Origin of the sequence: Curvibacter gracilis ATCC BAA-807 (assembly GCF_000518645.1) — a bacterium.
Classification (GTDB): Bacteria; Pseudomonadota; Gammaproteobacteria; order Burkholderiales; family Burkholderiaceae_C; genus Curvibacter; species Curvibacter gracilis.
Map to the genome: position 1 here is coordinate 228212 of NZ_JADZ01000011.1, position 55569 is coordinate 283780.

Genomic DNA, 55569 nt, shown 5'->3' on the forward strand with positions numbered 1-55569 from the left:
CGGGCTTCGGCCGTCAGCCGCTGGGCCAGCGCAGGCGGCACATAGGTGCCCACATGGGGCATGGAGATCAACAGCGGGCGATGCCCCTGGTAGAAGCGGAAGGCGGGTTGGTCGGTGGTGAAAGCGGTCATGGTTGGGCCTGGGAAGGAGAATGTCAGGTGCTTTCCAGCAGTTCGCGGCGGGCCTGCACAAAGGCCCGTGCCGCCTCGTCATGCAAGGCGTGGCGGCCGGCCTGCACACGGGGCACCCCGCCCACCCGCACCTCGGCCACGGCCGAGCTGCGGTGGCTGCCGAAGACGTGGGCCGACAGCATGTCGGGTGCGGGCAAGCCGGCCAGGGCCAGGTGCTGCGGGTCCAGCGCCACCCAGTCGGCGCGCTGGCCCGGCGCCAGGCCGGCCACCGGGCGGGCACAGGCCTGGGCGCCACCGGCCACCGCCTGCAGGGTCATGGCCGTGGCCACCCCGGGCTGGCGGGCACTGGCCAGCACATTGCGCTCGTGCCGCTGCAGGCGCTGGCCGTACTCCAGCAGCATCAGCTCTTCGGCCGCATTCACACAGGCATGGCTGTCCGAGCCCACGCCCCAGGCGCCGCCAGCGTCGCGCCACAGAGGCAGGTCGAACAGGCCATCGCCCAGATTGGCCTCGGTGCTGGGGCACAGGCCGGCCACCGCGCCGCTGGCCGCTGCGGCCCGGTACTCGGCCTCGGTCATGTGGGTGGCGTGCACCAGGCACCAGCGCCGGTCCACCGGTGCATGCTCCAGCAGCCATTCGACCGGGCGCCGCGCGCTCCAGGCCAGGCAATCGTCCACCTCGCGGGTCTGCTCGGCGATGTGGATGTGGATGGGGGCCGCGGGGTCGAGCGCCGTCAGGCCGGCCACGGCCTCGCGCAGGCTGTCGGGGGGCACGGCGCGCAGCGAGTGCGGCGCCAGGCCCAGTCGGGTGCCACGGCCATGCAGGCCGCGGTTCAGCTCGCCCTGCAAGGTGTGCAGCAGCCGCAGCAGGTTGTCGGTGCTGCGCAGAAAGCGCCGCTGCCCGCCGTGCGGCGCCTGCCCGCCAAAACCGCCGCTCTGGTAGAGCACGGGCAGCAGCGTCATGCCCATGCCCGTGCGCTCGGCCGCCCGCAACAGGCAGCGCGCCAGCGTGGCGTCGTCGGCATAGGGCTGGCCGTCGGCCTGGTGATGCACGTAGTGGAACTCGCACACCGAGGTGTAGCCGGCCTCCAACATTTCGAGGTACAGCCAGGTGGCGATGGCCTCCAGCCGCTCGGGCGTCAGGCTGCCCGCAAAGCGGTACATCAGGGTGCGCCAGCTCCAGAAACTGTCGGCCTCGCCCCCCTGCCCTGGGCTGCTGCGCTGCTCGGTGAGGCCGGCAAAGCCGCGCTGGAAGGCATGGGAATGCAGATTGGGCAGGCCCGGGATCACGGGTCCCGCAGCCTGGGCCACACCGGCCGGCGCGGCCACACCGGGCTGCACCTGCTGCAGCACACCGGCCGCATCCCACTGCAGCAACACATCGCGGGCCCAGCCCTCGGGCAGCAGGGCGTGGGGGGCAAACAAGGTGGTGGCGCTCATGCTGGTGCTCATGCAGGCTTTCTCAAGTCGAATCAAGGGGTCTGGGTGATGCAGCCCTGGCGCACCACGGTGGGCCGGGGGCGCTGGCCCAGCCAGTAGGCCAGCTCGGCCACCTCGCCCACGGGCCACAGCACCCAGTTGGCGGGCCGCCCCGGCCCGATCAGGCCATGGCTGTCCTGCAGGCCCAGCGCCTGGGCGGCGTGGCGGGTCACCCCGGCCAGGGCCTCGGGCACGGTCAGGCGAAACAGCGTGCAGGCCATGTTGACCATCAGCAGCAGGCTCAGGGCCGGCGAGGTGCCCGGGTTGTGGTCGGTGGACACGGCCATGGGCACGCCGGCCTCGCGCAAGGCCTGGATGGGGGGCACCTGGGTGTCGCGCAAGGTGTAGAAGGCACCGGGCAGCAGCACGGCCACCGTGCCCGAACGGCGCATGGCGGCGATGCCTTCGGCCGACAGGTGCTCGATGTGGTCGCACGACAGCGCGCCATAGCGCGCCGCCAGCGCCGCCCCGCCCATGTCGGACAGTTGCTCGGCATGCAGCTTCACCGGCAGGCCCAGGGCCTGCGCGGCCTGAAACACCTGCTCGGTCTCGGCCAGCGAGAACGCGATGCGCTCGCAGAACACATCCACCGCATCCACCAGGCCTTCGGCCGCCAGCGCGGGCAGCATCTCGCGGCACACCAGCTCGATGTAATCGGTGCTGCGCCCCGCGTACTCGGGCGGCAGCGCATGGGCGCCCAAAAAGGTGGTGCGCACCGTGAGGCCATGCAGCTCACCCAGGCGCCGCGCCACGCGCAACTGCTTGCGCTCGTGCGCCAGGCTCAGGCCATAGCCTGATTTGATCTCGACGGCACAGACCCCCTCGGCCAGCAGGCTTTGCAGGCGGGCGCTGGCACTGGCCAGCAGCTCGTCCTCGCTGGCCTCGCGGGTGGCCCGCACGCTGGAGACGATGCCGCCGCCGGCGCGAGCCACCTCTTCGTAGCTGGCACCGGCCAGGCGCAGCGCGAATTCATTCGCCCGCTGGCCGCCGTACACCAGGTGGGTGTGGCAGTCGATCAGGCCGGGCGTGAGCCAGCAGCCCCCGGCGTCGTGCCGGGGCGTGGCGGGCGGCAGCACCGCATCGGCCAGGCGCCCGACCCAGGCGATCTGCCCCCCCTGCACCAGCAGGGCATCGCTGTCGGGCGGGCTGTCGACCGTCAGCGCACCGGGCGCCACCCGCAGGTTGAACCACAAACCATCGGCACTGGCGTGCACAGAACCCCGCATGGTCAGACCTCCTGTATCAACACCGCGATCAGCGCGGCCTGCGGCCCGTCGGCCGTCAGCCGCCAGGGGCCGAAACGCCCTGCCCCGGCCTGCCACCACAGGCCCTGCCCGGGTGCCAGCGCCACGGTTTCAGCGCCACACAGCTGCCAAGCCCCCCGCAGGCTCATCAGCAGGCCGGCCGGTGACGAGGGCAAGGCCTGCCCCACATCGCCGCGCAACACGGTGACCGAGGCGCGGCAGCGCTCGCGCCGCGTCATCACATTGAAATCGTCGCAGGGGCCGCCCAGCAGGCGGCTGTCGATGGCGACCTCGCCGGCAAAGGCAAAGGGCTGCCACGGTGTGGCCAGGCGGTGCGCCACCGCGCCATCGCCGGATGTGAGCTGCACGCCGGCCCCTTCGAGCAGCGTGATCACGCGGTCCACCCCTTCGAAGCGGGAGAACGGCCCGTCGCTGGCGATGTGGGCAATGCTGACCCGCCAGTCAAAGGCGTTCAGCCCCGCGCCCGGCGGCTGGCAGACGATCTCGCGCGTCACGCCGCCGCCGTTCTTCCAGGGCATGGCCTGGAGCGTGCGGCGGTCGAAGCGATGCAGATCTGAAGAGGCTTCTGGGCTCATGAGCGGCTCAGCACGGCGTGCAGGAACTGCCGGGTGCGCTCCTGGCGCGGGGCACCGAACACGGTGGCCGGGTCGCCGGCCTCGACGATGCCGCCGCCGTCCATGACCACCACCACATCGGCCACCTCGCGGGCAAAGCCCATCTCATGGGTGACCACCATCATGGTCATGCCTTCGCTGGCCAGCAGCTTCATGACCTGCAGCACCTCGCCCACCAGCTCGGGGTCGAGGGCCGAGGTGGGCTCGTCGAACAGCATCACCTTGGGACGCATGGCCAGGGCACGGGCAATCGCCACGCGCTGCTTCTGGCCGCCCGACAGGCTGGCCGGCATGGCATCGGCCTTGGCCGACAGGCCCACCTTCTGCAGCAGCTCACGGGCCTCGGCCTCGGCCTGGGCGGCGCTCAGGCCGCGCAGCATGCGCGGGCCCAGCGTGACATTGCCCAGCACCGACAGGTGCGGGAACAGGTTGAACGACTGGAACACCATGCCCACCTCGGTGCGCAGGGCGTTCAGCTCGCGCTCGGCCAGCATCTGGCCCTCGCGCACCAGGGTGTGGCCCACGATCTCGACGCTGCCCTGCTCGGGCTGCTCCAGCCCGTTGCAGCAGCGCAAGAAGGTGCTCTTGCCCGAGCCGCTGGGCCCGATCACCACCACCACCTGCGAGGGCTGCACCTCGAAGTCGATGCCTTTCAACACCACGTGGTCGCCGTAGCGCTTGCCCAGGCCGCGGATGCGCAGGATGGGTTCTTGGCCCTGGGTCTGGGCCGGTGTCTGTTGCAGGGTCTGGGTCATTGCACCATGCCTCCGGCGCGCAGGCGCTGTTCGATGTGCCGCAGGGCCAGGGTGGTCAGCCCCGTGAGCACGAAATACACCGCCGCGATCGCGAGATACACCTCCAGCGACCGGTACGACACGCTGATGATCTTCTGCCCCTCGTGCATCACGTCGTGGATGGTCAACAGCGACACCAGGGCCGAGTTCTTGATCAGGGCAATGAACTCATTGCCCAGGGGCGGGATCATGCGCACCACGGCCTGCGGCAGGATCACGCTGCGCATGGCCTGGCTGTAGGACATGCCCATGGAGCGGGCGGCCTCCATCTGGCCGCGGTCCACCGACTGGATGGCCCCGCGCACGATCTCCGACACATAGGCGCCCGAGTAGATGCCCATGCCCAGCACGCCGCACACAAAGGCCGGCAGCAGCAGCCCGAAATGCGGCAGGCCGAAGAACAGGATGAACAGCTGCACCAGCAGCGGCGTGCCGCGGATCAGCGCCACATAGGCCGTGCACAGGCCGTAGACCAGCGGGTTGCCGCGCCGCAGGCGGCCCAGGCCGGCCAGCAGGCCCAGCACGCAGCCCAGCAGCAGCGCACAGGCGGTGATCTGCACCGTGACGGCCGCGCCGTTGAGCAGATCGCGCCAGCCGGCCCAGACGGGGGAGAAATCGAAGTCCATGGGGTGGAGTGCCTTCAGTCAGGGAGCGCTCAGCCCCTCATTTGCCGGCCGGAAACCACTTGGCCACCAGGCGCGCATGGCTGCCGTCGGCCTTGAGCTTGGCCAGCGCGGCGTTGACGGCACGGGTCAGCTCCGGCGTGTCCTTGCGCAGGGCCATGCCGTACTCCTCGGTGGTCAGCTGGGGCTCCAGCACCTGCAGACCCGGGCGGGTGCGCATGTACTGGAAGGCCGCGGGCTTGCCGGTGACCAGGGCGTCGGCCCGGCCGATGTCCACCAGGTTGAACATCTCCTGGTTCTTCTCGACCTCGACCAGCTGCACCTGCGGGAAGGCCTGCTTCACAAAGGCCACCGACTTGGTGCCCACCTGCACCGACACCTTCTTGCCATTGAGGTCGATGGGCGCCTTCATCGCGCTGCCCGCCTTGACCATGGTGACCAGGCCACCGGCAAAGTAGGGTTCGCTGAAATCAACCACCTTCTTGCGCTCGTCGGTGATGTAGATGGCCGACACGGCCATGTCGAAGCGCTTGGAGATCAGACCCGGGATCAGGCCCTTGAAGTCGATGTCCACCCACTCGACCTTCTTGCCCATGGCGGCGGCCACCGCCTCCACCAGCTCGACATCGAAGCCGGTACGCTTGCCGTTGTCCACGTACTCCATGGGCGGAAAGGTGGCGTCGGTGGCCACGTGCAGCACATCGGTCTGGGCGCTGGCGGCGCCGTGCAGGCCGGCAAAGCTGCTGAGGGCCAGGGTGGCGAGGAGGAGTTGGCGGCGGAAGTTCATGGGGCAGATCCTGTGAGGTTGGAGGGAAACAACGCGGGGGGAAGACAGATTCACGGGCCCTGCAGCGCACGGGCAATGCGCGCTGCGGTGACCAGGGTCATGTGCACAAAGGCGGCCTCGCGGCCATCGATACGCAAGGTCGGTGCCATCAGGGTGATGGCACCGTGCAGCTGGCGCTGGCCATCGAGCAGGGGCGCACTCACGCCCCAGACACCGGCATCGACTTCGCCGGCGGTGATGGCATGGCCGCGCTCGCGGATGAGCGCCAGCTCACTGCGCCGGGCCGCTTGCTCGGTGGCGCCGAGGTTCAGCCGCTCCAGGGCCGCTTCGCGCTGGGCCTCGGGCAGGTGGGCCAGCAGGCACTTGGCGCTGGCCCCGTCGCGCAGCGGCACGCTGCGCCCCTTGTCGAAGGAGCAGCGCAGCGACTGCACGCTGTCCACCATTTCGAGGCACACCGCACGCTCATTGAGCACCGCCACCAGGGCCACGCTCTCGCTGCTGAGGCGGGCCAGGGCCTGCAGATCGGCCCGGGCGCACTGCACCAGGCGCGAGTTGGTGTCAAAGCCGCAGGCCAACTCGACGCTGGCCGGGCCCGGGCCGTAGCGGCCATCCACCTCCATGACAAACCCCCAGCGCCGCAAGGTGGCGATCTGGCGGTACAGCGTGCTCTTGGCCAGCCCCGTGGCGGCGCTCAGCTCCAGCGCGCTCATGGGCTCGCGGTGCTGCGCCAGCACCGACAGCACCTGCAGGGCGCGGTCGGTGGCGGGGGTGGTGTCAGATCCGGCAGTCATGGGAATGGGGTGAGCGCTGAAGCGTTGATTGCCTTGCAGTATCTGGCGCCATGTCCCGGGCGCCAAGACCCCATTCCCAGGCCATGGGAATGGGCGCGTCTTTCGATGTTTCCGATGACCCCGGTCCTCAACCCTTGAGCATGGGCAGGTTCAGGCCGTTGCGCCGGGCGCAGGCCTGGGCGCTTTCGTAGCCGGCGTCGGCATGGCGCATCACCCCGGTGGCCGGGTCGTTCCAGAGCACGCGGGCCAGGCGCTGGTCGGCGGCCGCGCTGCCATCGGCCACGATGACCACGCCCGAATGCTGCGAATACCCCATGCCCACGCCCCCACCGTGGTGCAGGCTGACCCAGGTGGCGCCCCCCGCCGTGTTGAGCAGCGCGTTCAGCAGCGGCCAGTCGCTGACGGCGTCGGTGCCGTCCTTCATGCTTTCGGTTTCGCGGTTGGGGCTGGCCACCGAACCGGTGTCCAGGTGGTCGCGGCCGATCACGATGGGCGCCTTGAGCTCGCCCGTGCGCACCATCTCGTTGAAGGCCAGCGCCGCCTTGTGGCGCTCGCCCAGCCCCAGCCAGCAGATGCGCGCCGGCAGGCCCTGGAAGCTGATGCGCTCGCGGGCCATGTCGAGCCAGCGGTGCACATGGGTGTTCTCGGGGAACAGCTCCTTGATCTTGGCGTCGGTCTTGTAGATGTCTTCCGGGTCGCCCGACAGGGCCACCCAGCGGAACGGGCCCTTGCCCTCGCAGAACAGCGGACGGATGTAGGCCGGCACAAAGCCCGGGAAGTCGAAGGCGTTCTGCACGCCCTCATCGAAGGCCACCTGGCGGATGTTGTTGCCGTAATCGACCACCGGCACGCCCAGGGCCTGGAAATCGAGCATGGCCTGCACATGGCGGGCACACGACTGGGCGGCCGCCTTCTTGAGGGCGGCATGCTGGGCCGGGTCCTGCTGGGCGGCACGCCACTGGGCCACGCTCCAGCCCGCCGGCAGGTAGCCGTTGACCAGGTCGTGGGCCGAGGTCTGGTCGGTCACCAGGCCGGGCCTGGGGCCACCGGCCTGGGCCCGGCGCACCAGTTCGGGCAGCACCTCGGCCGCATTGCCCAGCAGGCCGATGGACACCGCCTCGCCGGCGGCCGTGTGCTGGGCGATCAGTTCGAGGGCGTGGTCCAGATCGCGCGCCTGCTTGTCGAGGTAGCGGGTGCGCAGGCGGAAGTCGATGCTGGCCTGCTGGCATTCGATGTTCAGCGACACCGCCCCGGCAAAGGTGGCGGCCAGGGGCTGGGCCCCACCCATGCCGCCCAGGCCGGCAGTGACGATCCACTGACCCTTGAGGCTGCCGCCGTGGTGCTGGCGGCCTGCCTCGGCAAAGGTCTCGTAGGTGCCTTGCACGATGCCCTGGGTGCCGATGTAGATCCAGCTGCCGGCCGTCATCTGGCCGTACATGAACAGGCCCTTGCGGTCGAGCTCGCTGAAGTGCTCCCAGTTGGCCCATTTGGGCACCAGGTTGGAGTTGGCCAGCAACACCCGCGGGGCGTTCTCGTGGGTCTTGAACACGCCCACGGGCTTGCCCGACTGGATCAGCAGGCTCTCGTCGTCGTTGAGCTGGCGCAGGCTCTCCAGGATGGCGTCGTAACAGGCCCAGTCGCGGGCGGCCCGGCCGATGCCGCCATAGACCACCAGGTCTTGCGGGCGCTCGGCCACCTCGGCGTCCAGGTTGTTCTGGATCATGCGGTAGGCCGCCTCGGTGAGCCAGCTCTTGCAGCTTTTCTCGGTGCCGCGCGGGGCGCGGATCACCCGGCTGGGGTCGTGGCGGGGGTCGGCAGCAGAGGCCGTGGCGGCGATGAGTTTGTCATTGGCATTCATGGTCAACACTCCAGAAAAGACGGTGCACAGAAAGAAGGATGGGATCGGCTCAGAGGGCGGTGGCCTGCTCGCTGGGCCAGACGCGCTTCAGGCAGGCCGGCCAATCGGTCTGGCGGGCCCACCCGCGCATGGCTTCGATGTCGGGGGCCAGAAAGCGGTCCTGCTCCAGAAAGGCCACGCGCTGGCGGATGCCGGCCATCAGGCCCTCCACCGCGGGCGAGCTCTTCAGCGGGCGCTGGAAATCCAGCCCCTGGGCGGCGGCCATGGCCTCGATGCCCACCACCACCGCGGTGTTGTTCACCATCTCGGCCAGGCGGCGCGCGCCGAAGGTGGCCATGGAGACATGGTCTTCCTGGTTGGCCGAGGTGGGCAGGCTGTCGACACTGGCCGGGTGGGCCAGCGACTTGTTTTCCGAGGCCAGCGCCGCGGCCGTGACCTGGGCGATCATGAAGCCCGAGTTGACGCCGCTGTCGCGGATCAGAAAGGCCGGCAGGCCCGACAGGCCGGTGTCCAGCAGCAAGGCCATGCGGCGCTCCGAGATGGCGCCGATCTCGGCCACCGCCAGCGCGATGATGTCGGCCGCAAAGGCCACCGGCTCGGCGTGGAAGTTGCCGCCCGAGATCACATCGCCGTTGTCGAACACCAGCGGGTTGTCCGAGGCGGCATTGGCCTCGGTCTGCAGCACGCGGGCGGCGTGCTGCAGGTTGTCCAGGCAGGCGCCCATCACCTGAGGCACGCAGCGGATCGAATACGGGTCTTGCACGCGGCCGCAGTGCTCGTGCGAATGCACGATGTCGCTGCCCTCCAGCAACTCGCGCAGGGCCGCGGCCACCGCGATCTGCCCGGGCTGGCCCCGGGCGGCATGGATGCGTGCATCCAGCGGCTTGACCGAGCCCTTGATGGCCTCCAGCGACAGGGCCCCCGCCGCCAGGCCGGCGGCCAACACCTCTTCAGCGCCGAACAGGCCAGCCAGCGCCAGCGCCGTGGACACCTGGGTGCCGTTGAGCAGCGCCAGCCCCTCTTTGGGGCCCAGCACAAAGGGCTGCAGGCCGATGCGCGCCAGGGCCTGGGCACCGCCCAGGCGCCCGCCCTCGGGCAGCAGCACCTCGCCCTCGCCGATCAGCACGCAGGCCAGGTGGGCCAGCGGGGCCAGGTCGCCCGAGGCGCCCACCGAGCCCTTGGCCGGGATCACCGGCAACAGATCGGCATTGGCCAGCGCCAGCAGCGCGTCCACCAGTTCGGGCCGCACCCCGGAGTGCCCCCGCGCCAGGCTGACCGCCTTGGAGGCCAGCACCATGCGCACCACCGGCGCGGGCAGCGGCTCGCCCGTGCCCACGCTGTGCGACAGCACCAGGTTGCGCTGCAGCTCGGCCAGGCGTTCGTGGGCGATGCGGGTGCTGGCCAGCTTGCCGAAGCCGGTGTTGATGCCGTAGACCACCTGGTCTTCATCGACGATGCGCTGCACACAGCGCTGGGCCGCCAGCAGGCCGGTGCGCGCCGATTCGTGCAGGCGCAGCGTCAGGCCGCCGGCCGCGATGCGGCGCCACTGGGCCAGGCTCACGCGGCCGGGCTCCAGCAGCAGCTCGGCGGCAGCGGATGTCGGGGTGGGTGCCGGGGTGGATGCGGTGTCTGATGTCATGTTGACCATCCTGTCTATACAAGTTGTCCGAAACGAAAAATGGGCCGTCTGTCGGGGGTGCGGCCGGCTCAGCCGAAGACGGGGTTGCCGTCGGCCCTGAAACGGCTGCCCAGGCGGTAACGCGAGGCCGGGTGCAGGCAGCGCACCACCGTCACCGGCACGCCGCGCGTCCAGGTGCGGCGGGTCAGCAGCAGGCAGGGCTGGGTCGGCACCATGGCCAGGCGCTCGGCCTGCTCAGCCGTGGGCAGCACGGCGTCCACCACGTGCTCGACCTGGTCGAAGGGCACGTTGCGCACCAGGTACTCGGAGGGCTGCTGCAGGCTGAAATCCTGCGCGCCGAAGTCGGGCACCACGCGGGGGTTGACGTAGCGGTCTTCCAGCTGCACGGGCACACCGTCTTCCAGGTGCACGCACAGCGAATGAAAGACCGAGTCGCCCAGGCGCAAATCGAGGGCTGCTGCCACCTCCAGCGAGGCGGAGATGCGCTCCACCACCAGCACCTCGCAGCGGTAGTCGTGACCCCGCTGGCGGATCTCGCTGGCCAGGTTGGCGATCTGCAGCAGCGTGGACTGGGGCTTTTCCTCGGCCACGAAACTGCCCACCCCGGCCACCCGCACCACCCGGCCCTGCTCAGTCAGCTCGCGCAAGGCGCGGTTGACGGTCATGCGCGAGATGCCGAACTGCGCCACCAGCTCGTGCTCGGACGGCAGGCGGTGGCCCGGCGGCCAGGAGCCGTCCTGGATCTTGCGCGAGATGTGGTCCTTGATCTGCTGGTACAGCGCCAGTGCCGGCGGCATGGGCGAGGTGGACGCGGTCAGCGGCACGGCGGCCACCGAGGGGGACGGCAGATGGGACGAGGCCTTGCGGCGGCTGGCGGGCGTGGGTGACATGGGGCGCTATCGTAGACGGCTGGCAGCCTCAGTGCTCGGCCGCGGCCATGGACTCGGCCCGGATCTCTTCGGTCAGGCGGGCCTTGAGGGCCATGAACTCGGGGCTGGTCTTGATCGTGTAGTGGCGCGGGTGCGGAAAGTCCACCGCCAGCTCGGTCTTGATGCGCCCGGGCCGGGCGCTGAACACGGCCACCCGGTTGGCCATGAAGATGGCCTCGTCGATGTCGTGGGTGACAAAGAGCACGGTCTTGCGCGAGGCCTCCCAGATGCCCAGCAGCAGCTCCTGCATCAGCACCCGGGTCTGGTTGTCGAGGGCACCGAAGGGCTCGTCGAGCAGCAGGATCTTGGGGTCGTTGGCCAGGGCGCGGGCAATCGCGGTGCGCTGCTGCATGCCGCCCGAGAGCTGCTTGGGAAAATGCTGCTCGAAGCCGCGCAGGCCGACGCGGGCGATGAAGAAATCGGCACGCTCCTTCTGCGCCGCCTCGCTCATGCCGCGCTCACGCAGGCCGAAGCGCACGTTCTGCTCGATGGTCAGCCACGGGAACAGCGTGTAGCTCTGGAACACCATGCCCCGGTCGGCACCCGGGCCCTGCACGGGCTGGCCGTCGAGCAGCACGCGGCCGGTGCTGGGGTGGTCCAGGCCGGCCACGATGCGCAGCAAGGTGCTCTTGCCGCAGCCCGAGGGGCCCAGGATGGTGACGAAGTCGTTGTCGCGCACCTCGAAATCGACCGGCAACAAGGCCTGGGTGCGCTGGCCGCGGCTGGACTCGAAGACGCGCGAGACGCCCTGGATGGACAACTGGCTCATTTGAAGAAGCTCCACACGAACAGGCGCCGGTTCAGGGCCTTGAAAGCGAAGTCGGACACCAGGCCGATCAACCCGATGACGATGATGCCGAAGATGATCTGCCCGGTGTTGAGCAAGGCCTGGCTGTCGGTGATCATGTGCCCGATGCCCGATGAGGATCCGATCAGCTCGGCCACGATGACATAGGTCCAGGCCCAGCCCAGCACCAGGCGCAGGGTTTCGGCGATCTCGGGGGCGGCCCCCGGGATCAGCACGCGCCGCACGATGCCCCGGCCGTTGGCGCCCAGGGTGTAGGCCGCCTCGACCAGGTCCTTGCGGGCCCCGCCCACGATCACGGCCACCATCAGCACGATCTGGAAGAACGAGCCGATGAAGATCACCAGCACCTTCTGCAGCTCGCCGATGCCGGCCCACAGGATCAGCAAGGGGATGAAGGCCGAGGCCGGCAGGTAGCGACAGAACGAGACAAAGGGCTCGAAAAAGGCCTCGACCCCCTTGTAGGCGCCCATGGCGATGCCCAGCGGCACGGCAATCACCGCGGCCAGCACAAAGCCGCCCAGCACGCGCCACACCGTCATGCCAATGTCCTTGTGGAAGCCGTACTCGGTGAAGAGCAGCCAGGCCTCCTGGGCCATGGTGACCGGGCTGGCCAAAAAGGTAGGCGAGACAAAACCACCCAGGGTGAAGCCGGCCCACCCGAGCACGAACACCACAAAGAAGCCCAGCCCCAGCAGCCAGCGCGCGCGCAGGCTGACGGGTTCGAGCGGCGCCCAATGACTGCGCCGGCGGGGTGCCGTGGCCACGGGGCTGGCCAGGGCGGAAGGCATGGCTTGCGAACGGCTCATGGCTTATTTGATGAAGCTCGCGTCAAAGGTGACGACCAGGTTCTCGGGCGCCTTGCGGATGATGCCGGCCTCCAGCAGGATGGTGGTGGCATCCTTCATGAAGCTGGTCAGTTCGCCGGCGAAGAACTTCTGGTTGGCCGCCTTGTCCTGCCAGCGCAGGTAGGCCGACGACTTGGCGAACTGCTCACCCGTCTGCTTGACGGCCGAGCCCATCAGCTCGTTCGACTTGGCCGGGTCGTTCTTGATCATCTCCAGCGCGGCAAAGTACGAGTCGGTCAGGGCCTGGGCGGCCTTGGGGTTGGCCTTGAGCCACACCGGGTCGCAGCCCACGGTGTCCATCACCATCGGGTAGTCGAGCGTGGTGGCCAGGATCTTGCCGGCCGTGGGGTTGGAGCGCACGGTCGAGAGATAGGGTTCGTAAGTCATCGCGGCGTCGTTCTGCCCGGCCACGAAGGCCTGGGCTGCGGCCTGCGGCGCCAACGTGGTGACCTTCACGTCTTTCAGGCTCATGCCGTTCTTGCTCAGCATCCAGGCCAAGCCGAAATACGGGGCGGTGCCCGGGGCATCGACGCCGATGGTCTTGCCCTTGAGCTCGGCAAAGCCCTTGATGTCGTTGCGCACGGCCAGGCCGTCGGCGCCATAGGACTTGTCCATCTGGAAGATCTGCACGATGGGCACGCCGTTGGCGTTCCAGGCCACATGGGTCTCGACCGTGGTGGCCGCGCACTGGATGGCCTTGGAGGCCAGGGCCAGGTGACGGTCCTTCTGGGGAATCATCTTCAACTCCACCTCCAGGCCGTGCTGCTTGAAGATGCCGGCCTTGTCCGCCAGGGTCAGGGGCGCAAAGCCCGTCCAGCCCGACATGCCCAGGGCGATCTTGGTTTCCTGTGCCTGCACCGGTGCGGCCACCGCTGCCACCAGCCCTGCGGCGGCCATCAACGATGCCACCTTGAACATTGAACGACCCATTTTTGATGCTCCTGTAAGGATTGAAACCCCGTTTGCACAAGGCGCCCCTGGCGCCGCGCCGAGTGCTCAGACCCTCTGAACACTCCTCCTGTCTATACAACAAGGCACGTCACATGAACGCAAACGCCAGCCAGACCATGCCGGAGGCGCTTGCCGCAGTGTCCATCACCAAGTCGGTGCCCCTCATCGGGATTTGCACCAATATGCTGTCTATACAGGCTTTGATAACCGAGGCGGATGTTTCATTGCAAACAGCATGCCAGCCGCCCACCCCGACAGCGCTGCCCAGCTCACGCCCTGCTCTGGTGCCCGCCCATGCACCTTGACGGGCCCCGACGGGCGCAAAGCGCCGGCCGGCGCGGCCTGGCCCACCCTCACCGTTTCGGCTCAGGCTGCCCCAGGCTGGTGCTGCTTGCGTCGAAAGCCCGGCGGGTGAAGAATGCCGGGTTTGAAACCGATTTCTCCCCCACCGGGCCGCTGTTGCGGCGCGGCTTTTCAGGCAGGGCCACCCCGTGTGGCCAGCGCCCCTTCATGACCTTGCCAGCTTCCCCCGCGACCCTTGAGGGCCAGATCCGTCAGGCCCGGCCCACCCTGTGGCTCAACCCCGAACTGCCCACCCCAAGCCCCAGCCCCAGCAGCCCGCCGGCCGATGGCCCGCCAGGCCTGGGCCTGGCCGACACCCAGGCCGCTGCGGCGCGTCTGCAGCGCTTTGCCGGCCTGCTGGCTGACCTGTTTCCGGAACTGCGGGGCAGCGATGGCGTGATCGAATCCGCCCTGCTGCCAGCCCCCCGCCTGCAAAGCGCCCTGGGCCTCTCGCCTGAACTGGGGGCCCTGTGGGTCAAGACCGACCACAACCTGCCGGTGGCGGGCTCGATCAAGGCCCGCGGCGGCTTTCACGAGGTCTTGCAACATGCCGAGGCGCTGGCGCTGCAAGCCGGCCTGATCGAGGCCGGCAGCGATTACCGGGTGCTGGGGCAGAGTGCGGCACGCGCCCTGTTCGCCCAGCACCAGGTGGCCGTGGGCAGCACTGGCAACCTGGGCCTGAGCATCGGCGTGATGGCCTCGGCCCTGGGCTTCAAGGCCATGGTGCACATGTCGGCCGATGCCAAGGCCTGGAAGAAAGACCGCCTGCGCCAGCGCGGCGTCGAGGTGGTGGAGCACCTGGGCGACTATGAAAAAGCCGTGGCCGCCGGGCGGGCCCAGGCCGCCGGCAACCCACTGTGCCATTTTGTGGACGACGAACGCTCGGAGTCGCTCTTGCTGGGCTACAGCGCCGCCGCCCTGCACCTGCGTGATCAACTGCAGCAGCAGGGGCGCCGGGTCGATGCCGAACACCCCTTGTTCGTCTACCTGCCCTGTGGCGTGGGCGGCGCCCCGGCGGGCATCGCCTTCGGGCTGCGCGAGCTGCTGGGCCCCCATGTGCATTGCTTCTTTGCCGAACCGGTTCAATCACCCTGCTTCCTGCTGCAGATGATGGCGGCGCCCGGCGCCCACCCTTCGGTGTACGACGCGGGCCTGAGCAACCAGACCGAGGCCGATGGCCTGGCCGTGCCCCGGGCCTCGCTGCTGGCCGCAGACCTGATGCGCCAGCGCCTGTCGGGCGTGTTCACGGTGGCGGATGCGACCTTGTTCGAACACCTGGTGCTGGCCCTGGACCATGCCGACCTGCGCATCGAGCCCTCGGCGGCCGCGGGCTTCAGCGGGCCCGGGCAACTGCTGGGCTCGCCAACCGGCCAGGCCTGGCTGGCCGAGCGCGGCCTGCGGGCCCACCTGCCCCGCGCCACGCACATCGTCTGGACCACCGGCGGGCTGTTGCTGCCCGAAATGGATTACAGCCGGTTTGTGCAGCGCGGACGATTGAGCCTACAGGGGCAGTTGCAGGCTGCGCCCCTCGTCCGTACCGCCCTGCCCGCCTGACAGGGCCAGGGGCTGGCTGGATTCGTCCACGCACAGCACATCGGCCGCGCAGGCCTGGATCCAGGCCGTGGCCTCGGCCAGCGGGGCTTGCAGCCAGTGCTGCAGGGCTTGCGGCGGCAGCACCACCACCATGCGCTTTTCCTCATCGGGCTTGTGGAACTGGCGCATGAAAGGGTGGTGATCGGCATTCACGGTCAACAGGCTGAAGCTGCGCAGCACCTCGCCCGTCGGGCTGCGCCAGCCCGTCCAGAGCCCGGCCAGGGCCAGCGGCTGGCCATCGCTGCGCCGGATGCGGGTGGGCACGCCGCGCCCACTGCGCCAATCGGGCTCGTAGATCGCCTCGGCCGGCACCACACAACGCCGCCCCAGGCGCCAGGAATCGCGAAAGCTGGGCTTGCTGGCCACGGTTTCGCTGCGCGCGTTGTAGGTGTGGCGCCCCACCGCCTCGTCCTTGGCCCAGTGGGGCACCAGGCCGAAGCGCCCGATCAGGGCTTCGGCCCTTGCCTCAGCCTGTGCCGGGTCTGGCGACGGCCCACTGGCCTGCAGGGGCTGGGGATGGCGGATGAAGGCCGCCGGGTAGCTGGGCCAGACATCCTCACGCCCGCCGTCGGGCAGGGTCACATCAAAGTTCTTGCGCCACGCGGCGGGGTCGCGCAGGGCCTGGTAGTGGGCACACATGGTGGGGATGCTAATGGACACGGACATGGGGTTGCGGCGCCCACAAAAAAGCCAGCCCGCAGGCTGGCTTTTCAGAGCTGAGAGCTGGCGCTCAATGACCGCCGAACTTTTCCTGCTTCTGATCGAGCAAGACTTCGGGGGCGTCGGCCTCCTGCCAGGTCTCGTTGTTCAGGCCGGCCTGCAGGCGCTGCATGTCCAGGTCCCCGGTCCAGCGCGCCACCACCAGGGTCGCCACGCCATTGCCCACCAGATTGGTCAGGGCGCGGGCCTCGGACATGAAGCGGTCGATGCCCAGGATCAGCGCCAGGCCGGCCACCGGCACATGACCCACGGCCGACAGGGTGGCGGCCAGCACGATGAAGCCGCTGCCGGTCACACCGGCGGCGCCCTTGGAGGTCAGCAGCAGCACGGCCAGCAGGGTCAGCTGCTGCACCAGGGTCATGGGGGTGTCGGTGGCCTGGGCGATGAAGACAGCGGCCATGGTGAGGTAGATCGAGGTGCCGTCCAGGTTGAACGAGTAGCCCGTGGGGATGACCAGGCCCACCACCGACTTGCGGGCACCGAGGTTTTCCATCTTTTCCATCATGCGAGGCAGCACCGACTCGGAGGACGAGGTGCCCAGCACGATCAGCAGTTCTTCCTTGATGTACTTGATGAACTTCCAGACGCTGAAGCCGTGCACACGGGCGATGGTGCCCAGCACCAGGAAGATGAAAATCAGGCAGGTCAGGTAGAACGAGCCCATCAGCTTGCCCAGGCTGAACAGCGAACCGATGCCGTACTTGCCGATGGTGAAGGCCATGGCGCCAAAGGCGCCGATCGGAGCCACCTTCATGATGATGCCCACGATGTCGAACAGCACATGCGAGGTCTTTTCGATGAAGTCGAACACCAGGGTGCCGCGACCGCCGAACTTGTGCAGGGCAAAGCCGAACAGCACCGCGAACAGCAGCACCTGCAGGATTTCGCCCTTGGCAAACGCATCCACCACCGAGCTGGGGATCACGTTGAGCAGGAAGTCGACCGTGCCCTGCATCTTGCCCGGGCCGGTGTAGGCCGCGATGCCCTTGGTGTCGAGCGTGCTGGGGTCGACGTGCATGCCCTCGCCCGGGGCCAGCACGTTCACGACGACCAGCCCCACCACCAGGGCCAGCGAGCTGACGATCTCGAAATACATCAGCGCCAGGCCACCGGTCTTGCCGACCTTCTTCATGTCTTCCATGCCGGCAATGCCCACCACCACGGTGCAGAAGATGATGGGGGCGATGATCATCTTGATGAGCTTGATGAAGCCGTCACCCAGGGGTTTCATGTCGGCGCCCAAGCCGGGGTTGAAGTGCCCCAGCAAGACCCCGATGGTCACAGCGACCAGAACTTGCACATAAAGAGACTTGTACAGCGGCCGCTTTGCGGGGCTGGTGACTGCGCTGGTTTGAAGTTTGTTTTGGTTTGCGGTCATATCAAAAAAGCCCGAGGAACGCTCCGGCCTGCTCGGAAGTGGGCGCGATTGTATAGCCCATGAAACACGCCGGCATTGTGGGATTCCACAACAGGCCCAGCAGTGTCACGAAGGTGCAAAGCCATGCCGCAAAGGGTTTCAGGGGTAAGCATCTACTCACAAAGAAGCCGTCAGCACGCGCTGATTGGCCAGAGCCTGCGCCCGCCCCGAAAGGCCCTGGCCGAGCGGATGCAGGCCGAGGGACCGATGGGCCGCCGGGTCGAGCCGGGCCTGGGCGGGTAGAAGTGACGGTGCGGCGAGCCTGGCTAGCCGGCCGACTCCAGCCGACGCGCCAGGGCCGAATGACGACACAGCCAGGCGCACAGTGGCCCGGAGGCACCGAACAACAGCGGGTTCAGCGCAATCGAGATCAGCGCCCCCGCCACCACCAGGCTCTGACCCTCGGCGGGCAGCAGGCCCAGCGTGCGCCCCAGCCCCACCAGGATGAAAGAGAACTCGCCGATCTGCGCCAGGCTGGCCGCGATGCGCAAAGCCGTGCTCAGAGACTGACCCAGGGCCACCACCAGCAAGGCGGCAGCCACCGTCTTGCCCAGCATGATCACCAGCACCACCCCCAGCACCTGCAGCGGGCGGTCGATCAGCACCTGGGGGTCGAACAACATGCCCACCGAGACAAAGAACAACACGGCAAAGGCATCCCGCAGCGGCAGCGATTCTTCCGCGGCCTGGTGACTGAACTCGGACTCGCGCATCACCATGCCGGCAAAAAAGGCGCCCAGCGCAAACGACACGCCGAACAGCGCCGCCGAGGCATAGGCAATGCTGACGGCACCCGCCACCACGCACAGCGTGAAGAGCTCGCGCGAGCCGGTGCGGTGCACCTGCTTGAGCAACCAGGGGAAGAGACGGCGCCCCAGCACCAGCATCACTGCCACAAAGGCACCGACGCGCAGCAGTGTCAGCCCCAAGGTGCCCAGCAAGGAGGCACTGCCGGCAGCGGTCTCCGCCTGGGCCGGCCCTCCCAGCACGCCCGCCAGGGGCGGCAGCAGCACCAGCACCAGCACCATGGCCAGGTCTTCCACGACCAGCCAGCCGATCGCCACCCGCCCGGTGAAGGAATCGGTCAGCCCGAAGGACTCGAGCGCCCGCAGCAAGACCACCGTGCTGGCCACCGACAAGGCCAGCCCCAGCATCAGGGCAGGCCCCAAGGCCCAGCCCCAGGCCCAGGCCAGTCCCATGCCCATCAGGGTGGCCACCGTCATCTGCACCACCGCCCCAGGCAGGGCCAGGCGGCGCACCGCCATCAGGTCGGCAAAGGAGAAATGCAGACCCACACCGAACATCAGCAGCATGATGCCGATCTCGGCCAGCTGCGAAGCGATTTCGGCGTCGGCCACGAAGCCCGGGGTGAAAGGCCCCACGATCATGCCCGTGACCAGGTAGCCCACCAGGGCAGGCAGGCGCAGGCGCACGGCGACGAAGCCCAGGATCAGGGACAGGCCCAGGCCCACGGCAATCGTGCTGATCAGGGAAACACTGTGGGGCATGGGCAGAAGGTCCTCATCGGGGTGGTGGTGGGCAGGATGCCGCGCTGGCAGAAACCCTCGCGGCGCTGTCAATGGGCTGTAAAGCCTTCCCGTCGGAATCGATCATCCCCTCATGGTTCCCGTTCGTCGGCGTGATTGTTCAAAAAAGACGAAAAAAAACCCCGCCTGAGGCGGGGTCGACTGAAAGCGGGGCCGTCTTCAGCCCAGCTGCATCAGCCCATGTGCAGGCCACCGTTGACCGAGAAGTCAGCGCCGGTGGAGTAGCCACCCTCGTCCGACGCCAGCCAGGCGATGATGGAGGCGATTTCGCTGGGCTCGCCCAGGCGCTTGACGGGAATGGTGCCCACGATCTTGTCGAGCACGTCAGGGCGGATCGCCTTGACCATGTCGGTGCCGATGTAGCCCGGGCTCACCGTGTTCACGGTCACGCCCTTGGTGGCCAGTTCCTGGGCCAGGGCCATGGTGAAGCCGTGCATGCCGGCCTTGGCAGCCGAGTAGTTGGTCTGGCCAGCCTGGCCCTTTTCGCCGTTGACCGACGAGATGTTGACGATGCGGCCCCAGCCCTTTTCAACCATGTCGCCCACCACCTGCTTGGTGACGTTGAACATGCTGTTGAGGTTGGTCTCGATCACGGCGTCCCAGTCCTCGCGGGTCATCTTGAGGAACATGCGGTCGCGCGTGATGCCAGCGTTGTTCACCAGCACGTCGATCGAGCCATGCTCGGCCTTGGCCTTGCCGAAGGCTTCGACGGTGGAATCCCAATCGCCCACGTTGCCGACCGAGGCGTAGAAGGTGTAGCCCAGGGCCTTTTGTTCGGCCAGCCACTTGCTGAAGTCGCGGGTCGGGCCGCAGCCAGCGATGACCTTGAATCCTTCCTTGTGCAGGCGCTGGCAGATGGCGGTTCCGATGCCACCCATGCCACCGGTGACGTACGCTACTTTTTGACTCATGAATCGCTCCTGATTATGTTTTTGCTATGCAATTTATAGCTATTGCGCCTGTTCGGGAGCGCTGCTGCAGCGCGCTCTCCTGTTTGCCATTTTGAACGGCAAATCAACGCTCAATGGTTAGGGCAACTCCCATGCCACCACCGATGCACAGGGAGGCGATGCCCTTCTTGGCATCACGTCGTTGCATTTCATGCAGAAGTGTCACCAAAATGCGGCAGCCCGAAGCACCAATCGGGTGCCCCAGAGCGATCGCGCCGCCATTGACGTTCACCTTGCTGGTGTCCCAACCCATTTCTTGGTTCACGGCACAGGCCTGGGCCGCGAAGGCTTCGTTGATTTCGAGCAGGTCGAGTTCCGAAGCCGCCCAGCCGGCACGTTGCAAGGCCTTGGTGGAGGCCGGCACCGGGCCCATGCCCATGTAGGCCGGGTCCAGACCCGAGGTGGCAAAGCTGGCGATGCGGCCCAGCGGCTTCAAGCCCAGGCTGGCGGCACGCTTGGCGCTCATGACCATCACGGCGGCGGCACCGTCGTTGATGCCCGAGGCATTGCCGGCGGTCACGCTGCCGGCCTTGTCAAAGGCAGGGCGCAGGCCAGCCAGGGCGTCGGCGTTGGTCTTGCGGTTGATGAACTCGTCGGCATCGAACACCAGCGGATCGCCCTTCTTCTGGGGGATGGTGACGGGGACGATTTCGTCCTTGAAGCGGCCGGCTTCCTGGGCCGCTGCAGCCTTCTGCTGCGAGGCCAGGGCCAGGGCGTCCTGCTGCTCGCGGGTGACACCGTATTTCTTGGCCACGTTCTCGGCCGTGATGCCCATGTGGTATTGGTTGTAGACGTCCCACAGGCCGTCGACGATCATGGTGTCGACCATCTTCCAGTCGCCCATGCGCTGGCCGTCGCGCGAGCCCGGCAGCACGTGGGGCGACAGGCTCATGTTCTCCTGGCCGCCGGCGATCACGATGTCGCTGTCGCCCGAGGCCACGGCCTGGGCCGCCAGCATCACCGACTTGAGGCCCGAGCCGCACACCGCATTGATCGTGAGGCCCGGCGTGCCCTTGTCAAAGCCCGCCTTGATGACGGCCTGGCGCGCCGGGTTCTGGCCAGCGCCTGCAGCCAGCACCTGGCCCAGAATCACTTCGCCCACCTGATCGGCGGACAGGCCGCTGCGGGCCAGGACTTCGCGGATCACCAGTGCGCCCAGATCGGTGGCCGGGATCTTGGCCAGTGAGCCACCAAACTTGCCGATGGCCGTGCGGGCGGCCGAAACGATGACGATGTCTTCCATGTGTGCTCCAGTGTTTGTCGGTCAATAAATCAGTGCGTACAGCGCTCAGTATGTCTCGCCCGGGACAAGCAAAAATGAAACCTGACCTGGGTTTTTCCCGGATCAGGCTTTTTGCTTGACGTAGCGGCCCGGGGCCGGTTCGATGGCCTTGTACTTGGCGCCCTTGCCGTAGGTCTTCGGAGCGGGCACCAGCTTGCCCGCATGGCCCGCCAGCCATTCGGTCCAGTCGGTCCACCAGCTGCCTGCGTGCTCCTGGGCGCCAGCCAGCCATTCGGCATGGGTGGCGGGCAACTTGCCATCGCTGCGGATCCAGTGGCTGCGCTTCTTCTTGGCCGGGGGGTTGATCACGCCGGCGATGTGGCCCGAGGCCCCCATCACGAAGCGTTTCTTGCCCGGCAGGTGGCGGGTGGACGCATAGGCCCCCGTGATCGGCACGATGTGGTCTTCGCGCGAGCCGTACAGGTAGACCGGGATGTCGACCAGGCCCAGGTCGACGGGCACGCCGCAGACCACCGCCTTGCCCGGCTTAACCAGGTTGTTTTCGAAGTAGGTGTTGCGCAGGTACCAGGCGTAGAAAGGCCCGGGCAGGTTGGTGGAGTCGCTGTTCCAGTACAACAGGTCGAAGGCCGGCGGGGTTTCGCCCTTGAGGTAGTTGCCCACCACGTAGTTCCAGACCAGGTCGTTGGGCCGCAGGAAGCTGAAGGTGGAGGCCAGCTCCTGCCCCTTGAGCAAGCCGCCCTGCCCCATCTGCATTTCGCGGAACTTGACGAAGGCGTCGTCGATGAACAGGTCGAGGATGCCGGTGTCCGAGAAATCGAGGAAGGTGGTCAGGAAGGTGGCCGACTCGACCGGCTTCTCACCGCGCTGGGCCAGCACCGCCAGTGCCGTGCCCAGGATGGTGCCGCCCACGCAGAAGCCCAGCGCATTGAGGGTCTTGGCGTCGGTGATGTCCTGCACGGTGTGGATGGCCTGGATGGCGGCGTGCTCGATGTAGTCGTCCCAGGTCTTCTGGCCCATGCTCTCGTCGGGGTTGCGCCAGCTCACCACAAAGGTGCGGTGCCCTTCGGCCACCAGGTGGCGGATCAGCGAGTTCTCGGGCTGCAGATCGAGGATGTAGAACTTGTTGATGCAAGGCGGGATGAGCAGGAAGGGGCGCTCATGGACCTTGGCGGTCAGGGGCTTGTATTCGATCAGCTGGAACAGCTCGTTCTCGAACACCACGGCGCCCTCGGTGGTGGCCACGTTGCGGCCCACTTCGAACAGGCTTTCATCGGTCTGGCTCATGTGGCCCTGCTGCAGGTCGTGCATCAGGTTCTGCAGGCCTTTGGCGATGCTCTCGCCCTGGGTTTCCAACGCTTTTTTCTGGGCTTCGGCATTGAAGGCCAGGAAGTTGCTGGGCGCCGACGCCGCCGCCCATTGCTCGACGGCGAAACGGATCCGGGCGCGGGTCTTGTCGTCGGCCTGCACGGCCTCGGCCAGGCCGGCCAGGCTGCGGCTGTTGAGCAGGTAGACCGCCGCGGTGAAGCTGGCCAGCGGGTTGCTGCCCCAGGCTTCGCCGGCAAAGCGCCGGTCACGCGCCTCGGGGGTGCCCGCGAGGCTGGCGTTCCACAGGTCGGTGGCCTCTTTGACGTACTGCTGCTGCAGCGCCTGCAGCTTTTCGGTATCAAAGCTGATCTGGGGCACGGGCGCGGCACCGGCCGCGGGCAGCGAAGGAAGCCCCAGTTGCTGGAACGCCTGCAGGGCCTTGCCCCAGCCCTCGCTCAGCATGTGTTGAAATTGCTGGGCGCTTTGACCCCACTGTGCTTCAGGATTCATGTTGTCTCCTCATGAACTGTCCGTTGAAAATTGATTGGGGTTGATCCGGATTCTTGCAGACTCTGCAGCTTGATCACGTATTTATATCAACATGTACCTCGTTCTTATCGCCTGGATGTATGTCGCCGTGATGATGGCTGTGGCAGAAGCCACCAGCACCACGGGAACATTGCTCGGCGCATTGGTCACCTTTGTACTCTATGGCTTGCTGCCGATGTCGATCGTGCTGTATCTGATGGGGGCACCAGCAAGACGAAAGGCGGCGAAGAAAAGAGAGGCGGCAGATGCAGCACTGGCCATGGGCGCGTCAACACCCGTTGGGCCGATCGATCCGACGAACGTGGCCACCAGCACAGAGCCCCTGTCAGGCCAGCCAGATGCAGGCCGCCATGCGACCGGTGCCGCCGAGCCGGTGGCTGTCGCGCCGGTGCGAGAAGAAGCTCGCTGATTGGGTGTGGGTGCACCAGGCGGTTGTGCCATCGTTGCCATACACGGCACTGACACCGGCGGCCCGCAAGCGCAGGCGGGCCAGGCCCGCCAGATCGGCCAGCCAGTGGCCGGGCCGCTGCGCCACAGGCTGGAACAAGGCCAGGGCCTCGGGCTGAGCACGGGCGAAGGCCTGGCGCACCTCCTCGCCCACCTCGAAGGCCGAGGGGCCGATGCAGGGCCCCAGCCAGACCAGAAGGTCTGAGGCCGCCAGCACAGGGGCCTGGGGCCGTGCCCGGACAAAGGCCTGCACGGCCGATTCCAGGATGCCGCGCCCCTGCTCGCCGGCCAAACCGCGCCAGCCGGCATGAAAGGCGCCCACACGCTGGCCGGCACGGTCGGTGATCAGCACGGGCAGGCAGTCGGCCACCATCATGACCAGGGCCTGGCCGTGGTGGCCGGTGATGGAGCCGTCCGCCGCCTTCCCCGACAGCACTTCACCAGGGGCCTGGCGGTCCAGGTCGAGCACATCACAGCCGTGCACCTGGTTCAGAAACAGCAACTCGCCGCCGCCTCGTTCATGCACCGCAGCCTGCAGCAGCGCCCGGTTCTGCGCCACATGCTCAGGCCGGTCACCCACGTGGGCGCCCAGGTTGAGGGCATCCCAAGGGGCCGCGCTGACACCCCCGTGGCGGGTGGTGAACAGCGCGCGCACCGAGGCCGGGGCTGGCCATTCAGGCTCGAACCAAGGGGCTGCTGCGCTGGCCGGCGCTGAAACTGAAGGCTGCGCCACGTTCAGGCCTCGGCGTCCGGACACTGCGAGGGCTGGGCCCGCTGGAAGGCCTCCAGGGCCATGCAGGACTCGAACACGGCCAGGGTGCGGTCCAAGCCCTCGAAATTCACCTTGAAACGCTGTCCATTGAAGATCTGGGGCACCAGGCAGCAATCGGCCAGCCCGGGGGTGTCGCCATGGCAGAAGCGCCCGGTACCCGCCTGGGCGAGTTGGCGCTCGAAGGCTTCCAGGCCCTGGCGCACCCAATGGCGGTACCAGGTGTTCTTGGCCTCGTCGTCGACCTGGAGCTCTTGCGACAGGTACTTGAGCACGCGCAGGTTGTTGATCGGGTGGATCTCACAGGCAATCGTCTGCGCCAGGGCGCGCACGCGGGCCCGGCCCAGGGGATCGGCGGGCAGCAGGGGCGGCTCGGGGTGGGTTTCGTCGAGGTACTCGATGATGGCCATCGACTGGGTCAGGTGGGCGCCGTCCACCTCCAGCATGGGCACCAGGGCGTCGCCCACCAGGCTGGCATAGGCGGGAGCACGGTGCTCGCCCTTGACCAGGTGCACCGGCTGGTAGTCATAAGGCAGGCCCTTGAGCTGCAAGGCGATGCGCACGCGGAACGAGGCGGAAGATCGGAAATAGTTGAAGAGCTTCATGAGCGCAAGGATAAGGGCTGACGGTAGACTCCAGGGCATCATTGAACGAGCCACCAAAGAGACGCCCATGATTCTTGAACTTGCCGACATCCGCATCCAACCCGGCCAGCAGGCCGCCTTCGAAGAGGCCATCGAGCGTGGCCTGCGCACCGTGATCAGCCAGGCCAAGGGCTTTCAGGGCTTCACCGTGAACCATGGCATCGAATCGCCCGAACGCTATGTGCTGCAGATTTTCTGGGCCACCCTGGAAGACCACACCGAAGGCTTCCGCGGCTCGCCGCTGTTTGCGCAATGGCGCGCCATTGTGGGCCCCTTCTTTGCGGCACCTCCGGTGGTGGAGCACTTTGAACTGGTGACGCATTCCGACGGGAACTGAAGCGCCCCCCGCCCCTCCCGTTCACTTCCCTGCTGCAAGACGACCTGAAAGGCTGACATGAGCTATGTGATCCCTGCCGCTCCCCCGGTGAGCGTCCCGGTGCTGGGTACCAGCGACCGTTTTCCGGTGCGCCGCATCTACTGCGTGGGCCGCAACTACGAAGAACATGCCAAGGAAATGGGCTTCACCGGCCGCGAGCCGCCCTTCTTCTTCCTGAAGCCGGCCGATGCGCTGGTGGTGGTGAACGCCGGCGAGACCGGCACCATGCCCTACCCCAGCCTGACGCACAACCTGCACCACGAGATCGAACTGGTGGTGGCCATCGGCACCGGGGGCCGCAACATCACGGCCGCCGATGCACACAAGCACATCTACGGCTATGCGGTGGGCCTGGACATGACGCGCCGTGACCTGCAAAACGAAATGAAGAAGCAAGGCCGCCCCTGGTGCATCGGCAAGGGCTTTGACCACAGCGCGCCCATCGGCCCCATCACCCCTGCGGCCCAGGCCGGCGACTTGAGCCAGGCCGCGATCTGGCTCAAGGTGAACGGCCAGGAGCGCCAGTCCAGCACGATCTCGAAGCTGATCTGGAACATCGCCGAAACCATCGAGCACCTGTCTGTTGCCTGGGAGCTGAGCCCGGGCGACCTGATCTACACCGGTACCCCCGAGGGCGTGTCGGCCGTGGTCAAGGGTGACTTGCTCGAAGGCGGCGTGACCGGCCTGGGCCACTTGAACCTGCGGATCGCCTGATCGGCCGCCCACCGCCCCGGCAAGCTGATCTCAAAGCCCCGCAAGGGGCTTTTTCATTTCCGCACAAGCCTTGACATGGCTTAAGAAAGCCTGGTGCATGCGTCCTACGATGGAGCCATCCCATTCACAGGAGCACGCCATGAGCACGGTCACCGAATCCGCCGACTTTGAAGCCCTGGATGCCTGCCACCAGCAGATCGCCAGCCACCTCCAGGCCCTCAAGGCCCTGGTCAAGCACGTTGCCGAAACCGGGGTGGACCCGTGGGCCCAGCAGCAGGCCGCGGCCATCGAAGCCTTCTTCTCCGGCACCTCGCGCGATCACCATGCCGAGGAAGAGCGCAGCGTTTTTCCGCCGCTGCTGGCCTCGGCCGATGCCTCGCTGGCCCAGACCATCCGCACCCTGCAGCAAGACCATGGCTGGATCGAAGAAAACTGGATCGAGCTCGCCCCGCAACTGCGCGCCATGGCCGACGGCCATGGCTGGACGGACCCGGCCGAGTTCCAGCACTACGCCGAGGTGTTCCTGAGCCTGTGCGAAGGCCACATCGCCCTGGAAGAATCGCTGATCTACCCCGAATCCAAGGCCCGTTGGGCGGCGGTGGTGGCGCGCCGGCTGACCGAGCTGCCCGCCCTGGTCCGGGCCTGACACCTGCGGGGCCACGGGCGATGGCCCCCTGAACCGGTCGGCGCCACACTTGCCCGTACACTCGCGGCATGACGTATCGCAGCCCCATCAAGCACTGCCGCAACTGCGGTTCGGTCGTGGCCTATCGGATTCCGGACGACGGAGACACCAAACCACGGGCCGTCTGCACGGTCTGCCACACGATCCATTACGAGAACCCGCTCAACGTGGTGGGCACCGTGCCCTACCTGGGCACCAAGGTGCTGCTGTGCAAGCGCAACATCGAGCCCCGCTGGGGCAAGTGGACGCTGCCTGCGGGCTTCATGGAGCTCGAAGAATCCACCGCCCAGGGCGCAGCCCGCGAAACCCAGGAAGAAGCCGGTGCCTTGTTCGAACTCGAGGGCCTGTTCAGCATCCTGAACGTGATCCGGGTGGGTCAGGTGCATCTTTTCTACCGGGCCCGTCTGCTCAGCGAGACCTTCCACCCCGGCCACGAAACCATCGAGGCCCGGTTGTTCGAGGAGCACGAAATCCCCTGGGACGAGATTGCCTTCAGAACGGTCAAGGAAACCCTGGAGTGCTATTTCGCTGATCGCCGCCGCGGCCATTACGACATCCACCAGATCGACATCGCCTGAGGCCTGAGGGCGATCAGGTCGCACTCAGCGCCGGTCGCCGTGACGGTCGCCACGGCCTTCGCCCCGATCACCGCCATGTCCGTGGCCGTCGCGGTCCCAGCCGCGGTGCTCGCCTCGGTCGTGATCGCGCTCCTCATGGCGCTCAAAGCCGCGCCCCGGTCCATGCGGACCATCACCGCGGCGCTCCCACCAGCGGTCGCGATCGTCCACCCGCACGAAGTACACCGGCCGACCACAGGCCTGGTAGCGGCGGCAATAGCGGCCCCAGTTCCGGTACTCGACGGTAGAAACATACAGATACATTGGTGCCGCCCCAAAAACGGGCTGCCCAACGACAACCGGTGCCGCATTGATGATGGGGGGCACAGGGTTGCTGCCCACCGAGATCTGACCATACACCCCAGGGGCCATGGGGCCCCCGACCGTGAGGTTCACATAGGCCTGAGCATGGGCGGCCCCTGCGCTCAGCGCCCCCAGGGCCAGCGCGAGCAAACCCGATTTCAGCCCCTTCAGTTGGCGAATCGGATTGATCGAGCAGACCAATGGCATTGACTTGTTAAGCACGGCGTTGACTCCTAGTGTTGATGTGACCTTAACGCGCCAGCATGGGCTTCGGTCTTGTCTTTTTGTAAACATCGGCTTGTATGTGTTTCATATCCGCTCCAAATGCAGGCTGACTACACCGCTCGCGCAGCTGCTCATGCAGCCCAAAGGCCGGCTCGCCTTGCCATGAAAGAGCGCAGGGGCAAGGGGCATGGACGACAATCGTTTCAGGCCAGGGCCGTGGCCCTCGCACCCCACCCACTCCCCCCTGTTCGGAAGGAAGACTCGATGGCGCCCCCGCATGACCATGACCATGACCATGACCACGGACACGGACACGGACACGGACACGGACACGGACACGGACACGGTCATCAGCATGCGCATGGCAGCCCGCTGGGCGAGCATGCCGAACTGGTCTTTGCCTTGTGCGCCGGGTTGTCTGTGCTGGGCGGATGGCTGCTGGAGACCTGGCACCCCTCACCGGGCTGGATGGCACTGGCCTGCTATGCGCTGGCCTACCTGGCAGGCGGCTGGTTCACCGTGGGCGAAGCGCTGGCCAACCTGCGTGCGCGTCGGTTCGAAATCGACACCCTGATGCTGGTGGCGGCCGCTGGTGCAGCCGCCCTGGGGCAATGGGCCGAGGGGGGCCTGCTGCTGTTCCTGTTCAGCCTGGGCCACTCTCTGGAGCACTTTGCCATGGGGCGGGCCCGGCGGGCCATCGAGGCCCTGGCCCAGTTTGCCCCCGAACGCGCCACCCTGCGCGAAGGCGAGCACACCCGGGAGGTGGCCGTGAGCACGCTGCGTGCCGGTGACCAGATCCTGGTCAAACCCAACGAACGCTTTCCGGCCGATGGCTTTGTGCTGGCCGGCCAGAGCAGCGTGAACCAGGCCCCGATCACCGGGGAGAGCCTGCCCGTCGAGAAGGTGCCTGTCAGCACACCCCAGACGGCGCTGCGCGATTTCGCCCGGTTGCCGGCCAGGCATCGGGTGTTTGCCGGCAGCCTCAATGGGCGGGGTGCGCTGGAGGTGGTGGTGGCGCGTGTGGCCAGCGAATCCACCATGGCCCGCATGGTGCGCCTGGTCACCGAGGCGCAGACCCAGCGCTCGCCCACGCAGACCTTCACCGAACGCTTCGAGCGTGTGTTCGTGCCCCTGGTGTTGGGTTTCGTGTTGCTGCTGCTGTTCGCCTGGGTGGTGGTGGATGAACCCTTCTCGGCCAGCTTCTACCGCGCCATGGCGGTGCTGGTGGCGGCCAGCCCCTGCGCCTTGGCCATCTCGGTGCCCAGCGCCGTGCTCAGCGGCGTGGCGCGTGCCGGGCATGGCGGGGTGTTGATCAAGGGTGGCGCCCCGCTGGAGAGCCTGGGGCGCCTCGATGCCATGGCCTTCGACAAAACCGGCACCCTGACCGAAGGCAAGCCCCGGCTCACCGATGTTCAGCCCGCGGCCGGGGTCTCCACAGAAGAGCTGCTGACGGTGGCCCTGGCAGTCGAACGCCACAGCGACCACCCGTTGGCCGCCGCCGTGGTGGAAGGGGCCCAGGAGCGCCTGGGGCCTTTGGCCAGCGTGCCCGAGGTGCTGGGCCTGCAAAGCCTTACCGGCCTGGGTGTGACGGCCCGGGTGGGTCAGCAGACCGCCTGCATCGGCAAACCGGCCCTGTTCAGCCGCTTGGGCCTGGCCGACCCCGACGCGACGCTGCAGCGGGCTCGCGAGGCGCTGGAGCAGGCGGGGCGAAGCACCATGCTGGTCCGCCTGGGGCAACGCGATCTGGGCGTGCTGGGGCTGATGGACACCCCCCGCCCCGGTGCCGCCGCGGTGATGCAGGCGCTGCGGGCGCTGGGCATCCAACGCCTGATCATGATCTCGGGTGACAACCAGCAGGTGGCCGAGGCCGTGGCCCAGGCCATCGGCCTCACCGAAGCCCGCGGCGAGTTGATGCCCGAGGACAAGGTGCAGGCCATCCAGGCACTGCGGGCCGATGGCGGCCAGGTGGCCATGGTGGGCGATGGCGTGAACGACGCCCCCGCCATGGCCCATGCCACGGTCGGCATCGCCATGGGGGCGGCGGGGTCGGATGTGGCGCTGGAGACCGCCGACGTGGCCCTGCTGGGTGATGACCTGGCCCAGTTGCCGTTTGCGGTCGGGCTGTCACGCCAGACCAGCCGGATCATCCGGCAGAACCTGTGGGTGAGCCTGGGGGTGGTGGCCCTGCTGCTGCCCGCCACCCTGCTGGGCCTGAACATGGGCACCGCCGTGCTGTTCCATGAAGGCTCGACCCTGCTGGTGGTGGTGAACGCGCTGCGCCTGCTGCGCTATCCGCTGCGGCGCCCTGCGGCCTGAAGCCCAAAAAAATCGGCCACCGACTGTGAAGTGCGGTGGCCGACAGCTTGGGTCGAGTCAAAGATTCAGATCTTCCACTTCTCCAGCAGCTTTTCGGGGCGCAGGCTGTCGTAGCTCTCGAAGGGCTGGTGGATCCAGGGGTTGGTGGGCAGGTATTCCACCGAGTAGTCGGGCGTGAAGATGGACAGCTGCTTGGTCCAGATCACGGCGCTGCGCAGCTCGGTGATGGGCGCGTAGTTGTTCTTCAGCATCTGGATCACGGCGTTCAGGGTGTGACCCGAATCGGCCAGGTCATCGACCAGCAGCACACGGCCGGCGATCTCACCCTTGGGGGTGGTGATGAAGCGTGCGATGTCGAGGTGGCCTTGCACCGTGCCGGCTTCGGCGCGGTACGAGCTGGTGGACATGATGGCCAGCGGCTTGTCGAAGATGCGGCTCAGGATGTCGCCCGGGCGCATGCCCCCGCGCGCCAGGCACAGGATGGTGTCGAACTGCCAACCCGATTGGTGGATCTTGATGGCCAGCTTCTCGATGAGGCTGTGGTACTCGTCGTAGCTCACGTACAGGTGTTTACCGTCTTCGGTCAGCATCTGATTTGCTCCTGGATAGATAGCTAAAAAGCCCGCCGCACGCTTGCGACGGGCTCATTATTCATGAATTTGTAAAGAAAGGTAGCCTGTCTCAGCGCAGGTCGTCAGGCCAGGTAGGGGTGACGCATCATGATGGTGTGGTCACGGTCCGGGCTGGTCGAGATGACATGGATCGGCACGCCGGTGACATGCTCGATGCGCTGCAGGTACAGGCGGGCATTGACGGGCAGCTTGTCGTAGTCGGTCACGCCCACGGTGCTGTCGGTCCAGCCTTCCATGGTTTCGTAGATCGGCTTGCAACGGGCGATGTCGTCAGCGCCCATGGGCAGGATGTCGGTCACTTCGCCGTCGAGTTCATAGCCGGTGCACAGCTTGAGCTCGGTCAGGCCATCGAGCACGTCGAGCTTGGTGATGCACAGCCCGGTCAGGCCATTGACCTGCGCGCTGCGTTTGAGCAAGGCGGCATCGAACCAGCCACAGCGGCGGCTGCGGCCCGTGGTCACGCCCTTTTCGGCACCGATGGTGCTCATATGCCAGCCCGGGGTGCCTTCTTTTTCCCACTCGAGTTCGGTCGGGAAGGGGCCGCCACCCACGCGGGTGCAATAGGCCTTGGTGATGCCCAGGATGTAATGCAGCATGCCCGGGCCCACACCGGCGCCTGCGGCGGCATTGCCGGCCACGCAGTTGCTGGAGGTCACATAGGGGTAGGTGCCGTGATCGACGTCGAGCAAGGTGCCCTGGGCGCCTTCGAACAGCAGGTTGGCGCCGTTCTGGTGGGCGTCGTTGAGCTCGCGGGAGACATCGGCCATCATGGGCTTGAGCAACTCGGCGTGGCGCATGGCCTCTTGATAGACCGGCTCGAACTGAACTTCGCCATCAACGATGTAGGGCTTGAGCGCATCGCCGAACACGAACTTGCGCGAGCCCAGGAAGGTGGTCAGCACATGGTTGTGCAGGGCCAGCAGCTCGCGCAGCTTGGCGGCGAAACGCTCGGGGTACTTCAGGTCTTGCACGCGCAGGGCACGGCGGGCGATCTTGTCTTCGTAAGCCGGGCCGATGCCGCGGCCGGTGGTGCCGATCTTCTCGGTACCGCCTTCTTCGCGGGCCGCTTCACGGGCCACATCGAGCGCAGCATGGAAGGGCAGGATCAGCGGGCAGGCCTCGCTGATGCGCAGGCGCGAGCGCACTTCGACACCGGCCTTTTCCAGGCCTTCGATTTCCTCGAACAGCTTGGCCGCCGACAGCACCACACCGTTGCCGATGTAGCACTTGACGCCGGCGCGCATGATGCCGCTGGGGATCAGGTGCAGCGCCGTCTTGACGCCATTGATCACGAGGGTGTGGCCGGCATTGTGGCCACCCTGGAAGCGCACCACACCCTGGGCGCTTTCGGTGAGCCAGTCCACGAGCTTGCCCTTGCCTTCGTCGCCCCATTGGGTACCGACCACCACCACATTACGACCGCTTGTCTTGTTCATCACAGTATTTGATTCAAAGGGATTTCACGACCCACTGCCCAGCGCTGGAGACCAGCTGGCGATCGCAATGGAACTCATCAACTTCACTCTCGTGGCCCGGCAACACGCCCACCACCGTCTCACCCTGCGCACGCAGGGCCGCCACCGCCGCGCGCAGCGCCGGGTCCACGCCCCAGGGCGCGCGGATGGCCGCTCGCAGGGCACGCGGCGCCACCACGCTCACCAGTTCACGCACGTCCAGGCTGAAGCCGGCCGCCGGGCGATTGCGGCCGAACACCGCGCCCACCTCGTCGTAACGCCCCCCGCGGACCAGCGCATCGCTGGTGCCGGGCACATAGATCGAGAAGCGCGCGCCGGTGTAGTAGGCATAGCCGCGCATGTCGGCCAGGTCGAAGGTCAGGTTGACCTCGCCCAACTGGCTGGCCAACCAGCGCAGTTGGTCCAGCGCCGCGAGCAGCTTGGGCTGACCAGAGAAGACACTGGCGGCCTCATCGAGCACGCCGATGTCGCCATACAGGCCTGGAAGGGCCAGCAACAGCTCGCGCGTGGGTGAAGGCAGATCGGCCACCAGGGCCTGCAGATCGCTGCCCGCCTTGACGGCCAGGGCCTGGTGGATGGCCTGCAGCCGCGCCGGGGCGAGTTGCAGCCCGTCGAGCAGCGTGCGCAGGATGCGGGCATCGGCCAGATCGACGCTGATGCCGCTGACACCGGCGGCCTTCAGGCAGTCCAGGGCCAGTTGCAGGGCTTCCAGATCGGCCTCGGGGCCGGCATGGCCGTAGATTTCGGCGCCGAACTGCAGCGGCTCGCGGGTGGCGTGCGGGCTGTCCGGGCGGGTGTGCAACACCGGGCCGCAATAGCACAGGCGGGTGACACCCTGGCGGTTGAGCAGATGGGCGTCGATGCGGGCCACCTGGGGGGTGGTGTCAGCACGCAGGCCCATGGTGCGGCCCGACAGTTGATCGACCAGCTTGAAGGTGAGGAGATCGAGCGCTTCACCTGTACCGGTCAACAGGGATTCAAGGTGCTCCAGCAGAGGCGGCATGACCAGCTCATAGCCGTAGCTGCGCGCCGTATCGAGCAGGGCGCGGCGCAGTTCTTCGATGTGCCGGGCCTCGGAGGGCAGGACATCGGCAATGTGATCCGGCAGGACCCAGGCAGACATGGTGATGGGGGGGCTGTTAAAAACGTGATTTTACAGATGTTGGCCAGCCCACTCAGGACAGGGCCCACACCAGTGCCAGACCGGCCAGTACGCTGAGCAGGCCGATGAAGCGGATCTGACCGTCCTGCAGTTGCAGCAGGCGGGTGAAAGTCTGACGCCAGGCGCTGGGTGAAAGGAAGGGAAACAGCCCCTCAATCACCAAGACAAAGCCCAGCGCCAGCCACAGCGCATCGGAGTCCAACACCCGCGCTCACTTCTTGCCGGCAGGGGCTGCAGGCGCAGCGCCGCGGAAGATGCGGAAGAACTCGGAGGTCGATGGATCAACCACCACCACATCGCTCTTCTTGTTCAGGGTGGCCTTGTAGGCGTCCAGGCTGCGGTAGAACTGCGCAAACTGCGGGTCCTTGCCGAAGGCCTCGGCATAGGTGCGCGCCGCCTCGGCATCGCCCTCACCCTTGATCTGCTGTGCTTCGCGGTAGGCGTTCGCCACCGTGATTTCGCGCTGACGATCGGCGTCGGCCCGGATCTTTTCACCCTCGGCGCCCCCGGTGGAGCGCAGCTCGTTGGCCACGCGCTTGCGCTCGGCCTCCATGCGGCGGTAGACCGACTCGGTGATGGCGTCCACGTAGTCGACACGGGTGACGCGCACGTCCACCACATCCACACCCCAGGGCTTGTCGCCCTTGACCACCTTGAGCACCTCACGGCGCACATCGTTCATCACGGCATCGCGCTTGGAGGACAGCAACTCCTTGACGGTGTGTTTGTTGACCTCTTCCTGGAACGCATTGCGCACCACGCGGTTGAGCTGGTTGGCACCGGCGGTCTCGTCCAGACCCACGTTGCGGATGTACTCCAGCGGGTCGGCGATGCGCCAGCGCACATACCAGTCGATCACCACGCGCTGCTTCTCAGCGGTCAGCATGGGCTCGGTGTCGGTGCTGTCGAGCATGAGCAGCCGCTTGTCGATGTACGACACGTTCTGGAACGGCGGCGGCAGCTTGAAGTTCAGGCCAGGCTCGGTGATGACCTCCTTGATCTGCCCCAGGGCGTAGACCACCCCGAACTGACGCTGGTCGACCACGAACAGCATGGAGCTCAGCAGCGCGAGGGCCACCAGCAACGATGAAATGAAAAAACCGATTCTGTTCACGAAGCTACTCCCTAGCGCGATTCGCGGTCACGCGAGCGGCCGTTGTCACGGGCACGCGACTCGTTGGAAAACGCAGCACCGGAGGCCGGTGCGCTGGCGGGGGTCTGAGGCACGGCGGCGGCAGCGGGTGCGGCCTCCACCGTCGCAGACCCTGCCTGCTGCAGGATCTTGTCGAGCGGCATGTACAGCAGGTTGCCACCTTGGCGCGACTCGACCAGCACCTTGGTCACATTGCCGTAGATCTGCTGCATGGTGTCGATGTACATGCGGTCCCGCGTGACCTGGGGCGCCTTCTGATACTCGTTCAGCACGGACTTGAAGCGCTGCGCATCACCTTGGGCCTGGGCCACGATGCGGCCCTTGTAAGCCTCGGCCTCTTCCTTCAGGCGGGAGGCCGAACCCACCGCGCGCGGAATCACGTCGTTGGCGTAGGCCTGGGCCTCGTTCTTGGCGCGTTCACGCTCCTGACCGGCCTTGAGCACGTCGTCAAAGGCGGCCTGCACCTGCTCGGGTGGGCGCACGCCCCCTTGCTGCAGGTTGATGCCCACCACCTCGACCCCGACCTTGTAGCGGTCGAGGATGCTTTGCATCAGCGCACGCACACGGGGCGCAATCTGGTCGCGCTCATCGGACAAGGCGGTGTCCATGCGCATCTTGCCAACCACTTCACGCACGGCGGTCTCGGCCGCCTGGACCACGGACTCGCCCGGGTTCTTCGACTCAAACAGCCAGGCACGTGCGTCATTGAGGCGGTACTGCACGGCGAACTTGATTTCGACGATGTTCTCGTCTTCGGTCAGCATGGCCGAGTCACGCAGACCCGTGCTCTTGATGACCGTGTCGCGCCCCACATCGACCGAGCGGATCTGGGTGACGAACACCAGCTCATGGCGCTGGATCGGGTAAGGCAGGCGCCAGTTGAAGCCCGCCCCCACCGTCGACTTGTAACGGCCGAACTGCGTGATCACGGCCTGCTGGCCTTCCTGCACGATGAAAAAGCCGGTACCCAGCCAGATCAGCACGGCCACGGCGGCGATCAGACCCACGCCGACGCCGGCGCTCTTCATGTCGGGCTGGTAGCCACCACCACCGCCCTTGCCACCCGAGCCACCGCCCTGCCCGCCCCCCTGGCCGCCGAACAGCTTGCCCAGTTTGCGGTTGAGGTCGCGCCACAGTTCGTCGAGATCCGGCGGAACCTGCTGGCCACCCTGCCCGCGCGGGTTGTGTTGCTCGGGAGCATCCTTGTCCGGACGGCCACGTTCACCGGAGGAGTCATCCCCCCGACCCCAGCGTGGATCGTTGAGATTGAACATCCCCTTGATGCGACCCGGCAGAGCCGGCCAGCGCAAGGCTTTGGTCTTGAAGTTCATTCGCATTGCTCTTTTCTTGTACGGGACTGATTGTGCCCAATCAGGACGAAGGAAGTGCCAATTCCGTGGCGCCGGCTGCGGGATCTGTGGCGGGCGCCAGATGCGCCAGGGCCAGGGCCGCCAGCTGCTGACGCAGCACCGGCAGGCCCTCGCCACTGCGCGCACTCAGGAACACGCGGGGCACCTGCCGGCCGGCCAGCTCATAGGTGTCCAGCGCCTGCAATGGGCGCTGCGCCTCATCGATCGCATCGAGCTTGTTGAAGACCAGCAGCTGCGGCACATCGGCCGCGCCGATCTCGCCCAACACACGCAGGACCTCGTTGAGTTGTTCGGGGTAATCCGGGTTGGCCGCATCCACCACATGCAGCAGCAGATCGGCGTCGGTGGCCTCTTGCAGCGTGGCCTGGAAGGCATCGATCAGCCCGTGCGGCAGGTCACGGATGAAGCCCACCGTGTCGGACAAGGACACCGAACGCCCGGCCTCGCCCAGATAGAGCTGGCGGGTGGTCGTGTCCAAGGTGGCAAAAAGCTGGTCGGCCGCATAGGCCCGGGCCTTCACCAGCGCGTTGAACAGCGTCGACTTGCCTGCGTTGGTGTAGCCCACCAGCGAGATGTTGAAGGTGTCGCGGCGCTCGCGCTGGCGGCGCTGGGTGCTGCGCTGGCGCTTGACCTTCTCGAGGCGCTCCTTGGTGCGCTTGATGGACTCGCCGATCATGCGGCGGTCCAGCTCGATCTGGGTTTCACCCGGACCGCCCCGGGCACCGATGCCCCCGCGCTGACGCTCCAGGTGGGACCAGCGGCGCACCAGGCGCGTGCTGATGTATTGCAAACGGGCCAGCTCGACCTGCAGCTTGCCTTCGAAGCTGCGGGCGCGCTGGGCAAAGATTTCAAGAATGAGCAGGGTCCGGTCGTTGACCGGCAGGCCCAGGTGGCGCTCCAGGTTGCGCTGCTGGGCCGGGCTCAGGGATTGGTCGAACAAGACCTCGACGGCCCCGTGCTGCTCGGCCATGAAACGGATTTCATCAGCCTTGCCACTGCCGACGAACAGGGCGGCATCCGGCGCCTTGCGCTTGCAGGTGATGCGCGCCACGGGCGCCAGGCCTGCGGTCTCGGCGAGCAGCCCCAGTTCTTCCAGGTCGGCATCGAAATGCGGGCCACCCAGGTCCACACCCACAAGGATGACCGGGGTGGGGGCAGGAGAATTCTTGTCAGTCAAATCAACAGAGCCTGTAAAAAAGCCGGCCGCCCCCCTTGCGGGGGACGGCCGGCTTCCGGATCACTGTGCGGCTGCGGGCTCTGCAGCGTCAGCAGTGGAGAAGTTCACAGCACGACCCGGCACGATGGTCGAGATGGCATGCTTGTAAACCATTTGCGTCACGGTGTTGCGCAGCAACACCACGTACTGGTCGAACGACTCGATCTGACCTTGAAGCTTGATGCCGTTGACGAGGTAAATCGACACCGGCACATGCTCGCGGCGCAGTGCGTTCAGGAACGGGTCTTGAAGAAGCTGCCCTTTATTGCTCACGATATTCTCCGTGTTCAAAATGTTGTTGGAAAGCCAGACCTTACCACAGGCCCGGCACCTGGCAAGGCGCAAGGCCAATTTTCAGCGCCCGCCCTCCCAGCCATGCGCCGCCAAGGCTCAGTGGCCATCCTTGTCGGCAAAGGGGTTTTGCGAGGTCTTGAGCTCGATGCGTAAAGGTGTACCCACCAGGCTGAACTCCTTGCGGAAACGACCTTCGAGGAATCGCTTGTAGGCCTCGGTCACATGCTCCAGGGAGTTGCCGTGGATCACGATCACCGGCGGGTTCATGCCCCCTTGGTGGGCGTAGCGCAGCTTCGGGCGGTACATGCCCGTCTTCTTGGGGGTCTGGAACTGCACCGCTTCCAGCAGCAGGCGGGTGAGCACCGGCGTGGGCATCTTGCAGGTGGCCGCCTTGTGGGCCTGCGCAATCGCCGTCCACACCGGCCCCAGGCCCTGGCGCTTGCGCGCCGAGATGAAGTGCACCGAGGCGAACTTCAAGAAGGACAGGCGGGTCTCGATCGAGCGCTCGACCAGTTGGCGCTGGTAGTCGTCCACCGCATCCCATTTGTTGATGGCGATCACCACGGCGCGGCCGCTCTCCAGGATGTAGCCCGCAATGTGGGCGTCCTGATCGGTCACGCCCTGGGTGGCGTCCAGCAACAACAGCACCACGTTGGCCGATTCGATGGCCTGCAGGGTCTTGACCACCGAGAACTTCTCGATCGCCTCGAAGACCTTGCCCTTGCGGCGCAGGCCTGCGGTGTCCACCAGCTCATAGCGCTGCCCGTTGCGCTCGAAAGGCACCGAGATCGCATCGCGGGTGGTTCCGGGCATGTCGAAGGCCACGAGTCGCTCTTCGCCCAGCCAGGTGTTGATCAGCGTCGACTTGCCGACATTGGGACGCCCCGCGACGGCGAGCTTGATCAGGCCGGCATCGGCCTCCTCGGCGTCTTCGTCGGGTTCGGGCAGGTTCAGAGGCGCCAGTGCCAGATCGACCAGGCCACGGATGCCTTGGCCGTGGGCGGCCGACACCGGATAGACCTCGCCCAGCCCCAGCTCATAGAACTCGGACAGCTGCATGCCCTCTTTCATGCCTTCGGCCTTGTTGGCCGTCAGCACACAGGGCTTGCCCAGGCGACGCAGGTACTTGGCGATGTCGTGGTCCTGGGCCGACAGGCCGGCCCGCGCATCCACCACAAATATCACCACATCGGCTTCGGCCACGGCCTGCTGGGTCTGCTTGGCCATTTCCTTGTAGATGCCGCTGGCGGCATCGGGCTCGAAGCCCCCGGTGTCGATGACGATGTACTCGTGCGCGCCTTGCCGGCCATTGCCATAGTGGCGGTCGCGGGTCAGGCCCGCAAAATCGGCCACGATGGCATCACGCGACTTGGTGAGGCGGTTGAAAAGCGTCGACTTGCCGACATTGGGGCGCCCTACGAGCGCAATAACGGGTTTCATGAAACATTACCGCCGATTCATTCCGGACGGAATGCAAACACGCCACCCTTGCGGGTGACCACGACCAACACGCCATCAGCCAGTACCGGCGCCACCGCGATCGGCGAGCCATCGGTGCTGAGGCGGTTGAGAGAACTGCCGTCTTCGCGCGACAGCAGATGGACAAAACCGGCGTCATCGCCGATCGCCAGCGAGCGGCCCAGCAGCAGCGGGGCCGTCAGGCGGCGGTACTGCAGGCGATCGCTGGTCCACAGGCGCTCACCATCGGCGCGACGCCAGGCCACCAGGCGGCCATCAGATTCGGTACCGAACACGGTGGCGGCGTCGCCATGCACACCGGTGAAGCCGTTGGCGGGCTTGGTCCAGCTCAGCGTGCCACGCTGGGCTTGCACACAACCCACCGCCGCCTGGAAAGCGCGCACGCAGACCGAGTCGTCCACCCGGCTGACACGCCCCACCAGATCAACCAGGCGTTCGACATCATTGGTGCCGCGCGGCGTGGCCAGAGGGGCCTCCCAGCGGATGCCGCCATTGGCCGGATTCAGCCCCGCCAGTCGCCCTGACAGGCCCGCCACCAAGGTATCGTTGACCGGAATCAGCACGCCGGGCTGGCGCAGCACCAGGGGCTCGCCCGGGCGCTGCTGGGTCCAGATCTTGCGCCCGGACTCGCCATCAAAGGCCGTCACCGATCGATCGGCCGCCAGCACAAACACCCGCCCGCCGGCCACCAGGGGCGCGGTGAAGACCTGGGCGGGCAATTGGCGGCGCCAGACTTCGCGGCCGGCGACAAAGCTGACCAGTTCGTTGTTGCTGGTGACCACGGCCACCTGCTTGCCATCGCCTCCGACGCCGGCGGTGATACCGGCCTTGGCGTCGGCGCGCCAGAGTTCGCGACCGCTGGCCGCGTCAAAAGCGGTGACCTGCCCCGAAGACGAGGCCAGGGTCAACGTGGACCCCGTGACCTGGGCATCGAGCGGGAACTCCACGGCGCCCAGGCTGGCCGACCAGGCCGGCTTGACCCCCACCAGCGCCACCACGGGCGTCAGCTCGGCAGGCTTGTGCTTGGGTGAGCCCGAGCTGCAAGCAGTCAACACCAGCAGCGAGACGGCCGCCAGGGCCGCCATGAGGCTGCGTTCAACGACCGGTCGTGCCATTTGCTTCACTTCTTGTCCTCGGTAGGGGCTGTTGCGGTTGCCGCCGGCTCGGCAGCAGCTTGCGGGTTGACGCCCAGTGCATTGAGCTTGGCCTCGATCAGGCGTCGGTACTCCGTGCGCTCGTCGAGCTTTTGATAGGCCTTGCGGTACTCGGCGACGGCCTCGTCGGCCTTGCCTTGCAGGGCATACACATCGCCCTTGCGGTCGGCCGCCAGGGCTTCGAATTCTGCCGGGAAAGCGGTGCCCAGCGTCTTGAGTGCTTCGTCGTAGGCCTTGGCATCCACCTGAAGGGCCGCCAGACGCAGGCGAGCCACGGCTTTCACGCCATCGTCACCGGACTGCTCCAGCACCCAGTTCAGTGCCGCCTTGGCGGCATCGGCGTTGCCTTTGTCGGCCAGGGCCTGGGCGGCCAGCAGACTGGCCTGGGCGGCATAGGCCGTGCGGCCGTACTTGCCATGGATGTCCTCCTGCACGCGGGCCACCTTTTGCAGGTCCTGTGCTTTGACTGCGCGCTCCATTTCGTCATAGAGCACGGCCGCCTGGGCGGCCTGGCTGCGCTGCCAGTACTGGTAGCCGTTCCAGGCGGCAAAACCGCCAAAGATCACGATCAGCACCCAGCTGATGGCATTGCCATAGCGGTTCCAGAAATGCTTGAGCTGATCGAGTTGTTCTTGTTCTTCGAGGTCGAGATGAGATGCCATGGCGTTGTGCTGTTAATTCGGGGATTGTAGGGTGATCGCCCATTGGGGCAGATCGCCCAGGGAGCGGGCCTGCTGAGCGCCTGCGCCATCGCGCAGCGACTTCACGGTGACCTCGCCACGGGCCAGTTCGTCGCCACCAAAGATGAGGGCATGGCGTGCGCCGCTGGCATCGGCCTTCTTGAACTGGGACTTCATGCTGCCCCAGGACTCGGCCGCACCGGCGTGCATCTGCACCGACACGCCCAAGGCGCGCAATTGCACCAGGGTCTTGAGCACCACCGGCAAGGCCGAAGCATCGGGCACGATGGCATAGGCGTCGGGCGCCGGGGCCTGCGCCGGGGCCTGCTCGCGCAGCAGCTCCAGCACCCGCTCCACCCCCAGGGCCCAGCCCACGGCCGGCGCGGCCTTGCCGCCGATCTGCTCGATCAGGTAGTCGTAACGGCCACCACCGCAGATCGTGCCTTGCGAACCCAGGCTCTCGGTGATGAACTCGAACACCGTGAGGTTGTAGTAGTCCATGCCGCGCACCAGGCGCGGGTTGATGGTGTAGGCCACGCCGCAGGCATCGAGAATGCCGCGCACGGTGTTGAAGTGGGCCAGCGAGGCCTCGCCAAGGAAATCGATCAGGCGCGGGGCCGATTCGACCACCTCACGCATGGCCGGGTTCTTGGTGTCCAGGATGCGCAGCGGGTTGCTGTGCAGACGACGGCGGGCATCTTCGTCCAGCAACTCCTGATGTTGCTCGAAGTGAGCGATGAGCGCGGCGCGGTGCGCCTTGCGCTCGGCGGGCTGGCCCAGGCTGTTGAGCTCCAGGCGCACATCCTTGAGACCCAGCTCCTGCCACAGGGCGTTGGCCAGCAGGATCAGTTCGGCATCGACCTCGGCACCCGGAAAGCCCAGGGCCTCGGCACCGATCTGGTGGAACTGGCGATAGCGGCCGCGCTGCGGGCGCTCGTGCCGGAACATCGGGCCCATGTAGTACAGGCGCTTGCCGCCGTCGTACAGCATCGAGTGCTCGGCCACGGCCCGCACCACGCCGGCGGTGTTCTCGGGGCGCAGGGTCAGGGCTTCGCCGTTGAGCTTGTCCTCGAAGGAGTACATCTCTTTTTCGACGATGTCGGTCACCTCGCCCAGGCCGCGCACAAACAGGGGCGTGGGTTCGACGATGGGGGTGCGGATGTTGCGGTAGGCATGGCGGGCCATCAACTGGCGCACCTTGTCTTCCAGCCACTCCCACTGCGCCGACTCGGGCGGCAGGATGTCGTTCATGCCTTTGACGGCGGAAAGCTTTTCAAATCGGGGCGCGGACGCCGCAGCCGCTGGGGCTGCCTGGGGTTTCTCGGACATAAGGATCAGATGGGCTCGGAGTGCGGGGCCGCAGCGGCCGCTCCAAAGCGCTTTTCAATGTAGTTTTCGACGATCTGGTGGAACTCGGCCGCGATGTTGTCGCCACGCAGCGTGAGGGCCTTCTCGCCATCGATGAACACCGGCGCAGCCGGCGCCTCGCCGGTGCCCGGCAGGCTGATGCCGATGTCGGCGTGCTTGCTTTCACCAGGGCCATTGACGATGCAGCCCATGACCGCCAGCTTGAGGTTTTCGACGCCGGGGTAGCGCGATCGCCAGACCGGCATCTGCGCCCGCAGGAAGTCATCGATCTGCTTGGCCAGTTCTTGGAATGTGGTGCTGGTGGTGCGGCCACAGCCCGGGCAAGCCGTGACGCTGGGCACGAACACGCGCAGCCCCAGCGCCTGCAGGATCTCGGAGGCGATCACCACCTCCTGGGTGCGCGGCTCGCCAGGCTGGGGGGTGAGCGACACGCGGATGGTGTCGCCAATGCCTTCTTGCAGCAGGATGGACAGCGCCGTGGCCGAGGCCACCGTGCCCTTGGTGCCCATGCCGGCCTCGGTCAGGCCCAGGTGCAAGGCGTAGTCGGTGCGGCGGCCCAGCTCGCGGTAAACCGCGATCAGGTCCTGTACCCCGCTGACCTTGCACGACAGAATGATCTGATGGCCCGGCAGGCCCATTTCCTCGGCCCGCTGAGCCGAGGTGATGGCCGATGAGATCAGGGCCTCGTACATCACCTGTCGCGCGTCCCAGGGCTGGGCGCGCTGGCTGTTCTCGTCCATCAGGCTGGCCAGCAGCTCCTGGTCGAGGCTGCCCCAATTGACGCCGATGCGCACGGGCTTGTTCCAGCGGATGGCGGCATCGATCATCTGGCCGAACTGGCGATCGTGTTTGTCGCCCTTGCCCACGTTGCCCGGGTTGATGCGGTACTTGGACAAGGCCTCGGCGCAGGCGGGGTGCTCGGTCAGCAGACGGTGGCCGTTGTAGTGGAAGTCGCCGATCAAGGGCACGGAGATGCCCATGCGGTCGAGCTGCTCACGGATGTGGGGCACGGCAGCGGCCGCCTCGGGCGTGTTCACCGTGATGCGCACCATCTCGGAACCCGCAAGCGCCAGCTCCTTGACCTGGATGGCGGTGCCGATCACATCCACCGTGTCGGTGTTGGTCATCGACTGGACACGCACGGGCGCATCGCCCCCCACGGTGACATGGTTGCTGCCCCAGGACGTCACCGCCTGACGCGAGCGGCGCGGCTTGGGCTGGGCCGTCGGAATCGGTTGCTGCCCCCACACCGGGCGCTCGCTGTCGCTCATCACTTCACCTCGAAACGGGCCACGTTGTCACGCGCCACAGATTGCAGATCAAAAGCCTTGCCCCGCACCTGGACCTGGGTGGCATCCACCTTGCCCACCACCACGGTGAGCGGCGGCACGCCTCCCGCAGAAGCGGTCTCGCCAGCGCTCAGGGTCTTCTGGAAGGTGACCTGGCCATTGGCATCGGTCACCTTGATCCAGGAGCTTCCGCTGGCACTGAAACTCAGCACCGAGGCGGCCGATGGGGCCACCGGCACAGCCGGGCTGGCCGCAGGCGCGGGTGGGACCGGCGCGGGCGCGGATGGGACCGGCGCGGGCGCCGGGGCGGACGCAGTCACTGGGGCCGGCGCCGGAGTGGGGACAGGGGCAGGTACCGTGGCAGGTACAGGGGTGGCCGCAGTCGCCGGAGCCTGGGCCACCGCAGGCGCGACCGGCGGTGACACGGGTGCTGGTGCAGACGGTGTTGCCACAGCCGGCGGGTTCGCAGACCCTTCCGATGTCTGCGCCACCACAGGGGGTGGAGCAGGTTCAGGCTCTGGCGCCGCCTGGACCACGGCCCCCGGGCTGGTCAGCGGGGCCGCTGGCTCGGGGACGCTGGGGCTGAAACGGGGCCAAAGGTAGATGGCCAGGGCACCCAGACACAACAGAGGCACGGCCAACAGCGTGGGGCTGAAGCGATGCTCCGACACCAGGCGGTTGCGCCGCTCATTCTGGGCGCGGAAAGGGGTGTTGATGCCCGCGTCGTCCGGGTTCAGCCTGGGGGCCTGGGTCTGGGGCAGGCGCTCCAGCACCGGAGCGGCATCGATGCGCAGGGTGCGGCACACGCTGGAGGCCAGGGCCCGCACGAACACCGCATCGGGCAGTTGATCATAGCGATCGGATTCGAGCGCCTCGAGCTTGCTCACCGGCACCTTGAGCGCCACCGCCAGGGCCGCGACATGCATGCCGGCCGCTTCACGGGCCTGACGCAACAGTGCACCTGCCGAGAGCGGTGGCACGCTTGCCACCGCCACGTCTTCCACCTCACTCATCAAACGCTCCCCGCTCGTAGGACGACAGCTCCCGGGCCTGGGGGAACCGCTTCTTCAATTGCTCGACCAGTTGCAACATCGCCACCCGGTCACCCATGCGGTGCTCCACCCGGATACCCAGCCACAAGGACTCGGCATTGGCATATTCACTGTTGTTCAGGCGACGGATGTAGAACTGGGCCCGCACCAGCTCGCCGCGCTGGTAAAGCAAGGCAGCCAGGTTGTAGCCGGTGATGGGGTTGCCGGCGTCCAGCTCGTAGGAACGCGCCAGGCTACGTTCGGCCTCGGCCTTGCGCCCGGCGCGGGCCTGACACAGACCCTGGGCCATGAAAGTCTTGGCCTTGTCGCCATACAAGGGGCTTTGCAAGGCCTGGTTGAACAGGTCTTCAGCTTCGCTGTAACGCTTGCGCTGGCACAGCAACCAGCCGTAGTTGTGCAGGATGTTGGAGTCGCGTGGGCTCAGTGCCAAGGCACGCTTGAAGCCCTCTTCGGCCTGGCGCTCATCATTGAGCCGCATGTAGATCAGGCCACGCAGGTTGTAGGCCTCGGCAAAGCCCGGGTCGGCGGCCAGCACCTGGCGCACCTCATCGAGCGCCACGGTGGTCTTGCCCTGGTCGAAGTAGTTGGAGGCCAGCTCCAGGCGGATGCGGGCTCGGCGCCGGGCTTCACCCTCGTCACTGGCGCCCCCCGGCGTTTCCGTGATGATCGGGTCATTGGAGGCGCTGGGCTGCGTGGCACAGCCACTCAGTGCACCCAGCAGCAGGCCGGCGGCCACGGCAGTCACGGTGGCACTCAGGACACTTCGCCAGAGATGGCGCATTGCCAGGGCAGTCCCCATCAAGCCTCCTTGTTGTTGGCCGTCAATTCGGTCACGGGTTTCAGAACGATGGTGCGCTGCTGGGCAATACGCTCAGCCACCCGGGTTCGGTCACGGACATCGCCGGCCAGTTGGCCGCATGCCGCATCGATGTCATCACCACGGGTCTTTCGCACGGTCGTCACGATACCAGCATCAAGCAGGATTTTCGCAAACGCCTGCACACGCTCGGTGGGCGAGCGCAACAGGCCGGAGGCCGGGAAGGGGTTGAAGGGAATCAGGTTGAACTTGCACCACACGCCTTTTCCACTGGCGTGCTGACGCACCAGCTCGATCAACTGGCGCGCATGCTCGGGGCTGTCGTTGACGCCATCGAGCATGCAGTACTCGAAGGTGATGAAGTCACGAGGGGCAAATTCGAGGTATTGGTTGCAAGCCGCCATCAACTCGGCGATGGGGTACTTGCGGTTGAGCGGCACCAGGTTGTCACGCAGCGGGTCGTTGGGCGCATGCAATGACACGGCCAGGGCCACTGCGCAATCTTGCGACAGGCGCTCCATCATCGGCACCACGCCCGAGGTGGACACCGTGACACGCCGGCGCGACAGGCCGTAGCCGTGGTCGTCCAGCATGGTGCGCAAGGCCGGCACCAGCGCGCCGTAGTTCTGCAGCGGCTCGCCCATGCCCATCATCACCACATTGGAGATGACGCGCTCGGAGGTCTGAAACTGGCGGCGCAGGGTGTGCTCGGCAAACCAGAGCTGGGCAACGATCTCGCCGGTGCTGAGGTTGCGGCTGAAGCCCTGATGACCGGTGGAACAAAAACGACAACCCACGGCACAACCGGCCTGGGACGACACGCACAGCGTGCCTCGATCGTCTTCGGGAATGAATACAGCCTCGACGGCATTGCCATCGCCCACATCGAACAGCCACTTGATGGTGCCGTCGGCGGAGTCATGGCGGCTCAGGACAGAAAGGCCCTCGACACGGGCACGTCCCTTGAGCTTTTCGCGAAGCGACTTGGCCAGATCGGTCATCTGGTCGAAATCGGATTCGCCCCGCTGGTGGATCCAGCGGAAGAGCTGGGTGGCACGAAAGCGCTTCTCACCCAGCTGGTCGCAGAACGCAGCCAACCCCTCGAGGTCGAAATCAAGCAGATTGGCTGTCATTGCATGCGTGGCTCGCGAAAAATCAACGAGCGTAGATGTTCAGGCTGGGGAAGAAGAAAGCGATTTCGACGGCAGCGGTTTCAGCGGCGTCAGAACCGTGCACGGCATTGGCGTCGATGCTGTCAGCGAAGTCAGCACGGATGGTGCCGGCGTCGGCCTTCTTCGGGTCGGTGGCGCCCATCAGTTCACGGTTCTTCAGGATGGCGTTTTCGCCTTCCAGAACTTGAACGTGGACAGGGCCGGAGACCATGAAGTCCACCAGGTCCTTGAAGAAGGGGCGTGCAGCGTGCACAGCGTAGAACTGCTCGGCTTCGGCGCGCGACAGTTGCACCAGACGCGAAGCGGCGATCTTCAGGCCAGCGGCTTCAAAGCGAGCCAGGATTTGGCCGATGACGTTCTTGGCGACGGCGTCAGGCTTGATGATGGAGAGAGTGCGTTCGATTGCCATGATTGATTCCTGAACTGAGTTTTTGTAATTTTTGCCACTTGGCAAAACCTCGGATTCTAACTCGGCTGTGCGGCAGTGCCTTGACAGCCATTCCCGCGACCAGGGTCAACGACCGCGGCCACCACGCGGACCGCCACGGCCGGCCGTGCCCGGACCGCCAGCTGTGCCACCCGAAGGCCCGCCACGGCGAGGCCCACCCTTGCTCTGCCGGTTCTGGCGGGCACGCGAAAAGCTGTCGGCACCGATGTAGCCTACCGAGGTCTTCATGGGATCGGGTTGTGCGCCCGGGGCGGCACGGTCGCCGCGCTCAGGCCGTGGCCGTCCGGCCGTCACGCCGGTGGTCAAGGGATCGGGCTGGCGGGGGCCGCCACCGCGCTTGAAATCGGTGTTGCCACGCGGGCCGGGGCCGGCGGCACGACGCTGCGGGCCATTGCCAGCGCGCTGACCACGGGGTGCGGGGGCTTCGGCACGGCGCGCCCCGCCCTCTTCGCCCCGCGCGCCAGCGGCCTGCATGAGCGAGCGGATGTCGCGCTCGTCGAGCTCGACCCAGGCCCCGCGCTTGAGACCGCGCGGCAGCACCATGGCGCCATAGCGGATGCGGATCAGGCGGCTCACGGCATGGCCCACGGCCTCGAACAGGCGGCGCACCTCGCGGTTGCGGCCTTCGGAGATGGTGACCCGGTACCAGCAGTTGGAGCCTTCGCCGCCACCGTCCTCGATCGAGCCGAACTGGGCCGGCCCGTCGTCAAGGTTCACGCCTGCGATCAGGCGCTCTTTCTCTTCCTTGCTCAGGGCACCGAGCACGCGAACGGCGTATTCGCGCTCCAGACCGAAACGCGGGTGCATGAGCTGGTTGGCCAATTCACCCGAGCTGGTGAACAACAGCAGGCCTTCGGTGTTCAGGTCCAGCCGGCCGACGGACTGCCACTTGCCCTGTTGCAGGCGCGGCAGACGGCGGAACACCGTGGGCCGGTTCTGCGGGTCGTCATGGGTCACCACCTCGCCCACGGGCTTGTGGTAGGCAATGACGCGGGCTGGCGGCGGGTCGATGCGGTAGCGGATGGGCTTGCCATTGACCTTCACCTGATCGCCGTACTGCACCCGCTGGCCGATGTGGGCCGGCTCGTTGTTGACGGAAATGCGCCCTTCCAGGATCAGTTGCTCCATCTCGAGCCGCGAACCCAGCCCGGCCTGTGCCAGCACCTTGTGCAGCTTGGGGGTTTCCACCTGCGGGGCCAGAACCCGCTTCAGGGGCGCCAGGTCGGGGGCTTCTTCGTCGGCATCGAACTGTCCGGAGACCACATCTTCGAAGCGGATGGCCGGCGCCTGCGAGGCCGTGGCGGGCCGGGCACCCGTCGGGCCACGTCGACTGCGATCGGGCTTGGGCTGGGCCTCAGCAGCCGGCTGCGCGACATCGGTCTGAGGGGGCTCCGACGGGTCTGACGGGGAATTCACTTGATCATTCATGGGCTTGGCCTGTCCCGGGGACGGTAAGAGAGTCGCCTGCGAGTCCCGGGGGCTCGGAGGTGAGGGAAAAGGGGACCACCGATTCGGCGGTCAAAGGGTTCAGTTCAAACGGCAGTTCGGGCTCGGCGATGGCGAGTTCGGGCTCATCCAGCCCTGGCGCGGCTTGCAACTCCTGCAGCAGGCGCTCCTGCCGCTCCGGGTCGTCCAGCGAGGGCAGTTGATCCAGCGAGGCCAGGCCCAGGTCATCGAGAAACTGGCGTGTGGTGGCAAACAGGGCCGGACGGCCGACGGTCTCACGGTGACCGATGACCTCCACCCAACCCCGGTCCTCCAATTGCTTGATGACCAGCGAGTTGACCGTGACGCCGCGGATGTCTTCGATGTCACCCCGTGTGACGGGCTGGCGGTACGCGATGATGGCCAGGGTCTCGAGCGCGGCGCGGGTGTAGCGCGGCGGCTTTTCGGGGTGCAGGCGATCCAGGTAGTACCGCATCTCAGGGCGGCTCTGAAAGCGCCAGCCCGAGGCCACACACACCAGCTCGACGCCCTTCTGGGTCCACTCGGCCTGCAGATCGATCAGCAAGGCCTTGAGGGTGTCCGAGCCCAGCTCATCGTCGAACAGCGCGCGCAGGTCGCGCAGCGACAAAGGCTGATGCGAACAGATCAACGCTGTTTCGAGGATACGCCGGGCATCCGTCGTGTTCATGTTCAAAAATTCCGGGGTAGGCGCCCGGGAGGGCGAAGGCCGTCACGGGGGCGGGGGCAACAAGGCTGTCTCGGAGGGGCAGTGGGGAGGGCTGCGAGCCCCTGACCGATGTCCGGGCACCGACGCTGAGCCGAGGGCTAGAGGGGTGCGATGGGCGGATTGTAACGCAGGCCCCAATCGGCCAAGGCCGCCTGCAGATCCGCTGGAAGCGCGGTCTCGAAGGCCAGATGTTCGCCACTCACCGGGTGATCGAAGGCCAGCCGCCAGGCATGCAGGGCCTGGCGCTGCATGCCCGCAGCAGGCGCGCCACCATACAGGCCGTCGGCCAACAGAGGATGCCCCAGATGCGCCATGTGCACTCGGATCTGATGGGTGCGACCCGTGTGCAGCTTGCAACGCACCCAGCATCCCTGCGTGGCATTGCCCATCAGTTCGATGTCGGTGCGCGCCGTCTTGCCCGACTGGTGGGTCAGGTCCACCACCGCCATGCGCAGGCGGTTGCGCGGGTCCCTGCCGATGGCGGCCTCGACCGTGACCTGAGCGGGTCCCTGCCAAGGCTTGTGGGCCAAGGCCATGTACTGCCGACTGACCTCGCGTGCCGCAATCAGTTGCACCAGCCGGTCCATGGTCTGGCGCGTCTTGGCCACCACCATCAGGCCACTGGTGTCACGATCCAGGCGGTGCACAATGCCTGCGCGCGGCAGCAACACCGCCCCGGCATGGTGGGCCAGCAGGCCGTTGAGCAAGGTGCCGCTCCAATGGCCTGGCGCCGGGTGCACGACCAGTCCTGGCGGCTTGTTCAAGACAATGAGGTCCTGGTCCTCGAACACGATGTCGAGCGCCATGGCCTCGGGCTTGAAGGCCTGGCTTTGCGGCGTGGGCCGCAGACAGACCTCCAGGCGATCGCCGACCTTGACTTTGAGCGAGGCCTTGCTCACAGGCTGCCCGTTGAGGCGCACGGCCCCCTCGTCAATGAGCTGCTGCAGGTAGCTGCGCGAGAACTCGCTGACGAACTCGGTCAAGGCCTTGTCCAGGCGCATGCCGTGGCTGGCCAGCGGAACTTCGCCCTGGCGCAGTTCCTCGGCGGGCTCTTCAGTCCCGTCCGCCCGCTCCAGCCCGTCTTCTTCCAGCAACTCGGCGCCACCGCTCTGGCCGATGTCATCGAGAGAGGAAGCCTCGGGGGCCGCCGATATAATCAATTTGCTTTGCTTCAAGAGGTTTCCAGTGATGCTACGTGCCAAATTATCCGTGGTCCCCGCGTTCGCGCTGGTTGCCTGTCTGTCTGCACTGTTGGGTGGGTGCTCGTCGACCAATGTCGACAAGACCGCCAACTGGACACCCGACCGCCTCTACAGCGAAGCCAAGGATGAGCTGAGCTCGGGCGCCTACGACAAGGCCGTGCCCCTGTTCGAGAAGCTCGAAGGCCGCGCCGCCGGCACCCCGCTGGCCCAGCAGGCCGAATTGGAAAAGGCCTATGCCCAGTACCGGGCGAATGAACAAGCCCAGGCCCTGGCCACCTTGGACCGTTTCATCCGCCTGCACCCGGCCAGCCCCGGCATGGACTACGCCCTCTACATGAAGGGCATCGTGAACTTCAATGACAACCTGGGTCTGTTCGCCTCGTTCACCCATCAGGATCTGTCCGAGCGCGACCAGAAGGCGGCCAAGGATTCCTTCGAGTCCTTCAAGGAACTGAGCACCCGCTTCCCCGACTCGCGCTACACCCCCGACGCACGTCAGCGCATGGTGTACATCGTGAACTCGCTGGCCCAGTACGAGGTGCACGTGGCCCGCTATTACTACTCACGCGGCGCCTATGTGGCAGCGATCAACCGCGCCCAGGTGGCCGTGACCGAATACCGCGATGTGCCTGCCACCGAAGAAGCGCTGGTCATCCTGGCCAAATCGTACGACGCCCTGGGCATGACCCAGTTGCGTGACGACTCCCGTCGCGTGCTGGCGCAGAACTACCCACAGAACGCCTACCTGGGCGGCCAGTCCAGCGGGCTCAAGAAATCCACCGGCCCCTGGTGGAAGATCTGGTAACAGTCCCTCGGGCCGCCCACCGTTTGCGGCCCTGTTGACGCAAGGCATCTAGCTATTGACGCAAGGCGTCAAGCGCCTGCATCAAAGCCAGCTGCCCATGCAAGACGGGCATGTCCGGCAGGGCCGCCAGCAGTTGTGGCCCATAGCTGCGCTGCAGCAAGCGTTCATCCGCGATCACCAGCACACCCCGATCGGTCTCTGAGCGGATCAGCCGGCCAGCACCCTGCTTCAGGGCCATGGCGGTCTCGGGCAGCACATAGGCCTCGAACGGTGACAGGCCCTGCTGGCGCAGGGCCTGGCTGCGCGCCTGCACCAACGGATCATCGGGCACCGGAAACGGCAACTTGTCGATGACCAGCATCTGCAAGGCGTCGCCCGGCACATCCACCCCTTCCCAGAAGGCCCCCGAGGCCAGCAGCACGCAGGGGCGCCCTGCCCCGCCGCCCTGGCGAAAGCGCTCCAGCAGGCGCCTGCGTGAGCCCTGCCCCTGCACCAGCACATCGATGCCCGAACCCGCCATCAAATGCTGCAACTGCTGGGCCAGCTCACCCAGCGCACGCAAGGAGGTGGCCAGCACCAGGGTGCGCCCCCCCAGACAACGCAAGGGCTCGACCAGCCAGTGCGCCAGTGCTGAGGCGTGGTCCGGGTCCTGCGCATCGGGCAGGCCCTCGGGCACGTGCAGGCAGGTCTGTTGGCGGTAATCAAAGGGGCTGGCCACCCGCAGCACGGTCGCGCGCCCCTGCAAGCCCGCGGGCCCGGTGAACCAGCTGAGGGACTCGTCCAGCCCCAGGGTGGCCGAGGTGAACACCCAGGACCGGACACCTGCCTGCGCATCCGCCGTGATCAGGGGCACAAGGGCCTCGGCAATGTTCAGCGGCGCCTCCATGCAGCGCGCCTGCCGCCCCAGCTCCAGCCAGCGCACCACCCGACCGGATGGGGGACGCATGAAGCCAGCCCAGCTCTGCTGCAACACATCCACGCGCTCAGCCAGGCGACGCAGCTCAGGCGCAGTCTCCGCCACCACCTGGAGTGCCTCGAGCACCCGCGCCAGGACGGCGGCCAACTGAAGCTCGGTTTGCTGCCAGAGCCCCGCCGCCACCCCCTCAGGACTGGCCCCCAGCCAGCGCAGGCGCACCCCTGCACGGGGCGTGTCCCGCCCCAGGCATTGATCCAAGGCCCGCGCCTGCTGCTCCAGCAGCGAAGCCAACTCCGGCCAGGGCTGAAAGCCGCGGGCCCAACGCATGCCTTCGTTGACCAGCTCGGTGGCCAGGCCGCGCAACTGGCGGGTGCTGAACTGGCGCCCCATGAACTGCACCCCGATGTCGTTGAGGCGATGCGCCTCATCGAAAACCACGGTCTGCACCGAAGGCAGCAGTTCGGCCACCCCCGACTCACGCAATTGCAGATCGGCGAAGAACAGGTGGTGGTTGATCACCACCACGTCGGCCAGCATGGCGCGCCGGCGGGCCTCGTTGACATGACAGCCCTGCCAGGCCGCGCAGCGGGTGCCCAGGCAGTTGTCGCGGGTCGAGGTGATCAAGGGCAGCAGGGGCGAGGTCTCATCCAGCTCAGGCAGCTCGGCCAGATCACCGGAGCGCGTCGAATGGGCCCAGCGCTCCACCTGGGCCAGGTGTCTCAGCTCGGCATCGCCCAGGTAGTGCCCATCGCGACGCGCCGAAGCCAGGCGCTGCGTACACAGGTAGCTGGCCCGCCCCTTCAAGGGGGCCACACGCCGGTTCACCCCCAGAAAGGCCAGCAGCCTGGGCAGATCACGCGTGGCGAGCTGATCCTGCAGATTGCGTGTGGCGGTGGCGACCAGGGTGCGACGACCACTGAGCAAAGCGGGCAGCAGATAGCCATAGGTCTTGCCGACACCGGTGCCGGCCTCGGCCACCAGCACGCCACCTTCAGCCACGCATTGCGCGACCGCCTGGGCCAGACGCATCTGCCCCGCACGGGGCCTGAAACCCGGCTCAGCGCGCTGCAGAAGCCCCCCTGGGCCCAGCCAATCGGCCACCTGCGCCGCCCAAGGCGGCGCCCCTGAGCCGGGCCCTATTGAAAAAGACAGCTCCGGCTGCGATTCGCTTGTCATTTCTTCACACGATAATAGGTGACCACTTTGCGCGAAACTCCTGCAGGTTGAAGTCCCTATCATGTCTCAAGGTTACCGACTTACCGCTTCCACGGGCATTCACAAGGGAGATCGCGAGTACCAGCAAGACCAGGTGGCCTTGCTGAGCCATGCCCGTGTCAACGGCTGCGTGCTGGCCGTGGTGGCCGATGGCATGGGGGGTCGCAGCGGCGGACGCAAGGCCTCGGACCAGGTGATGCTCAGCGCGCGCCAGTTGTTTGAGCGTTTCGCGCCAGAGAACGATTCGCCCCACGAGTTGCTGCAGCAGTTGCTCAAGGAAGCCCATCTGGTGATCAAGCTCACCGCCATCTCGGCCGAGCAGGAACCCCACAGCACGGTGGCCGCATTCCTGATCCTGCCCAACGGCGAGTGCCATTGGATCCATGCAGGCGACTCGCGCATCTACCACTTCCATGGCGACCGTCTCATCAAGCGCACCATGGACCACTCCTATGTGCAAGCCCTGGTCGATCGCGGCGAGCTGACCGAGGAAGAGGCCAGCCACCACCCGCAGTCCAATATTCTGCTGGGCTGCCTGGGCACCGAATCGGACCCACCGATGGCCTACCACGTGATCGACCAGGTCAAGCCCGGCGACTCGCTGATGGCCTGCAGCGACGGGGTGTGGCATTACTTCACGAACGCCGAGCTGGGCTCTGTGCTGGCCGGCCTTTCGCCGCGCGAGGCCACCGAGTTCCTGATCGACAAGGCGCGCAGCCGCGCACGTGGCGGCGGCGACAACCTGTCACTGGTGGTGGTGCGCATCGAGCCCCTGGTCGGCACACCCAGCGCCATCCGGCGCTGAAGTCAGCAAGGCCTGATCCAGGCCTGCTCCGCAGCAGACCTCAGGGACGCACGGCGGGCACGCCACCCGCCTCAGCGGGCACGGGCAGAGGTTTGCCACGCGGGCCGGGGCTGTTCTTGGCATCGCGCTCCACTTGCTGACGGTGGCTGGCGGCATCTTGCTGCTTGTCCTGAAACCGGCGGGCCTCCTGAGGGGCTTGCGCGGCCTTGCTGGCGCGCTCCGCGGCTTTCTCGGTGGCCTGCTGCTGCTTGCGCTGCTGCTCGGCCTGGCGCTCTGCCCGTTCGCGCACCTGATTGGCCGCATTGGCGGCCTTTTGTGCCGCTGCGTTGGCGGCATCGGTGCTCTTCTGAACGCCTTGCTGCTGGCGATTCATCAAGTCGATGTCGCGCTCAGGCGAAGACACCTTGTCTTCGATGCGGCGCAACTGCTCGCTGGAGCGCAGGCGGCGCTCCCGGTCATTGAGGGTGATCTCCTGGCGCTTGAGATCAGCCATCACCTCGCGGTGCTTGACCCGGGCCTCCAGCAGGCAGTCGTTGACCGCGAAACGCTGGTAGCAGGCACTTTCCACCTGCTGCTGGCGCAGCATCTCGGCGGAACGCTCTCGCTCGATGCGTGCTCGCTCCACCTCGGTGAAAGAAGGGCTTGCCTGTGACGGCGCAGGCTCGCCCGAGAGCGACTCTGCGGCCGGCACGGGGCCCGCCAGACAGAGCATGAGCGACAGAAGCGGCCACTTCAGGGGCGATGCAGGCGTCATGTGAGGCTCGTGTCGACCAGGCGGCGTTCCAGCGCCAGGAACTCGGCCGACTGCATCTCGTTGAGACGCGAGACGGTGCGCGGGAACTCATGCGCCATCGGGCCCTCGGTGTAGAGCTCCTCGGGCGGCACGGCCGCCGACAGGATCAGCTTCACCCGACGGTCGTACAGCACGTCGACCAGCCAGGTGAAACGCCGCGCCTCGGAGGCCCGGCTGACCGGCATGTGCGGCACGCCGCTGAGCAGCACGGTGTGGAACTGGGTGGCGATCTCCAGGTAGTCATTCTGGGAGCGCGGGCCACCACACAGGGTTTTGAAGTCGAACCAGACCACGCCGCCGGCCTTGCGCAGGGCATGGATCTCGCGCTGCTCGATGCGCATCACCGGGTCTTCGTCCTTGGTCTCGGCCAGTCGGGCGAAGTTGTCGCGCATCTCGGCATCGGCCTCGGCCCCCAGAGGGGTGATGTAGGCCCGCACCTGCTCGAGCGTGCGCCGGCGGTAATCGGTGCCGTTGTCGACGTTCAGCACGTCCATGCGCTCGTTGAGCAAGGCAATGGCCGGCAGGATACGGTCACGGTGCAAGCCATCGGGGTACAGATCGTCCGGCTTGAAATTGGAGGTGGTGACAAAGCCCACCCCGTTGTCGAAAAGGGACACCAGCAAG

55 protein-coding genes and 1 pseudogene (2 of these 56 only partly in view) are annotated in these 55569 nt (G+C 66.7%); 10 read left to right on the forward strand and 46 right to left on the reverse strand.

Features of this window, described 5'->3' with window-relative positions:
- The 14 genes from hutG to L880_RS0109345 all read right to left on the reverse strand — a co-directional run.
- Positions 1-131, reverse strand: partial view of an N-formylglutamate deformylase gene (gene hutG / locus L880_RS0109280; protein WP_027475444.1) — the 5' portion only. 685 nt of this gene lie to the left of the window's left edge; the window shows 131 of its 816 coding nt (coding positions 1-131); its start codon is at positions 129-131; the stop codon falls past the left edge of the window.
- Between the two features lie 23 nt (positions 132-154).
- Positions 155-1570 (reverse strand): formimidoylglutamate deiminase, encoded by a 1416-nt coding sequence (locus L880_RS0109285; protein WP_027475445.1) that lies wholly within the window; start codon positions 1568-1570, stop codon positions 155-157.
- A 32-nt stretch (positions 1571-1602) separates the two neighbouring features.
- Positions 1603-2835, reverse strand: a complete 1233-nt coding sequence (hutI, locus tag L880_RS0109290; protein WP_027475446.1) for an imidazolonepropionase — start codon at positions 2833-2835, stop codon at positions 1603-1605.
- Between the two features lie 2 nt (positions 2836-2837).
- Positions 2838-3449 carry a HutD/Ves family protein gene (locus L880_RS0109295; RefSeq protein WP_043329019.1) on the reverse strand — a complete coding sequence of 204 codons (612 nt, stop codon included), beginning with the start codon at positions 3447-3449 and terminating at the stop codon, positions 2838-2840.
- The gene (locus L880_RS0109300) at positions 3446-4243 is read right to left on the reverse strand and encodes an amino acid ABC transporter ATP-binding protein (protein ID WP_043329021.1); all 798 of its coding nucleotides are present in this window, start codon (positions 4241-4243) and stop codon (positions 3446-3448) included. The genes L880_RS0109295 and L880_RS0109300 overlap by 4 nt, the downstream gene beginning before the upstream one ends.
- A complete protein-coding gene (locus L880_RS0109305; RefSeq protein ID WP_019575342.1) occupies positions 4240-4908 on the reverse strand; it encodes an amino acid ABC transporter permease in 669 nt (222 codons plus the stop codon). The genes L880_RS0109300 and L880_RS0109305 overlap by 4 nt, the downstream gene beginning before the upstream one ends.
- A 37-nt stretch (positions 4909-4945) precedes the next feature.
- Positions 4946-5692 (reverse strand): transporter substrate-binding domain-containing protein, encoded by a 747-nt coding sequence (locus L880_RS0109310; protein ID WP_027475449.1) that lies wholly within the window; start codon positions 5690-5692, stop codon positions 4946-4948.
- A gap of 50 nt (positions 5693-5742) precedes the next feature.
- Entirely contained in the window at positions 5743-6483 is a 741-nt protein-coding gene (locus tag L880_RS0109315; RefSeq protein WP_027475450.1) for an IclR family transcriptional regulator, read from the reverse strand.
- Between the two features lie 127 nt (positions 6484-6610).
- Positions 6611-8341 carry a urocanate hydratase gene (gene hutU, locus L880_RS0109320; RefSeq protein ID WP_027475451.1) on the reverse strand — a complete coding sequence of 577 codons (1731 nt, stop codon included), beginning with the start codon at positions 8339-8341 and terminating at the stop codon, positions 6611-6613.
- A gap of 49 nt (positions 8342-8390) precedes the next feature.
- Positions 8391-9989 (reverse strand): histidine ammonia-lyase, encoded by a 1599-nt coding sequence (gene hutH / locus L880_RS0109325; protein ID WP_027475452.1) that lies wholly within the window; start codon positions 9987-9989, stop codon positions 8391-8393.
- A 59-nt stretch (positions 9990-10048) separates the two neighbouring features.
- Positions 10049-10777, reverse strand: a complete 729-nt coding sequence (gene hutC / locus L880_RS0109330; protein ID WP_084461194.1) for a histidine utilization transcriptional repressor HutC — start codon at positions 10775-10777, stop codon at positions 10049-10051.
- Between the two features lie 121 nt (positions 10778-10898).
- On the reverse strand, positions 10899-11678 hold the full coding sequence (locus tag L880_RS0109335; protein WP_019575348.1) for an ABC transporter ATP-binding protein: 780 nt from the start codon (positions 11676-11678) through the stop codon (positions 10899-10901).
- Positions 11675-12523 carry an ABC transporter permease gene (locus L880_RS0109340; protein ID WP_027475454.1) on the reverse strand — a complete coding sequence of 283 codons (849 nt, stop codon included), beginning with the start codon at positions 12521-12523 and terminating at the stop codon, positions 11675-11677. Before L880_RS0109340 ends, L880_RS0109335 begins: the two co-directional genes overlap by 4 nt.
- A gap of 3 nt (positions 12524-12526) precedes the next feature.
- Entirely contained in the window at positions 12527-13492 is a 966-nt protein-coding gene (locus tag L880_RS0109345; RefSeq protein WP_027475455.1) for an ABC transporter substrate-binding protein, read from the reverse strand.
- A gap of 113 nt (positions 13493-13605) precedes the next feature.
- Here L880_RS0109345 and L880_RS35585 point away from each other — a divergent pair, with 113 nt between their 5' ends.
- The gene (locus L880_RS35585; protein ID WP_157462752.1) at positions 13606-13818 is read left to right on the forward strand and encodes a hypothetical protein; all 213 of its coding nucleotides are present in this window, start codon (positions 13606-13608) and stop codon (positions 13816-13818) included.
- 205 nt (positions 13819-14023) lie between these two features.
- A complete protein-coding gene (locus tag L880_RS32100; protein ID WP_051443205.1) occupies positions 14024-15409 on the forward strand; it encodes a D-serine ammonia-lyase in 1386 nt (461 codons plus the stop codon).
- On the opposite strand, the gene L880_RS0109360 is transcribed toward L880_RS32100, so the two are convergent.
- From L880_RS0109360 to phaC, 6 genes and pseudogenes are all read right to left on the reverse strand, one after another.
- Positions 15356-16114: an SOS response-associated peptidase gene (locus L880_RS0109360; RefSeq protein ID WP_027475456.1), complete on the reverse strand. Its 759-nt coding sequence runs from the start codon at positions 16112-16114 to the stop codon at positions 15356-15358. The two genes, L880_RS32100 and L880_RS0109360, sit on opposite strands and share 54 nt — an antisense overlap.
- Positions 16115-16178: 64 nt before the next feature.
- Positions 16179-17546: a dicarboxylate/amino acid:cation symporter gene (locus L880_RS0109365; protein WP_027475457.1), complete on the reverse strand. Its 1368-nt coding sequence runs from the start codon at positions 17544-17546 to the stop codon at positions 16179-16181.
- Between the two features lie 317 nt (positions 17547-17863).
- A pseudogene (locus L880_RS32105) lies at positions 17864-19093 on the reverse strand (cation:proton antiporter domain-containing protein); the annotation flags it as partial.
- A gap of 212 nt (positions 19094-19305) precedes the next feature.
- The gene (gene phbB / locus L880_RS0109375; RefSeq protein ID WP_027475458.1) at positions 19306-20043 is read right to left on the reverse strand and encodes an acetoacetyl-CoA reductase; all 738 of its coding nucleotides are present in this window, start codon (positions 20041-20043) and stop codon (positions 19306-19308) included.
- Positions 20044-20146: 103 nt separating this feature from the next.
- Positions 20147-21325: an acetyl-CoA C-acetyltransferase gene (locus L880_RS0109380; RefSeq protein ID WP_027475459.1), complete on the reverse strand. Its 1179-nt coding sequence runs from the start codon at positions 21323-21325 to the stop codon at positions 20147-20149.
- 102 nt (positions 21326-21427) lie between these two features.
- Positions 21428-23140 carry a class I poly(R)-hydroxyalkanoic acid synthase gene (gene phaC / locus L880_RS0109385; protein WP_027475460.1) on the reverse strand — a complete coding sequence of 571 codons (1713 nt, stop codon included), beginning with the start codon at positions 23138-23140 and terminating at the stop codon, positions 21428-21430.
- Positions 23141-23231: 91 nt separating this feature from the next.
- On the opposite strand from phaC, the gene L880_RS34900 reads away from it, so the two are divergent.
- A complete protein-coding gene (locus tag L880_RS34900) occupies positions 23232-23588 on the forward strand; it encodes a hypothetical protein (protein WP_084461177.1) in 357 nt (118 codons plus the stop codon).
- Here the strand turns inward: L880_RS34900 and pgeF are convergent.
- A complete protein-coding gene (gene pgeF / locus L880_RS0109390) occupies positions 23505-24383 on the reverse strand; it encodes a peptidoglycan editing factor PgeF (protein ID WP_043329024.1) in 879 nt (292 codons plus the stop codon). The two genes, L880_RS34900 and pgeF, sit on opposite strands and share 84 nt — an antisense overlap.
- On the reverse strand, positions 24362-25000 hold the full coding sequence (gene maiA / locus L880_RS0109395; RefSeq protein WP_027475462.1) for a maleylacetoacetate isomerase: 639 nt from the start codon (positions 24998-25000) through the stop codon (positions 24362-24364). The genes pgeF and maiA overlap by 22 nt, the downstream gene beginning before the upstream one ends.
- 67 nt (positions 25001-25067) lie before the next feature.
- On the opposite strand from maiA, the gene L880_RS0109400 reads away from it, so the two are divergent.
- The 4 genes from L880_RS0109400 (at position 25068) to L880_RS0109415 (ending at position 27392) form a co-directional block, all read left to right on the forward strand.
- Entirely contained in the window at positions 25068-25376 is a 309-nt protein-coding gene (locus tag L880_RS0109400) for an antibiotic biosynthesis monooxygenase family protein (RefSeq protein WP_027475463.1), read from the forward strand.
- Positions 25377-25433: 57 nt separating this feature from the next.
- Positions 25434-26129 (forward strand): fumarylacetoacetate hydrolase family protein, encoded by a 696-nt coding sequence (locus L880_RS0109405; RefSeq protein ID WP_027475464.1) that lies wholly within the window; start codon positions 25434-25436, stop codon positions 26127-26129.
- Positions 26130-26268: 139 nt separating this feature from the next.
- Positions 26269-26775, forward strand: a complete 507-nt coding sequence (locus L880_RS0109410; RefSeq protein WP_027475465.1) for a hemerythrin domain-containing protein — start codon at positions 26269-26271, stop codon at positions 26773-26775.
- Between the two features lie 68 nt (positions 26776-26843).
- Positions 26844-27392 (forward strand): NUDIX hydrolase, encoded by a 549-nt coding sequence (locus tag L880_RS0109415; protein ID WP_019575364.1) that lies wholly within the window; start codon positions 26844-26846, stop codon positions 27390-27392.
- Between the two features lie 24 nt (positions 27393-27416).
- Here L880_RS0109415 and L880_RS34905 read toward each other — a convergent pair whose 3' ends face one another.
- Positions 27417-27956, reverse strand: coding sequence for a hypothetical protein (locus L880_RS34905; protein WP_245615047.1), 540 nt, complete (start codon positions 27954-27956; stop codon positions 27417-27419).
- 267 nt (positions 27957-28223) lie between these two features.
- Here L880_RS34905 and L880_RS0109430 point away from each other — a divergent pair, with 267 nt between their 5' ends.
- A complete protein-coding gene (locus L880_RS0109430; protein WP_245615048.1) occupies positions 28224-30275 on the forward strand; it encodes a heavy metal translocating P-type ATPase in 2052 nt (683 codons plus the stop codon).
- A 65-nt stretch (positions 30276-30340) separates the two neighbouring features.
- Here the strand turns inward: L880_RS0109430 and L880_RS0109435 are convergent, their stop codons facing one another.
- From L880_RS0109435 to L880_RS0109530, 20 genes are all read right to left on the reverse strand, one after another.
- On the reverse strand, positions 30341-30865 hold the full coding sequence (locus L880_RS0109435; protein ID WP_019575368.1) for a phosphoribosyltransferase: 525 nt from the start codon (positions 30863-30865) through the stop codon (positions 30341-30343).
- A gap of 104 nt (positions 30866-30969) precedes the next feature.
- Positions 30970-32343, reverse strand: a complete 1374-nt coding sequence (locus L880_RS0109440; protein ID WP_027475469.1) for an adenylosuccinate synthase — start codon at positions 32341-32343, stop codon at positions 30970-30972.
- 13 nt (positions 32344-32356) lie between these two features.
- Entirely contained in the window at positions 32357-33505 is a 1149-nt protein-coding gene (locus tag L880_RS0109445) for an ATP phosphoribosyltransferase regulatory subunit (RefSeq protein ID WP_027475470.1), read from the reverse strand.
- A gap of 52 nt (positions 33506-33557) precedes the next feature.
- Positions 33558-33749, reverse strand: coding sequence for a DUF2065 domain-containing protein (locus tag L880_RS0109450; protein ID WP_420536215.1), 192 nt, complete (start codon positions 33747-33749; stop codon positions 33558-33560).
- A gap of 6 nt (positions 33750-33755) precedes the next feature.
- Positions 33756-34658 carry a protease modulator HflC gene (hflC, locus tag L880_RS0109455; RefSeq protein ID WP_027475471.1) on the reverse strand — a complete coding sequence of 301 codons (903 nt, stop codon included), beginning with the start codon at positions 34656-34658 and terminating at the stop codon, positions 33756-33758.
- An 11-nt stretch (positions 34659-34669) separates the two neighbouring features.
- A complete protein-coding gene (gene hflK / locus L880_RS0109460; protein WP_027475472.1) occupies positions 34670-36028 on the reverse strand; it encodes an FtsH protease activity modulator HflK in 1359 nt (452 codons plus the stop codon).
- A 40-nt stretch (positions 36029-36068) separates the two neighbouring features.
- Complete coding sequence (gene hflX / locus L880_RS0109465) at positions 36069-37244, reverse strand: GTPase HflX (protein ID WP_027475473.1); 1176 nt, start codon at positions 37242-37244, stop codon at positions 36069-36071.
- A gap of 60 nt (positions 37245-37304) precedes the next feature.
- The gene (gene hfq / locus L880_RS0109470) at positions 37305-37556 is read right to left on the reverse strand and encodes an RNA chaperone Hfq (RefSeq protein WP_019575375.1); all 252 of its coding nucleotides are present in this window, start codon (positions 37554-37556) and stop codon (positions 37305-37307) included.
- Between the two features lie 117 nt (positions 37557-37673).
- The gene (gene der / locus L880_RS0109475) at positions 37674-39017 is read right to left on the reverse strand and encodes a ribosome biogenesis GTPase Der (protein ID WP_027475474.1); all 1344 of its coding nucleotides are present in this window, start codon (positions 39015-39017) and stop codon (positions 37674-37676) included.
- Positions 39018-39034: 17 nt separating this feature from the next.
- Positions 39035-40171 (reverse strand): outer membrane protein assembly factor BamB, encoded by a 1137-nt coding sequence (gene bamB / locus L880_RS0109480; protein ID WP_027475475.1) that lies wholly within the window; start codon positions 40169-40171, stop codon positions 39035-39037.
- A gap of 5 nt (positions 40172-40176) precedes the next feature.
- Positions 40177-40872 (reverse strand): YfgM family protein, encoded by a 696-nt coding sequence (locus L880_RS0109485; protein WP_027475476.1) that lies wholly within the window; start codon positions 40870-40872, stop codon positions 40177-40179.
- 12 nt (positions 40873-40884) lie between these two features.
- The gene (gene hisS, locus L880_RS0109490; protein ID WP_051443200.1) at positions 40885-42219 is read right to left on the reverse strand and encodes a histidine--tRNA ligase; all 1335 of its coding nucleotides are present in this window, start codon (positions 42217-42219) and stop codon (positions 40885-40887) included.
- A gap of 5 nt (positions 42220-42224) precedes the next feature.
- The gene (gene ispG, locus L880_RS0109495) at positions 42225-43529 is read right to left on the reverse strand and encodes a flavodoxin-dependent (E)-4-hydroxy-3-methylbut-2-enyl-diphosphate synthase (RefSeq protein ID WP_027475478.1); all 1305 of its coding nucleotides are present in this window, start codon (positions 43527-43529) and stop codon (positions 42225-42227) included.
- Positions 43529-44560, reverse strand: a complete 1032-nt coding sequence (locus L880_RS0109500; protein WP_169737744.1) for a helix-turn-helix domain-containing protein — start codon at positions 44558-44560, stop codon at positions 43529-43531. The genes ispG and L880_RS0109500 overlap by 1 nt, the downstream gene beginning before the upstream one ends.
- On the reverse strand, positions 44553-45380 hold the full coding sequence (gene pilW / locus L880_RS0109505; protein ID WP_027475480.1) for a type IV pilus biogenesis/stability protein PilW: 828 nt from the start codon (positions 45378-45380) through the stop codon (positions 44553-44555). The genes L880_RS0109500 and pilW overlap by 8 nt, the downstream gene beginning before the upstream one ends.
- A 17-nt stretch (positions 45381-45397) precedes the next feature.
- Complete coding sequence (gene rlmN / locus L880_RS0109510; protein WP_027475481.1) at positions 45398-46549, reverse strand: dual-specificity RNA methyltransferase RlmN; 1152 nt, start codon at positions 46547-46549, stop codon at positions 45398-45400.
- Positions 46550-46571: 22 nt separating this feature from the next.
- Positions 46572-46997, reverse strand: coding sequence for a nucleoside-diphosphate kinase (ndk, locus tag L880_RS0109515; protein ID WP_027475482.1), 426 nt, complete (start codon positions 46995-46997; stop codon positions 46572-46574).
- 105 nt (positions 46998-47102) lie between these two features.
- Positions 47103-48464, reverse strand: a complete 1362-nt coding sequence (locus L880_RS0109520) for a pseudouridine synthase (RefSeq protein WP_027475483.1) — start codon at positions 48462-48464, stop codon at positions 47103-47105.
- A complete protein-coding gene (scpB, locus tag L880_RS32110) occupies positions 48457-49170 on the reverse strand; it encodes an SMC-Scp complex subunit ScpB (RefSeq protein WP_027475484.1) in 714 nt (237 codons plus the stop codon). Before scpB ends, L880_RS0109520 begins: the two co-directional genes overlap by 8 nt.
- A gap of 137 nt (positions 49171-49307) precedes the next feature.
- The gene (locus tag L880_RS0109530) at positions 49308-50384 is read right to left on the reverse strand and encodes an RluA family pseudouridine synthase (RefSeq protein WP_027475485.1); all 1077 of its coding nucleotides are present in this window, start codon (positions 50382-50384) and stop codon (positions 49308-49310) included.
- Between the two features lie 13 nt (positions 50385-50397).
- Here L880_RS0109530 and L880_RS0109535 point away from each other — a divergent pair, with 13 nt between their 5' ends.
- The gene (locus L880_RS0109535; protein WP_027475486.1) at positions 50398-51216 is read left to right on the forward strand and encodes an outer membrane protein assembly factor BamD; all 819 of its coding nucleotides are present in this window, start codon (positions 50398-50400) and stop codon (positions 51214-51216) included.
- A gap of 52 nt (positions 51217-51268) precedes the next feature.
- Here L880_RS0109535 and yoaA read toward each other — a convergent pair whose 3' ends face one another.
- Positions 51269-53308: a DNA repair helicase YoaA gene (gene yoaA, locus L880_RS0109540; protein ID WP_483772904.1), complete on the reverse strand. Its 2040-nt coding sequence runs from the start codon at positions 53306-53308 to the stop codon at positions 51269-51271.
- A gap of 61 nt (positions 53309-53369) precedes the next feature.
- On the opposite strand from yoaA, the gene L880_RS0109545 reads away from it, so the two are divergent.
- Entirely contained in the window at positions 53370-54152 is a 783-nt protein-coding gene (locus L880_RS0109545; RefSeq protein WP_027475488.1) for a PP2C family protein-serine/threonine phosphatase, read from the forward strand.
- A gap of 40 nt (positions 54153-54192) precedes the next feature.
- Here L880_RS0109545 and L880_RS0109550 read toward each other — a convergent pair whose 3' ends face one another.
- Together L880_RS0109550 and zapE are read right to left on the reverse strand one after the other, a co-directional pair.
- Complete coding sequence (locus L880_RS0109550; protein WP_027475489.1) at positions 54193-54906, reverse strand: hypothetical protein; 714 nt, start codon at positions 54904-54906, stop codon at positions 54193-54195.
- Positions 54903-55569, reverse strand: the 3' portion of a protein-coding gene (gene zapE, locus L880_RS0109555) for a cell division protein ZapE (RefSeq protein WP_027475490.1). 443 nt of this gene lie beyond the right edge of the window; 667 of the gene's 1110 nt are visible here — the last part of the coding sequence; its start codon lies off the right edge, out of view; it ends in the stop codon at positions 54903-54905. Before zapE ends, L880_RS0109550 begins: the two co-directional genes overlap by 4 nt.

What these genes read in the sequence shown, in the direction of transcription:
- L880_RS0109285 (WP_027475445.1), bottom strand. Translation starts at nt 1,570, where the DNA reads ATGAGCGCCACCACCTTGTTTGCCCCCCACGCCCTGCTGCCCGAGGGC.
- hutI (WP_027475446.1), bottom strand. Translation starts at nt 2,835, where the DNA reads ATGCGGGGTTCTGTGCACGCCAGTGCCGATGGTTTGTGGTTCAACCTG.
- L880_RS0109295 (WP_043329019.1), bottom strand. Translation starts at nt 3,449, where the DNA reads ATGAGCCCAGAAGCCTCTTCAGATCTGCATCGCTTCGACCGCCGCACG.
- L880_RS0109300 (WP_043329021.1), bottom strand. Translation starts at nt 4,243, where the DNA reads ATGACCCAGACCCTGCAACAGACACCGGCCCAGACCCAGGGCCAAGAA.
- L880_RS0109305 (WP_019575342.1), bottom strand. Translation starts at nt 4,908, where the DNA reads ATGGACTTCGATTTCTCCCCCGTCTGGGCCGGCTGGCGCGATCTGCTC.
- L880_RS0109310 (WP_027475449.1), bottom strand. Translation starts at nt 5,692, where the DNA reads ATGAACTTCCGCCGCCAACTCCTCCTCGCCACCCTGGCCCTCAGCAGC.
- L880_RS0109315 (WP_027475450.1), bottom strand. Translation starts at nt 6,483, where the DNA reads ATGACTGCCGGATCTGACACCACCCCCGCCACCGACCGCGCCCTGCAG.
- hutU (WP_027475451.1), bottom strand. Translation starts at nt 8,341, where the DNA reads ATGAATGCCAATGACAAACTCATCGCCGCCACGGCCTCTGCTGCCGAC.
- hutH (WP_027475452.1), bottom strand. Translation starts at nt 9,989, where the DNA reads ATGGTCAACATGACATCAGACACCGCATCCACCCCGGCACCCACCCCG.
- hutC (WP_084461194.1), bottom strand. Translation starts at nt 10,777, where the DNA reads ATGCCGCCGGCACTGGCGCTGTACCAGCAGATCAAGGACCACATCTCG.
- L880_RS0109335 (WP_019575348.1), bottom strand. Translation starts at nt 11,678, where the DNA reads ATGAGCCAGTTGTCCATCCAGGGCGTCTCGCGCGTCTTCGAGTCCAGC.
- L880_RS0109340 (WP_027475454.1), bottom strand. Translation starts at nt 12,523, where the DNA reads ATGAGCCGTTCGCAAGCCATGCCTTCCGCCCTGGCCAGCCCCGTGGCC.
- L880_RS0109345 (WP_027475455.1), bottom strand. Translation starts at nt 13,492, where the DNA reads ATGGGTCGTTCAATGTTCAAGGTGGCATCGTTGATGGCCGCCGCAGGG.
- L880_RS35585 (WP_157462752.1), top strand. Translation starts at nt 13,606, where the DNA reads ATGAACGCAAACGCCAGCCAGACCATGCCGGAGGCGCTTGCCGCAGTG.
- L880_RS32100 (WP_051443205.1), top strand. Translation starts at nt 14,024, where the DNA reads ATGACCTTGCCAGCTTCCCCCGCGACCCTTGAGGGCCAGATCCGTCAG.
- L880_RS0109360 (WP_027475456.1), bottom strand. Translation starts at nt 16,114, where the DNA reads ATGTCCGTGTCCATTAGCATCCCCACCATGTGTGCCCACTACCAGGCC.
- L880_RS0109365 (WP_027475457.1), bottom strand. Translation starts at nt 17,546, where the DNA reads ATGACCGCAAACCAAAACAAACTTCAAACCAGCGCAGTCACCAGCCCC.
- phbB (WP_027475458.1), bottom strand. Translation starts at nt 20,043, where the DNA reads ATGAGTCAAAAAGTAGCGTACGTCACCGGTGGCATGGGTGGCATCGGA.
- L880_RS0109380 (WP_027475459.1), bottom strand. Translation starts at nt 21,325, where the DNA reads ATGGAAGACATCGTCATCGTTTCGGCCGCCCGCACGGCCATCGGCAAG.
- phaC (WP_027475460.1), bottom strand. Translation starts at nt 23,140, where the DNA reads ATGAATCCTGAAGCACAGTGGGGTCAAAGCGCCCAGCAATTTCAACAC.
- L880_RS34900 (WP_084461177.1), top strand. Translation starts at nt 23,232, where the DNA reads ATGTACCTCGTTCTTATCGCCTGGATGTATGTCGCCGTGATGATGGCT.
- maiA (WP_027475462.1), bottom strand. Translation starts at nt 25,000, where the DNA reads ATGAAGCTCTTCAACTATTTCCGATCTTCCGCCTCGTTCCGCGTGCGC.
- L880_RS0109400 (WP_027475463.1), top strand. Translation starts at nt 25,068, where the DNA reads ATGATTCTTGAACTTGCCGACATCCGCATCCAACCCGGCCAGCAGGCC.
- L880_RS0109405 (WP_027475464.1), top strand. Translation starts at nt 25,434, where the DNA reads ATGAGCTATGTGATCCCTGCCGCTCCCCCGGTGAGCGTCCCGGTGCTG.
- L880_RS0109410 (WP_027475465.1), top strand. Translation starts at nt 26,269, where the DNA reads ATGAGCACGGTCACCGAATCCGCCGACTTTGAAGCCCTGGATGCCTGC.
- L880_RS0109415 (WP_019575364.1), top strand. Translation starts at nt 26,844, where the DNA reads ATGACGTATCGCAGCCCCATCAAGCACTGCCGCAACTGCGGTTCGGTC.
- L880_RS0109430 (WP_245615048.1), top strand. Translation starts at nt 28,224, where the DNA reads ATGGCGCCCCCGCATGACCATGACCATGACCATGACCACGGACACGGA.
- L880_RS0109435 (WP_019575368.1), bottom strand. Translation starts at nt 30,865, where the DNA reads ATGCTGACCGAAGACGGTAAACACCTGTACGTGAGCTACGACGAGTAC.
- L880_RS0109440 (WP_027475469.1), bottom strand. Translation starts at nt 32,343, where the DNA reads ATGAACAAGACAAGCGGTCGTAATGTGGTGGTGGTCGGTACCCAATGG.
- L880_RS0109445 (WP_027475470.1), bottom strand. Translation starts at nt 33,505, where the DNA reads ATGTCTGCCTGGGTCCTGCCGGATCACATTGCCGATGTCCTGCCCTCC.
- hflK (WP_027475472.1), bottom strand. Translation starts at nt 36,028, where the DNA reads ATGAACTTCAAGACCAAAGCCTTGCGCTGGCCGGCTCTGCCGGGTCGC.
- der (WP_027475474.1), bottom strand. Translation starts at nt 39,017, where the DNA reads ATGAAACCCGTTATTGCGCTCGTAGGGCGCCCCAATGTCGGCAAGTCG.
- bamB (WP_027475475.1), bottom strand. Translation starts at nt 40,171, where the DNA reads ATGGCACGACCGGTCGTTGAACGCAGCCTCATGGCGGCCCTGGCGGCC.
- L880_RS0109485 (WP_027475476.1), bottom strand. Translation starts at nt 40,872, where the DNA reads ATGGCATCTCATCTCGACCTCGAAGAACAAGAACAACTCGATCAGCTC.
- hisS (WP_051443200.1), bottom strand. Translation starts at nt 42,219, where the DNA reads ATGTCCGAGAAACCCCAGGCAGCCCCAGCGGCTGCGGCGTCCGCGCCC.
- ispG (WP_027475478.1), bottom strand. Translation starts at nt 43,529, where the DNA reads ATGAGCGACAGCGAGCGCCCGGTGTGGGGGCAGCAACCGATTCCGACG.
- L880_RS0109500 (WP_169737744.1), bottom strand. Translation starts at nt 44,560, where the DNA reads ATGAGTGAGGTGGAAGACGTGGCGGTGGCAAGCGTGCCACCGCTCTCG.
- pilW (WP_027475480.1), bottom strand. Translation starts at nt 45,380, where the DNA reads ATGCGCCATCTCTGGCGAAGTGTCCTGAGTGCCACCGTGACTGCCGTG.
- rlmN (WP_027475481.1), bottom strand. Translation starts at nt 46,549, where the DNA reads ATGACAGCCAATCTGCTTGATTTCGACCTCGAGGGGTTGGCTGCGTTC.
- ndk (WP_027475482.1), bottom strand. Translation starts at nt 46,997, where the DNA reads ATGGCAATCGAACGCACTCTCTCCATCATCAAGCCTGACGCCGTCGCC.
- L880_RS0109520 (WP_027475483.1), bottom strand. Translation starts at nt 48,464, where the DNA reads ATGAATGATCAAGTGAATTCCCCGTCAGACCCGTCGGAGCCCCCTCAG.
- scpB (WP_027475484.1), bottom strand. Translation starts at nt 49,170, where the DNA reads ATGAACACGACGGATGCCCGGCGTATCCTCGAAACAGCGTTGATCTGT.
- L880_RS0109535 (WP_027475486.1), top strand. Translation starts at nt 50,398, where the DNA reads ATGCTACGTGCCAAATTATCCGTGGTCCCCGCGTTCGCGCTGGTTGCC.
- yoaA (WP_483772904.1), bottom strand. Translation starts at nt 53,308, where the DNA reads ATGACAAGCGAATCGCAGCCGGAGCTGTCTTTTTCAATAGGGCCCGGC.
- L880_RS0109545 (WP_027475488.1), top strand. Translation starts at nt 53,370, where the DNA reads ATGTCTCAAGGTTACCGACTTACCGCTTCCACGGGCATTCACAAGGGA.
- L880_RS0109550 (WP_027475489.1), bottom strand. Translation starts at nt 54,906, where the DNA reads ATGACGCCTGCATCGCCCCTGAAGTGGCCGCTTCTGTCGCTCATGCTC.